This window comes from Roseateles sp. P4_D2, from assembly GCF_056401875.1.
On the sequence record NZ_JBFUIM010000017.1, the window covers coordinates 1 to 53382 of the forward strand.

Annotated in this window: 63 protein-coding genes and 2 pseudogenes (1 of these 65 only partly in view); 35 read left to right on the top strand and 30 right to left on the bottom strand. The window is 67.0% G+C overall.

Going from position 1 to position 53382, the window contains the following annotated elements:
• The 6 genes from AC1DW0_RS25785 to AC1DW0_RS25810 form a co-directional block, all read left to right on the top strand.
• Positions 1-392, top strand: a 392-nt coding sequence (locus AC1DW0_RS25785) for a PA14 domain-containing protein (protein ID WP_477948838.1), incomplete at its 5' end; no start/stop codon positions are given.
• A gap of 37 nt (positions 393-429) precedes the next feature.
• The gene (locus AC1DW0_RS25790) at positions 430-1422 is read left to right on the top strand and encodes a hypothetical protein (RefSeq protein WP_056197526.1); all 993 of its coding nucleotides are present in this window, start codon (positions 430-432) and stop codon (positions 1420-1422) included.
• 24 nt (positions 1423-1446) lie between these two features.
• A complete protein-coding gene (locus AC1DW0_RS25795) occupies positions 1447-2364 on the top strand; it encodes an alpha/beta hydrolase (protein WP_056197533.1) in 918 nt (305 codons plus the stop codon).
• 11 nt (positions 2365-2375) lie between these two features.
• Positions 2376-3818, top strand: a complete 1443-nt coding sequence (locus AC1DW0_RS25800) for a DUF1593 domain-containing protein (protein ID WP_056197535.1) — start codon at positions 2376-2378, stop codon at positions 3816-3818.
• Positions 3815-4378: a hypothetical protein gene (locus AC1DW0_RS25805; protein ID WP_056197537.1), complete on the top strand. Its 564-nt coding sequence runs from the start codon at positions 3815-3817 to the stop codon at positions 4376-4378. The genes AC1DW0_RS25800 and AC1DW0_RS25805 overlap by 4 nt, the downstream gene beginning before the upstream one ends.
• A 270-nt stretch (positions 4379-4648) precedes the next feature.
• Positions 4649-6364, top strand: coding sequence for a hypothetical protein (locus tag AC1DW0_RS25810; protein WP_157281599.1), 1716 nt, complete (start codon positions 4649-4651; stop codon positions 6362-6364).
• 87 nt (positions 6365-6451) lie between these two features.
• Here the strand turns inward: AC1DW0_RS25810 and AC1DW0_RS25815 are convergent, their stop codons facing one another.
• The 3 genes from AC1DW0_RS25815 to AC1DW0_RS25825 form a co-directional block, all read right to left on the bottom strand.
• Positions 6452-8008: a methyl-accepting chemotaxis protein gene (locus AC1DW0_RS25815; RefSeq protein WP_477948842.1), complete on the bottom strand. Its 1557-nt coding sequence runs from the start codon at positions 8006-8008 to the stop codon at positions 6452-6454.
• A gap of 60 nt (positions 8009-8068) precedes the next feature.
• Positions 8069-8860, bottom strand: a complete 792-nt coding sequence (locus AC1DW0_RS25820; protein ID WP_477948844.1) for a ThuA domain-containing protein — start codon at positions 8858-8860, stop codon at positions 8069-8071.
• Between the two features lie 62 nt (positions 8861-8922).
• Positions 8923-9072, bottom strand: coding sequence for a hypothetical protein (locus AC1DW0_RS25825; RefSeq protein ID WP_157281602.1), 150 nt, complete (start codon positions 9070-9072; stop codon positions 8923-8925).
• 178 nt (positions 9073-9250) lie between these two features.
• On the opposite strand from AC1DW0_RS25825, the gene AC1DW0_RS25830 reads away from it, so the two are divergent.
• On the top strand, positions 9251-9799 hold the full coding sequence (locus tag AC1DW0_RS25830; protein WP_056199530.1) for a hypothetical protein: 549 nt from the start codon (positions 9251-9253) through the stop codon (positions 9797-9799).
• An 87-nt stretch (positions 9800-9886) separates the two neighbouring features.
• On the opposite strand, the gene AC1DW0_RS25835 is transcribed toward AC1DW0_RS25830, so the two are convergent.
• The gene (locus tag AC1DW0_RS25835; protein WP_056197545.1) at positions 9887-10504 is read right to left on the bottom strand and encodes a BON domain-containing protein; all 618 of its coding nucleotides are present in this window, start codon (positions 10502-10504) and stop codon (positions 9887-9889) included.
• A 225-nt stretch (positions 10505-10729) separates the two neighbouring features.
• Here AC1DW0_RS25835 and AC1DW0_RS25840 point away from each other — a divergent pair, with 225 nt between their 5' ends.
• The gene (locus tag AC1DW0_RS25840) at positions 10730-11233 is read left to right on the top strand and encodes a hypothetical protein (RefSeq protein WP_457356502.1); all 504 of its coding nucleotides are present in this window, start codon (positions 10730-10732) and stop codon (positions 11231-11233) included.
• 54 nt (positions 11234-11287) lie between these two features.
• Here the strand turns inward: AC1DW0_RS25840 and AC1DW0_RS25845 are convergent, their stop codons facing one another.
• Genes AC1DW0_RS25845 through AC1DW0_RS25860 form a run of 4 tightly spaced genes read right to left on the bottom strand, consistent with a single transcriptional unit; the run spans position 11288 to position 12947 of the window.
• Positions 11288-11686 carry a response regulator transcription factor gene (locus AC1DW0_RS25845; RefSeq protein WP_056197549.1) on the bottom strand — a complete coding sequence of 133 codons (399 nt, stop codon included), beginning with the start codon at positions 11684-11686 and terminating at the stop codon, positions 11288-11290.
• 13 nt (positions 11687-11699) lie between these two features.
• Complete coding sequence (locus AC1DW0_RS25850) at positions 11700-12236, bottom strand: ferritin-like domain-containing protein (protein ID WP_457447892.1); 537 nt, start codon at positions 12234-12236, stop codon at positions 11700-11702.
• Entirely contained in the window at positions 12229-12693 is a 465-nt protein-coding gene (locus AC1DW0_RS25855; protein ID WP_477948848.1) for a BON domain-containing protein, read from the bottom strand. Before AC1DW0_RS25855 ends, AC1DW0_RS25850 begins: the two co-directional genes overlap by 8 nt.
• On the bottom strand, positions 12690-12947 hold the full coding sequence (locus AC1DW0_RS25860) for a hypothetical protein (protein WP_457323593.1): 258 nt from the start codon (positions 12945-12947) through the stop codon (positions 12690-12692). The genes AC1DW0_RS25855 and AC1DW0_RS25860 overlap by 4 nt, the downstream gene beginning before the upstream one ends.
• Before the next feature lie 189 nt (positions 12948-13136).
• Between AC1DW0_RS25860 and AC1DW0_RS25865 the strand changes: the two genes are divergently transcribed.
• Complete coding sequence (locus tag AC1DW0_RS25865; RefSeq protein ID WP_056197556.1) at positions 13137-13772, top strand: response regulator; 636 nt, start codon at positions 13137-13139, stop codon at positions 13770-13772.
• 59 nt (positions 13773-13831) lie between these two features.
• Here the strand turns inward: AC1DW0_RS25865 and AC1DW0_RS25870 are convergent, their stop codons facing one another.
• Entirely contained in the window at positions 13832-14008 is a 177-nt protein-coding gene (locus tag AC1DW0_RS25870; RefSeq protein ID WP_157281608.1) for a hypothetical protein, read from the bottom strand.
• A gap of 102 nt (positions 14009-14110) precedes the next feature.
• Positions 14111-15034 carry a VTT domain-containing protein gene (locus tag AC1DW0_RS25875; RefSeq protein WP_477948850.1) on the bottom strand — a complete coding sequence of 308 codons (924 nt, stop codon included), beginning with the start codon at positions 15032-15034 and terminating at the stop codon, positions 14111-14113.
• An 84-nt stretch (positions 15035-15118) separates the two neighbouring features.
• Between AC1DW0_RS25875 and modB the strand changes: the two genes are divergently transcribed.
• Genes modB through AC1DW0_RS25895 form a run of 4 tightly spaced genes read left to right on the top strand, consistent with a single transcriptional unit; the run spans position 15119 to position 18022 of the window.
• Positions 15119-15802: a molybdate ABC transporter permease subunit gene (gene modB, locus AC1DW0_RS25880; RefSeq protein ID WP_477948852.1), complete on the top strand. Its 684-nt coding sequence runs from the start codon at positions 15119-15121 to the stop codon at positions 15800-15802.
• Entirely contained in the window at positions 15799-16530 is a 732-nt protein-coding gene (modA, locus tag AC1DW0_RS25885; protein ID WP_477948854.1) for a molybdate ABC transporter substrate-binding protein, read from the top strand. Before modB ends, modA begins: the two co-directional genes overlap by 4 nt.
• Positions 16527-17228 carry an ABC transporter ATP-binding protein gene (locus AC1DW0_RS25890; protein WP_477948856.1) on the top strand — a complete coding sequence of 234 codons (702 nt, stop codon included), beginning with the start codon at positions 16527-16529 and terminating at the stop codon, positions 17226-17228. Before modA ends, AC1DW0_RS25890 begins: the two co-directional genes overlap by 4 nt.
• Complete coding sequence (locus AC1DW0_RS25895; RefSeq protein ID WP_477948858.1) at positions 17225-18022, top strand: TOBE domain-containing protein; 798 nt, start codon at positions 17225-17227, stop codon at positions 18020-18022. Before AC1DW0_RS25890 ends, AC1DW0_RS25895 begins: the two co-directional genes overlap by 4 nt.
• Here the strand turns inward: AC1DW0_RS25895 and AC1DW0_RS25900 are convergent.
• From AC1DW0_RS25900 to AC1DW0_RS25920, 5 genes are read right to left on the bottom strand one after another with little or no spacing between them, the layout of a single operon-like run.
• On the bottom strand, positions 18019-18480 hold the full coding sequence (locus AC1DW0_RS25900; RefSeq protein ID WP_056197566.1) for a nuclear transport factor 2 family protein: 462 nt from the start codon (positions 18478-18480) through the stop codon (positions 18019-18021). The two genes, AC1DW0_RS25895 and AC1DW0_RS25900, sit on opposite strands and share 4 nt — an antisense overlap.
• 1 nt (position 18481) lies before the next feature.
• Positions 18482-18925 carry a cyanase gene (cynS, locus tag AC1DW0_RS25905; RefSeq protein WP_477948860.1) on the bottom strand — a complete coding sequence of 148 codons (444 nt, stop codon included), beginning with the start codon at positions 18923-18925 and terminating at the stop codon, positions 18482-18484.
• The gene (locus tag AC1DW0_RS25910; protein ID WP_477948862.1) at positions 18922-19800 is read right to left on the bottom strand and encodes an ABC transporter ATP-binding protein; all 879 of its coding nucleotides are present in this window, start codon (positions 19798-19800) and stop codon (positions 18922-18924) included. The genes cynS and AC1DW0_RS25910 overlap by 4 nt, the downstream gene beginning before the upstream one ends.
• Complete coding sequence (ntrB, locus tag AC1DW0_RS25915) at positions 19790-20662, bottom strand: nitrate ABC transporter permease (RefSeq protein ID WP_477948864.1); 873 nt, start codon at positions 20660-20662, stop codon at positions 19790-19792. Before ntrB ends, AC1DW0_RS25910 begins: the two co-directional genes overlap by 11 nt.
• A complete protein-coding gene (locus AC1DW0_RS25920) occupies positions 20659-22041 on the bottom strand; it encodes a CmpA/NrtA family ABC transporter substrate-binding protein (RefSeq protein WP_477948866.1) in 1383 nt (460 codons plus the stop codon). The genes ntrB and AC1DW0_RS25920 overlap by 4 nt, the downstream gene beginning before the upstream one ends.
• Positions 22042-22392: 351 nt before the next feature.
• On the opposite strand from AC1DW0_RS25920, the gene AC1DW0_RS25925 reads away from it, so the two are divergent.
• Together AC1DW0_RS25925 and AC1DW0_RS25930 are read left to right on the top strand one after the other, a co-directional pair.
• Positions 22393-22695: a hypothetical protein gene (locus AC1DW0_RS25925; RefSeq protein WP_056197579.1), complete on the top strand. Its 303-nt coding sequence runs from the start codon at positions 22393-22395 to the stop codon at positions 22693-22695.
• Between the two features lie 63 nt (positions 22696-22758).
• Positions 22759-23052 (top strand): hypothetical protein, encoded by a 294-nt coding sequence (locus AC1DW0_RS25930; protein WP_457393242.1) that lies wholly within the window; start codon positions 22759-22761, stop codon positions 23050-23052.
• A gap of 299 nt (positions 23053-23351) precedes the next feature.
• Here AC1DW0_RS25930 and AC1DW0_RS25935 read toward each other — a convergent pair.
• Positions 23352-23588: pseudogene (locus tag AC1DW0_RS25935) on the bottom strand (IS110 family transposase); the annotation flags it as partial.
• Positions 23589-23702: 114 nt separating this feature from the next.
• On the opposite strand from AC1DW0_RS25935, the gene AC1DW0_RS25940 reads away from it, so the two are divergent.
• Positions 23703-24317 carry a YitT family protein gene (locus AC1DW0_RS25940; RefSeq protein WP_056197583.1) on the top strand — a complete coding sequence of 205 codons (615 nt, stop codon included), beginning with the start codon at positions 23703-23705 and terminating at the stop codon, positions 24315-24317.
• A gap of 172 nt (positions 24318-24489) precedes the next feature.
• On the opposite strand, the gene AC1DW0_RS25945 is transcribed toward AC1DW0_RS25940, so the two are convergent.
• On the bottom strand, positions 24490-24783 hold the full coding sequence (locus AC1DW0_RS25945) for a hypothetical protein (RefSeq protein ID WP_157281612.1): 294 nt from the start codon (positions 24781-24783) through the stop codon (positions 24490-24492).
• A 275-nt stretch (positions 24784-25058) separates the two neighbouring features.
• On the opposite strand from AC1DW0_RS25945, the gene AC1DW0_RS25950 reads away from it, so the two are divergent.
• Positions 25059-26264: a vanadium-dependent haloperoxidase gene (locus AC1DW0_RS25950; protein WP_056197587.1), complete on the top strand. Its 1206-nt coding sequence runs from the start codon at positions 25059-25061 to the stop codon at positions 26262-26264.
• A gap of 71 nt (positions 26265-26335) precedes the next feature.
• Here the strand turns inward: AC1DW0_RS25950 and AC1DW0_RS25955 are convergent, their stop codons facing one another.
• The 3 genes from AC1DW0_RS25955 to AC1DW0_RS25965 form a co-directional block, all read right to left on the bottom strand.
• Positions 26336-27130, bottom strand: coding sequence for a hypothetical protein (locus AC1DW0_RS25955; RefSeq protein WP_457393235.1), 795 nt, complete (start codon positions 27128-27130; stop codon positions 26336-26338).
• Positions 27131-27226: 96 nt separating this feature from the next.
• Entirely contained in the window at positions 27227-27883 is a 657-nt protein-coding gene (locus AC1DW0_RS25960) for a response regulator (protein WP_477948870.1), read from the bottom strand.
• Positions 27884-28088: 205 nt separating this feature from the next.
• Positions 28089-29219 (bottom strand): sensor histidine kinase, encoded by a 1131-nt coding sequence (locus AC1DW0_RS25965; RefSeq protein ID WP_477948872.1) that lies wholly within the window; start codon positions 29217-29219, stop codon positions 28089-28091.
• A 128-nt stretch (positions 29220-29347) separates the two neighbouring features.
• On the opposite strand from AC1DW0_RS25965, the gene AC1DW0_RS25970 reads away from it, so the two are divergent.
• The 7 genes from AC1DW0_RS25970 to AC1DW0_RS26000 all read left to right on the top strand — a co-directional run bounded on the left by AC1DW0_RS25970 (position 29348) and on the right by AC1DW0_RS26000 (position 34535).
• Positions 29348-30358 (top strand): sulfate ABC transporter substrate-binding protein, encoded by a 1011-nt coding sequence (locus tag AC1DW0_RS25970; protein ID WP_457393226.1) that lies wholly within the window; start codon positions 29348-29350, stop codon positions 30356-30358.
• Between the two features lie 71 nt (positions 30359-30429).
• A complete protein-coding gene (gene cysT / locus AC1DW0_RS25975; RefSeq protein WP_477948978.1) occupies positions 30430-31239 on the top strand; it encodes a sulfate ABC transporter permease subunit CysT in 810 nt (269 codons plus the stop codon).
• Entirely contained in the window at positions 31236-32120 is an 885-nt protein-coding gene (gene cysW / locus AC1DW0_RS25980) for a sulfate ABC transporter permease subunit CysW (RefSeq protein WP_056197600.1), read from the top strand. The genes cysT and cysW overlap by 4 nt, the downstream gene beginning before the upstream one ends.
• On the top strand, positions 32120-33178 hold the full coding sequence (locus AC1DW0_RS25985; protein ID WP_056199536.1) for a sulfate/molybdate ABC transporter ATP-binding protein: 1059 nt from the start codon (positions 32120-32122) through the stop codon (positions 33176-33178). The genes cysW and AC1DW0_RS25985 overlap by 1 nt, the downstream gene beginning before the upstream one ends.
• A 104-nt stretch (positions 33179-33282) precedes the next feature.
• Positions 33283-33609, top strand: coding sequence for a hypothetical protein (locus AC1DW0_RS25990; RefSeq protein WP_056197602.1), 327 nt, complete (start codon positions 33283-33285; stop codon positions 33607-33609).
• A 116-nt stretch (positions 33610-33725) separates the two neighbouring features.
• On the top strand, positions 33726-33944 hold the full coding sequence (locus AC1DW0_RS25995) for a TOBE domain-containing protein (protein WP_056197604.1): 219 nt from the start codon (positions 33726-33728) through the stop codon (positions 33942-33944).
• A 3-nt stretch (positions 33945-33947) separates the two neighbouring features.
• Entirely contained in the window at positions 33948-34535 is a 588-nt protein-coding gene (locus AC1DW0_RS26000) for an RBBP9/YdeN family alpha/beta hydrolase (RefSeq protein WP_457393220.1), read from the top strand.
• Positions 34536-34559: 24 nt separating this feature from the next.
• Here the strand turns inward: AC1DW0_RS26000 and AC1DW0_RS26005 are convergent, their stop codons facing one another.
• Positions 34560-35654: an OmpA family protein gene (locus AC1DW0_RS26005; RefSeq protein ID WP_477948875.1), complete on the bottom strand. Its 1095-nt coding sequence runs from the start codon at positions 35652-35654 to the stop codon at positions 34560-34562.
• Positions 35655-35898: 244 nt separating this feature from the next.
• Positions 35899-36777, bottom strand: coding sequence for a dienelactone hydrolase family protein (locus AC1DW0_RS26010; RefSeq protein WP_477948877.1), 879 nt, complete (start codon positions 36775-36777; stop codon positions 35899-35901).
• Positions 36778-36904: 127 nt separating this feature from the next.
• Here AC1DW0_RS26010 and AC1DW0_RS26015 point away from each other — a divergent pair, with 127 nt between their 5' ends.
• Positions 36905-37870, top strand: a complete 966-nt coding sequence (locus tag AC1DW0_RS26015; RefSeq protein ID WP_457322221.1) for a CysB family HTH-type transcriptional regulator — start codon at positions 36905-36907, stop codon at positions 37868-37870.
• Positions 37871-37946: 76 nt separating this feature from the next.
• On the top strand, positions 37947-38939 hold the full coding sequence (locus tag AC1DW0_RS26020) for a sulfate ABC transporter substrate-binding protein (RefSeq protein WP_056197613.1): 993 nt from the start codon (positions 37947-37949) through the stop codon (positions 38937-38939).
• Between the two features lie 14 nt (positions 38940-38953).
• Here the strand turns inward: AC1DW0_RS26020 and AC1DW0_RS26025 are convergent, their stop codons facing one another.
• The gene (locus tag AC1DW0_RS26025; RefSeq protein ID WP_457322223.1) at positions 38954-39646 is read right to left on the bottom strand and encodes a hypothetical protein; all 693 of its coding nucleotides are present in this window, start codon (positions 39644-39646) and stop codon (positions 38954-38956) included.
• Between the two features lie 239 nt (positions 39647-39885).
• Entirely contained in the window at positions 39886-40041 is a 156-nt protein-coding gene (locus tag AC1DW0_RS26030) for a PEP-CTERM sorting domain-containing protein (protein WP_457322225.1), read from the bottom strand.
• Between the two features lie 183 nt (positions 40042-40224).
• Between AC1DW0_RS26030 and AC1DW0_RS26035 the strand changes: the two genes are divergently transcribed.
• Both AC1DW0_RS26035 and AC1DW0_RS26040 read left to right on the top strand, forming a co-directional pair.
• The gene (locus AC1DW0_RS26035) at positions 40225-41754 is read left to right on the top strand and encodes a DUF1800 domain-containing protein (protein WP_477948879.1); all 1530 of its coding nucleotides are present in this window, start codon (positions 40225-40227) and stop codon (positions 41752-41754) included.
• A gap of 4 nt (positions 41755-41758) precedes the next feature.
• Positions 41759-42952, top strand: coding sequence for a DUF1501 domain-containing protein (locus AC1DW0_RS26040; protein ID WP_477948881.1), 1194 nt, complete (start codon positions 41759-41761; stop codon positions 42950-42952).
• Here AC1DW0_RS26040 and AC1DW0_RS26045 read toward each other — a convergent pair.
• Positions 42949-43506, bottom strand: coding sequence for a flavodoxin family protein (locus AC1DW0_RS26045; protein WP_056197620.1), 558 nt, complete (start codon positions 43504-43506; stop codon positions 42949-42951). The two genes, AC1DW0_RS26040 and AC1DW0_RS26045, sit on opposite strands and share 4 nt — an antisense overlap.
• Positions 43507-43540: 34 nt before the next feature.
• Complete coding sequence (locus tag AC1DW0_RS26050; RefSeq protein WP_477948979.1) at positions 43541-44263, bottom strand: pirin family protein; 723 nt, start codon at positions 44261-44263, stop codon at positions 43541-43543.
• 111 nt (positions 44264-44374) lie between these two features.
• Between AC1DW0_RS26050 and AC1DW0_RS26055 the strand changes: the two genes are divergently transcribed.
• Both AC1DW0_RS26055 and gluQRS read left to right on the top strand, forming a co-directional pair.
• The gene (locus AC1DW0_RS26055; protein WP_477861484.1) at positions 44375-45343 is read left to right on the top strand and encodes a LysR family transcriptional regulator; all 969 of its coding nucleotides are present in this window, start codon (positions 44375-44377) and stop codon (positions 45341-45343) included.
• A complete protein-coding gene (gene gluQRS, locus AC1DW0_RS26060) occupies positions 45343-46224 on the top strand; it encodes a tRNA glutamyl-Q(34) synthetase GluQRS (RefSeq protein WP_457355194.1) in 882 nt (293 codons plus the stop codon). Before AC1DW0_RS26055 ends, gluQRS begins: the two co-directional genes overlap by 1 nt.
• A 34-nt stretch (positions 46225-46258) precedes the next feature.
• Here gluQRS and AC1DW0_RS26065 read toward each other — a convergent pair whose 3' ends face one another.
• Positions 46259-46600 (bottom strand): YciI family protein, encoded by a 342-nt coding sequence (locus AC1DW0_RS26065; RefSeq protein WP_457322231.1) that lies wholly within the window; start codon positions 46598-46600, stop codon positions 46259-46261.
• Between the two features lie 150 nt (positions 46601-46750).
• Between AC1DW0_RS26065 and AC1DW0_RS26070 the strand changes: the two are divergent.
• From AC1DW0_RS26070 to AC1DW0_RS26085, 4 genes and pseudogenes are all read left to right on the top strand, one after another.
• Positions 46751-47095 (top strand): annotated as a pseudogene (locus AC1DW0_RS26070) (FKBP-type peptidyl-prolyl cis-trans isomerase); the annotation flags it as partial.
• Positions 47096-47125: 30 nt separating this feature from the next.
• Positions 47126-47473, top strand: coding sequence for an FKBP-type peptidyl-prolyl cis-trans isomerase (locus tag AC1DW0_RS26075; RefSeq protein ID WP_457355321.1), 348 nt, complete (start codon positions 47126-47128; stop codon positions 47471-47473).
• Positions 47474-47566: 93 nt separating this feature from the next.
• Complete coding sequence (locus AC1DW0_RS26080) at positions 47567-47983, top strand: PilZ domain-containing protein (protein ID WP_056197633.1); 417 nt, start codon at positions 47567-47569, stop codon at positions 47981-47983.
• An 87-nt stretch (positions 47984-48070) separates the two neighbouring features.
• A complete protein-coding gene (locus AC1DW0_RS26085) occupies positions 48071-48823 on the top strand; it encodes an MgtC/SapB family protein (protein ID WP_457355196.1) in 753 nt (250 codons plus the stop codon).
• Here the strand turns inward: AC1DW0_RS26085 and AC1DW0_RS26090 are convergent.
• Entirely contained in the window at positions 48820-49743 is a 924-nt protein-coding gene (locus tag AC1DW0_RS26090; RefSeq protein WP_457322235.1) for a LysR family transcriptional regulator, read from the bottom strand. The two genes, AC1DW0_RS26085 and AC1DW0_RS26090, sit on opposite strands and share 4 nt — an antisense overlap.
• 96 nt (positions 49744-49839) lie before the next feature.
• On the opposite strand from AC1DW0_RS26090, the gene metE reads away from it, so the two are divergent.
• Positions 49840-52167 carry a 5-methyltetrahydropteroyltriglutamate--homocysteine S-methyltransferase gene (gene metE, locus AC1DW0_RS26095; RefSeq protein ID WP_477948883.1) on the top strand — a complete coding sequence of 776 codons (2328 nt, stop codon included), beginning with the start codon at positions 49840-49842 and terminating at the stop codon, positions 52165-52167.
• Between the two features lie 4 nt (positions 52168-52171).
• On the opposite strand, the gene AC1DW0_RS26100 is transcribed toward metE, so the two are convergent.
• The gene (locus tag AC1DW0_RS26100; protein WP_056197640.1) at positions 52172-52594 is read right to left on the bottom strand and encodes a YybH family protein; all 423 of its coding nucleotides are present in this window, start codon (positions 52592-52594) and stop codon (positions 52172-52174) included.
• Positions 52595-52684: 90 nt separating this feature from the next.
• Positions 52685-53382, bottom strand: partial view of a type I methionyl aminopeptidase gene (map, locus tag AC1DW0_RS26105; protein ID WP_477948885.1) — the 3' portion only. Its footprint extends 94 nt past the window's final position; the window shows 698 of its 792 coding nt (coding positions 95-792); the start codon falls outside the window, past its right edge; its stop codon occupies positions 52685-52687.

Below are 53382 nucleotides of genomic sequence, written 5' to 3' on the forward strand. Positions count from 1 at the left end.
ACATCACGCCGCGCGACCACCGCGAGGGCTTCCCTGGCCTGGACATGAACGAATGGTTCGGGCTGGACATCCGCTTCACCGTCAACATGCCGCAGGACCTCACCATGGACCTCATGCTGCTGTCTGACGACGGGGCCATCCTCACCATCGATGACGTGGAGGTGATCAACAACGACGGCATCCATGCGGCGTATCCGCTGATGGAAACCGTGAAGCTGGCCAAGGGTTTGCGCAATTTCCGTGTGCGCTACTTCCAGGGGCCTGGCTATGGTCTCGCGCTGATCCTGGGTTGGAAGAAGCCGGACGGCAAGGACTACCAGTACATCCCCCGCCGGCTGCTCGGACGCCCGCCGGCCGCAGCCGCAGCCGCAGCCGCCTCGGCCCCGCAGTAGGCACGGCGACATTCGACGGTCCCAGGGAGAACACAAGATGAAGAAGACACAGAAGGATCAGGCCAGCCACCGAACGCGCAATGCGGTGGGCGCCGCGGTGCTGCTGCTTGCCGGCGGCGCCGCTGCCTGGCTGTACGGTCACAAGCCGGCCGGCGAAGCACCGGTTGCCGTGCAGGCTTCGGCGCCCGTAATGCCCGCAGCGCTCGCAACACCAGCCGAAGCAGCCAGCGCCGCAGCCGTCGCGGTCCAGGCAGTACCGACGCCTGCCGCGAGCAGGCCCGTGCTGCCCGGTCGCGCCAATGTCGCAGCACCGCCCGAAGGCGAATCGCCGACCGAGTCGCTGCGCAAGGTGCAGCTGGGCCTGAACGGCGGGACTGCGGAGGATGCGCTGAAAGCGGCCCAGACGCTTCAGCATTGCTCAATGATGTCCAAGGTCCCGGAAGCCCTCTTCGCCCTCCGCGATCAACCGGACCTGATGCCAGCCAATGTCAAGAAGGCGCTCAAGGACATGGGCGGCGAGGAGGGCGTGAGCAACGAGACGATCACCAACGCCCAGCGCGAGCAGCGTCGCTGCCAGGTCTTTGACGCCGCCACGCTGGCGCGCAGCGGTGAGCTCCTGCAAAAAGCCTATGAGGGCGGTGCTGCAGGAGCGGCGATGGCCTATCTGCAATCGCTGGAGTCGCCCGACGCCAAGGGCAAGGCGGATCCGGCGCTCATTGGCAAGCTGCAGCACGATGTGTTCGTAGCCGCTGCGACCGGCGACCCTGACACGCTGATGTCGCTTGTCATGGCATCCGGCGATATGGCGCGCGACCTGGGCATCACGCCGACACACCGTAGCGGCTACAAAAATGCCTATCTGCAGATCCAGGAAGAGCGTATGCCGGGCATGGCAAAGGTGATGGAAAAAATAATTGATGCGGTATCGCAGATGAACCCGCCAGCGCCCCTCACCGCCACGCAGCAACGCGAGGCCAATCTGCTAACCAAGGCGGTGGTCGACGGCTGGCGCATGGGGCGCAAGAGCTGATCACCCCTGACCCAACCACTCCAAATGCAACACACCAAGACACTGGCCGCCATCGCCCTGTTGGCACTCGCCACCGCCGCCTGGGCGCAAGGCGTCGAGACCGTCACGCCAGACCGGGCGCGCGCCAATTTCGACCGCACGATCACGCTCGCGGCCGACGACGTGCGTGCCTTCCCCGCGCCACCCGCCGGCTTCGCCGACGCCAGGCCCGGCGTGGTGGCCGGCCGCATCGAGGAACTGAGCTACGCCTCGGGCGTGACCGGCACGCAGCGCAAGGCCAGCGTCTATCTGCCGCCGGGCTATTCGGCCGAGCGACGCTACCCCGTGCTCTACCTGCTGCACGGCATCGGCGGCAACGAGCACGAATGGCGCGGCTATGTACGGGCGCCCCAGGTGCTGGACAACCTCATCGCCGACGGCAAGGCGCTGCCGATGATCGTCGTGATGCCCAATGGCCGCGCGTTGCCGGATGACCGCTCGCCGCCCGCAGACCGCGTATTCACGCCGGAGAACGCCGCCGGGTTCGCCAAGTTCGAGCGCGACCTGCTGGAGTTCCTGATCCCGGCCGTCGAAGCGAAGTACTCGGCCTCGGGCGACCGCAAGCAGCGCGCGCTGGCCGGGCTGTCCATGGGCGGCGGCCAGGCGCTGAACTTCGGCCTGGCCCACCTCGACACCTTTGCCTGGGTCGGCGGCTTCTCCTCCGCGCCCAACACCAAGCCCGCCGCCGAATTGCTGCCCGACCCCGCTGCCGCCCGGCGCCAGCTCGCGCTGCTCTACCTGTCCTGCGGCAACAAGGACGGGCTGATCAACGTCTCCCAGGGCGTGCACCGTGCGCTGAAGGCCGGGGACGTCCCGCACCTCTGGAACGTCGACGAATCCGGCCACGACCGCGACAGCTGGGCCGAGAACCTCTTCCATTTCGCGCAGCGCCTGTTCCGCTGAGGCCTCGACCGGTGCTCAGACTCGGCATCACCCTGCTGATCGGCCTGCTCGCCCTGCCGGGCGTCGCCGTGGCCGAACCACCACTCATCAAACCGCGCCTCGTCGTCCTCACCGACATCGAGAACGAGCCGGACGACACCCAGTCCCTGGTGCGGCTGCTGCTCTACGCCAACGACATCGAGCTGCGCGGCCTCGTGGCCACGACCTCGGTGCACATGAAGCAGGGCGTGCATCCCGAGTCGATCAAACGGGTGATCCAGCACTACGCCCAGGTGCTGCCAAGGCTGCGCCAGCACGACCGCGCCTACCCCGATGCCGCGCTGCTGCTGGCCCGCGTCGTGACGGGGCAGCCCGGCTACGGCCTGCAGGCCATCGGTGACGGGCGCGACAGCCCCGGCTCCGAGCTGCTGCTGCGCGAGCTCGAACGCCCCGATCCGCGCCCGCTGTGGGTCAGCGTCTGGGGCGGGGCCAACACGTTGGCGCAGGCCCTGCACAGCCTGAAGCGCACGCGCCCGAAAGCAGCCGTCGACGCGGCCGTCAGCCGCCTGCGCGTCTACACCATCTCCGACCAGGACGACAGCGGCGCCTGGCTGCGCCGCGAGTTCCCGGGCCTCTTCTACATCGTCAGCCCCGGCAGCTATGCGCGCCCCACCTGGGCCGCGATCCACCGCGAGATCGAGGGCATCGACAACCAGCACGTCAGCAACGCCTGGATCGTCCGCAACATCCAGCAGGGCCACGGCCCGCTGGGCGCCGCCTACCCCGACATCGCCTACGGCATGGAAGGCGACACGCCCTCCTTCCTCGGCCTCATCCCCAACGGCCTGAACGCGCCCGAGCACCCGAACTGGGGCGGCTGGGGCGGGCGCTACGAGCTCTACACCCCGCGCCGCGAGGACACCGACCCGGACGGCTTCACCGGCGGCGTGCCCGTCGAGACCGAGACGCGCCCGATCTGGACCAATGCCGTGGATCGCTTCCGGCCCGTTGTTCCTGCAGCTTACGGCCGCCCCGTCAAGGCCGGGGAGCGTGAGTTCAACGATGCGCTCGTGACGCTGTGGCGCTGGCGCGAGGCCATCCAGAACGACTTCGCCGCCCGCCTGCTGTGGACGACGCGTGCGCCTGCCGAGGCCAACCACGCGCCGGTCGTGCGCCTGGCCCATGCCACCGAGCTGCATGTACGCGGCGGCGACTGGGTCACCCTCGACGCCAGCCCCAGCAGCGACCCCGACGGCGACAGCCTGAGCTTCCTGTGGCTGGCCTACCCCGAGGCCGGCACGCTGAAAGCCCCGCTGCCGCTGGGCACCGAAGTCCAGGCCCGCATCGGCCTGCGCACACCCGAGGTGGACGCGCCGGCCACGGCGCACGTCATCGTGCAGGTCACCGACAAGGGCACGCCCGCCCTCACCCGCTACCAGCGCGTCATCCTGCACATCGAGCCGAAGGCCCCATGACGCGTCGACAACGCCACGCGGCGCGCTGGCTCGCCCTCGCCGCGACCGGCTGGTTGACGGGATGCGTGATCAACGCAGCCAAGCCCTACGACGGCGCGGCGCTGGATCCGCACGGTGAGCGCGCCATCGCCGTGGTCGGCGTCACGGTTGATCGCCCGTGGCGCTTCGAACGGTTCGGGGTGGTCCTGGATCAGTACGACGTGACCCAGCAGAAGATCACGGGCAATTGCTTTTCGTACAACCGGATCGAGGTCAACGCGCCCGGCGTCCCAGGCCCGACTCGTTTCTTCGCCTTTGACGTGCCCCCGGGCCCCTACATCTACAGCGCCTTCAACGGCGGCAGGTTCGCTGCGAAGGACCAGGCATTCCTATTGCCTGCAGGTCGTGCCATGTACATCGGCAACTTTGTCCTCGGTGACAACGACAGCGTCACGCTGCGCCGCGACACCGCGCAGGATCGCGCCGCACTGGCGCAAGCCCTGCCAAAGCTGGTTGCACAAATGGAGACGACCCCCACGGTCGCGGCAACAGCGGCGAAACCGTTCCTGTGCACGCCTTGAGGGCCACCGCCTGGCGCCCCCCTTCTCTGCCGTCGCTAACCAGACCTTCGTACAGACGCGAAGTCGAGTAAAGACAACAGCGACAGTGATTCCGCCGCGCGCTGACGACGAAAATCGGACCCGCGGCGTCTCACTCGCCTCTCACACATCGAAAAGGAATTTCCCATGCGCAACGGACCCTGGGCGAACACGCTCGCTGCCGCCCTCTGTCTGCTGTCGGCCTGCTCCGCTGGCGCCCAGCAATCCGGCCCGACGAATCTGGAACCGCGCGTGGTGGTGGCCGGCAAGAGGGGCGATCTCTCCGCGTGGTTCCGGGCCGAAAGCCAGCGCTTCGTCGTGTACTCCGACGCCAGCCAGGAAGACGTCACCCAGCTGCTGGACAACCTGGAGAAGCTCGACCATCTGCTGCGCATCTACACCCAGCCCCTGCGCCAGGCCGAGCAGCCGGAACCCAAGCTGACGCTGTACTACCACAGCCGCGCCTCGGCCCTGGGTGAGATCGACGCCAGCGTGCCGGCCGATGCCGTGGGCCTGTACAGCAGCTGCACCTCCGGCGTCCAGGGGTTCGGGGTGCATCTGGAACGCGTCCCCAGCCTCCGCGACGAGCAGCTCGACAAGTCCCCGCTGAACGACACGCTGTCCTATGTCTTCGAGGCGTATGCGCGGCACTTTCTCTATCGCCATACGGACATCCGCACCCCGACGTCGTTCATCGATGGCTTCGCGCAGTACTTCTCCGCAGTGCGGTTCTCGGAAAAGCAGATGGTGGTGGGTCGAACACCGAAAGCCATCGCCCGCTACCTGAAGTTCATCGATGACGGCCGAAGGTACAGCCTCGAATACGACGACGTCCTGCAACACAGGCTCGCCAACGCCCACAACTACGCCGGCGACGCTGGCGTGCGCCTGGAGTTCGAGGCGAAGTCCTGGCTGTTGACGCACTACATGCTGTCGTCGGAAGACAGGCGCAAGCGCCTGAACCGGTATCTCGGGCTCGTGGACCGCGGCGCTTCCCCGACGACGGCCTTTGAACGGGCCTACAACGTCAAGGCATCCGAGATCAGCGCGGTGATGTGGCGGTATGGCCTTCGGGGCATGGAGGCCCTGCGGGTGGCACAACCATCCCTTCCGGCTGCACGGCTGAGGTTCCATGCGCTGCCCCGCGCGGCGGGCGAATTCGTGCTGGCGGATGCCGCCTTGAAGGCGTGCCCGAGCCGACCAGCCGGGGAGGCGCTGCTGAAGAAGGTCGCCGGCCTGGCGGTGCAGTTCCCGAACGACGACCTGGCCCGCCTCACCTTGAGCCGGGCGCAGATCGACTGGGGGAACCCGCAGGAAGCCTTGCCGGCGCTGAATGCCGTCCTGCAAGGGGATGACGCCAACTTCGAGGCCCGGTATCTGTTGGGCATGGCTAATCTGCGCCTGGCCGAGCGCAACGAGGGTGATGCCAGGCGCGCCTATCTCCAGGCCGCCCAGGGCCATCTGCAGCGCGCCCGCGGCTTGAATCCGCAATCACCGGAAGCTGCCTTGGCCGTCTTCAAGACCGAAGTGGCCGCCACGGATGCCCCAGACAGTGCTGCGCTGCAGGGTGTCATCTCGGCCTGGCAGACCGCGCGCGAAGTCGACGCGCTCGCGCGTTCCGCAGCGCTGGCCTACGCCTATGCCGGCAATGCAGACGAGGCACACCAGACTCTCGTTTCGCTAGTACAGAACATGCGCGACGAGCCCACGGCTCAATGGGCCAGGCAGTGGCAGGGTCGCCTCAACGCAGGCGTAACCCGTGGCGACATCCTCGCCGAGATGCGCCGCGACTCCGTGCCCGACGCGCCCTTCAAGGAGTGGACGGTCGACAAGGAAAGCGTGATGCAAAAGGTGGAACTCAGCTACGCCCTGGAGATGGCGCAACCCTTCATCAAAGCCACGCAGGAGCAGCAAGGCAAGGCCGGGCAACCGGCAAGTGACCTCAGCGGCGGCAACCGGAAGAAGTAGGGCTGCGAACATGGCGCTGCAGGTACCGGTCGCGCACCTGAGCGGTCGCGGACGGGGCCCGCTTGCCAATCCTCAGTCGTTACGCGCTCACTGCCCAGTTCCAAGCTTGAACACGCCAACCACCTCGGTCAGGCGCCGCGCCTGCTGACTCAGGCTATCCGCGGCAGCCGCCGATTCCTCCACCAGCGCCGCGTTCTGCTGGGTCACCTGATCCAGCTGGTTCACGGCGTTGCTGACCTCTCCGATGCCAACGCTCTGCTGGTCCGCGGCGGCGCCGATCTCTGCAATCAGCGTCGCGACCTGCTGCACGTTGCGCACGATCTCTTCCATCGTCACGCCTGCACCTTCGACGAGCCGCACGCCGGCATCCACCCGCTCCACGCTCTCGCCGATCAATACCTTGATTTCCTTGGCCGCGGTCGCGGCGCGCTGTGCCAACGTGCGCACCTCGCCCGCAACAACCGCGAATCCGCGGCCATGCTCGCCCGCTCGCGCAGCCTCGACGGCGGCGTTCAGGGCTAGGATATTGGTCTGAAAGGCGATGCCGTCGATCACGCCGGTGATGTCGGCAATCTTGCGCGAGCTGGCACTGATGTTCCCCATGGTCGTGACCACCTCCGAGACGACCGCGCCGCCTCGCGTCGCCACCTTGCTGGCGGCACCAGCCAATGCAGCGGCCTCACGCGCGGACGCAGCGCTGCGCTGAACGGTGGCCGTGAGCTCCTCCATCGACGAAGCGGTCTCCTCCAGATTGGAGGCCTGCTCTTCAGTGCGCTGGGACAGGTCCGCGCTGCCGGTGGCGATTTCCTGCGAACCCGTCGCGATCGATTCGCTGCTCAGGCGCACCTGATCCACGATGCGCACCAGGCTCTGATTCATCGAATGCAGCGCCAGCAGCAGTTGGCCCGTTTCGTCCCGGCCATGCGACTTGATCTCCGAGGTCAAGTCACCGGACGCAACGGTCTCGGCGACGTGCAGCGCCTCGGCGATCGGCCTCGTGATTGAACGGCTCAGCAAGACGGCGATCAGGGTTGCAAGGCCCACGGCGACAGCCGACAGCAGGATCATGAGGAACTTCGCTGCAGCGGCGGTTTCCTTGGCCTCGGCGCCAAACTGCTCCATGCTCTCGGTCTGGGACTTGGCGAACTCCTCGACCGCATGCAGATAGACGCCTTGCACCGGCAGGATGCCGGTGATGAGTTCTGTGCGCCCGTCCTCGACCTTTCCGGCCTTGATCATTTCAATCAGAGGCGCCTGGTGTTCCTTGAATTTCGCCCGGCCGTCGATCAGCGCCTGCAAGGCCGCTCGGCCCCGCTCGCTGTGCACGGTAGCCGTCAGCTTCTGGATGGCGTCGTTCACCACGGGCACGGAGGCCTCGATCTTGGCCAGCTCCTTGTCGACAACCCCTTTGTCGGAGGCGATCAATGCCGTCCTGATGGCTCGCAGCTGCGCGTTCACCTCGTTCTCGATGAGGTGAGCCAGCGACACCTTGACGAAACGGTCGTGCAGGATGATTTCGGTGCTGCCATTCACCGCGTTGATCTTCGTCACGCCGATGATGGCCAGCGCGGCCAGCAACGCGATGACCATTGCAAATCCCGCTGTCAGACGGGTCCCAATCTTCCAGTCTGTCGCAGCTTTCATGGCCGCCTCCTGTTGGTATGAGAGAACTGGTCTGCATCGCCAGACCACCGATTTATACGACTACTTGAGCCCCAGTGCCCACGCGATGCCGCCCAGCACGTGACTTTGGAAGGCTGGCATGAGCCACACATGCTCGTTGTGGCCCAGCGCTGTGTAGAACACCCGGCCCTTGCCGAAGTTCCGGCACCAGGAAATCGGAAAGTGCCCGGGCGCGTGGGTGTTCGGATGCCGATCCAGCACGAGCAGATCGTGCACGCCAGCGGGGTCATGGTTCTTGAAGACGTAGATCTCCTCAAGCTTGCCATCAAGGGTCCAGGTGGCGGGCAGATGGCGGTTCGCCGGGTGCGAGGCGTCGCGGTTGAGGGCTTCGATGCTCACCTGCTCGCGGTGATAGTCGAACTCGCCGCCCAGCATGTCGATGTAGGGGCGGTAGGCGTGCAGGGTGTCGGTGGCGCTGTGGATGCCGATGAAGGCGCCGCCGTCCCTGATCCACTGGATGAAGGCCTCCTTGTCGGGCAGTGGCAGCTCGCCCGTGGTGCTGGCGAAGACGATGCCGTCGTAGCGCTTCAGCGCCGCAGGATTCAGCTTGCGCTCCAGCATGGTTCTGACCTGCTCGGCGTAGACCGCCGCAGCGGCGCCTTCGACGGGCGTGACGGCCGCCAGCTCCACGTCAAACGAGCCGGACGACTGTCCGAGCGACGCCAGCACGCGTTCCGCCGTCTCGATGGAGCTGTGGCGAAAGCCCATCGTCGTCGTGACGATGAGGAGCTTCTTGGGCGGCGCGGCCAGGGCGTCGGTGACCACCCCGCAAGCCATGGCGGCGAGGCATGTGAGCCAGATAAAGCATTTCATCGGTCAATCTCCAATTGGGTGAGATTCAGAGGCCGCCGTCCCCGCTCTGGCATCGGACGGTCTCAGCTTCGGCTTTCGGCGGCGGCGGCGGGCAGTGTGACCGACGCATCGAATGACAGCGCGGCGAAGGCGAAGGGAATGCGGCGGCGCAGCGTCATCCTGCACACCAGCAGGCCCATCACGAACGAGCAGGCGAGGCGGATGAGCGCCACCCAGAAGCATGAGCATTACTCAAGGCCTCACCCGGGCTTCGCCCACGCGGCCTCGTCCGACCTTTGCAGGGCCGTGACGCCGACACGGCCGGCACGGGTGGATTCCTAAGCTCAGCGGCGTGGCACCTGCCTTGTTGAAGGCATGACGCTGCCACCCATCAAGCCAAAGGAGATCCCCATGACGAAGCAAATCCGCACCTCCCGTCTTTTGTGTGCCCTCGCACTGGTCGGCCTCGCCGGCGCGGCTTCGGCCAATCTGACCAAGCCCGTCTATTCGCAAGCCAAGGATGAGGTCAAGGCCATGTTCAAGGCCGAGCGCGACAAATGCGGTTCCCTTGCGGGCAATGCCAAGGACGTGTGCGTCGAGCGCGCCAAGGCTCATGAAAAGGTCGCCCTGGCCAACCTCGAATACCAGTACACCGGCACGGTCAAGGATCACAACGATTACCTGGAGTCTCGCTACGAGGCACGCTACAAGCTGGCCAAGGAAATGTGCGATGACAAGTCCGGCAATGCCAAGGACGTCTGCGTCGCCGAAGCCAAGGCCGAGCATGACAAGGCCAAGGCCGACCTGAAGGCCAACAAGGCGGTCGCGTCCGCGCAGTCAGATGCGCTGGAGACCAAGCTGAAGGCCGACTACAAGGTCGCCAACGAACGCTGCGATTCGCTATCGGGCGACGCCAAGGACAGCTGCCAGGCCAGCGCCAAGGCCCGCTACTTCCAGTGATGAGGCGCCACCGCTGCGATACCGCAGCGGTGGCATGACGAAAAAACGCCGGCTCTCGAGCCGGCGTTCTCGCACCTGGAGAAACGTTCAATGCGCCGCACTGGCCGCGGCGGGCATGCCGTCCGCCACCGCGACCACGCGCCCCGCCTGCGGCAGAGTCAGGCGGTTATCCACGCCACGCACGCCCTGTGGGGCTCCGGCCAGCACCGTGGCGCGCTCCTTGGCGGCCGCATCGGGGGCCGGGCCTTCCAGACGCACGATGCCGCCCGTCGTCGTCACCTCGATGCGCGGCGCGCTGAGGGCGGGGTCGGCAGCAAGCGCCGTCTTGACCTTGAGACTGATGCCCGTGTCATCGATGGCCGTGCCAACGCCGTCCACGGCGCTGCGCGAGGCCTCGACGGCCGCGTTCTGAGAATCCGTCACCGTTTGACCGATGCGATGGCCGAAGTTGCGCACGCTCGCAATCGCGTCGTCAAGCTGGGTGCCCGGGGTGCGGGAGTCTTGCAGGGTGGCAACGGTGATCGCCGTGATAGCGGCGCCCAGGCCCAGTGCGAGGAGCCAGGCGCCAGCGCTGGAGCGCCTGCGAGGCCTCTCGTCGTCGCGCAAGCGGCGTACGGGCGGTGCGACGGCAGGATCGGTGGACTCACCATAAGCCGGCAGACGGGCGCGCCAGTCGTCGGCGTGGGGGCTTGTGACGGGTTTCATCGCGATCTCCTGACGGGCCCGGTGGGCCTCACGCTGCAAGTCTGACTAGCGGCCATGGCCCCACCCGTCAGCGAGTGCAGTCGCAGGCTGTAGGACCGCGCGCCACTGCATCGGCGCGTGCATGCGGGCTTCCCGTTGTCCGATAGCTGCTACTGCCGCAGGCCGACACCGCCGACGAAGCTCACCACCCATCATCCGACTCACCAAACCTTGAAGTGCTGCGCCATGAATCTCCGCCTGCTCTTCCCGCTGCTCGGCCTGTCTCTCGTCCAGGGTGTTCATGCCCAGGGCGTGCCAGCCAGTAGCGGTATGGGCGCTGGTATCGGTCTGGCCAGCCAAGCGACGCCGCAATACGCATCGGACCCCGAGCTGAACTGGCGCGACCCGCAATGGCTTAGTCGCCAGCGCGAACGCTCGCGCTGGCGCTATCAGCTGGGGCTCGAACAGCAACTTCGCTCACCCGCGCAGCTCGGGCCGCAAGCTGCCGTGCGCGAGGCCCTGTGGGCTGGCGTCAGCTACAACTTCAACACCAGGTTGAGCGGCGGTGTGGAAACACCGGTCTGGCAGCGTGACAGCGGCTGGGCATCGCGCATGGCTTTCGAACGCCCAAAGGGAGAAGGCTTGACTGGCTTGCGCGGTGCGTTCTCGTACCAGCTGAGTTCACAAAGCCGGCTGACGTTGCGCCCGCAGGCCCGTCGCGTCATGCTTAGCTATTCAGCGACCTGGTGAACGGCAAAGCGGGCGCCTGAGCGCCCACCTGTCATCGACCGTCGGTTGGGTTGACTACGCCAGCTGCGGAGATCGCCCGGCAGCCAGATCGGCGCAATAGTTGATCAGTTCGTCGAGCTGGCGGCACTTATCGAACACGCGCTCTGCGCCCAGTGTGGCGCACCGGCGGCGCATGTCCTCGGTCGCGTAATTGGTCAGCACGATGCGGCGCGCCGCCATGCCCAAACGCTGAGCCGCACGCAGCACGCCCAGACCGTTGCCGGAATTCAGGAAGATATCGACGATGACCACATCGGCCTTCTGGGCGGCCTCTCGGCTCATCCAATGCACGGCCGACTCCTCATCGCCGGCGCTGCCGATGACTTCGACGTTGGCCATTTCCTCGAGCGTGCCCGCCAGGTTCTCGCGGATCACCGGGCTGTTCTCGACGAGAAACGCGCGCAACACGGGCATGGATAACTCCAGTTCAGGCACGCGCCATCCAGTCCTTCAACTCGTCGGCGTGCTCTTCCTCGTCAGCCAGGATGTCCTCCAGCAGGCGCCGGGTCGTGGAATCCTTGTCACCGACCAGATGGATCATCTGGCGGTAGCTTTCGACGGCCACGCGCTCCGCGATGAGGTTGGATCTGATCATGGCCTTGAGGTCGTTGACCGGGTCATAGTCCGCGTGGCTACGCTCTGGCAGGCCCACAGGGTTGAAGTCGGGTTCGCCGCCCAGCTGCACGATGCGCTCGGCCAGCCGGTCGGCATGGCCCAGTTCCGCATCGGCATGGACGAGAAATTCCGCGGCAATGCTGGGCGACTCCAGCCCCGAGGCCATGAAGTGGTGCCGGCGGTAGCGCAGCACGCAGATCAGCTCGGTGGCCAAAGCACCGTTGAGGAGGCTGACGATGTCTTCACGCCACGGCCCGTAGGCCGGCGTGACCGCGCCATCATCGAGATGACCGCGCGCCGCCTCCAGGCCGGCCTCATCCAGTTGCAGAGGCCTTTGCTTGTCAACCATTGCGTGCCACCACGAGCTGGTTGTCCACCGAGCGGACGCCGTTCACGGCGGAGGCGAGCGTCGTCGCGCGAGCCTGCGAGCCGGCGTCGGGGGCCGTACCGACCAGCGTGACGCGGCCGTCCTCGGCTCGCACGTCGATCTTGGTGGCCTTGAGCCTGTCATCGGCCATCAGCGCGGCGTTGATCTTGGTGACGATGGTCGCGTCGGTAGCGGCGTCAGCAGCGGCCGCAGTCGCGTCCTTCAGCTTGGTCTCAGCCTTATCCACGGCTTGGCGGGCATCGGTCTTGGCCTCGTTACCGGCCTGCTTGGCGTCGGCAATCGCGCCGTCGAGCTTCTGGCCGGCAGTGCGTTCGTCGTTCTGCTTGCTGCAGGCGGCCAGGGCGGCGACCAGGGCCAGGGCGGCAATCAGCGGTGCGCGGGGGGTGGGAATGCGGTTCATCATGCGTCCTTTCTTCATCGCTGAAGGTGTTGGGAAAACGATGTGGGCAACTGTGGCGGCTGCGCCTGCGGCGCGGCGGCAGCCACGGCGCCTATCGGGTGTCGGACAACGCCGACTCGTTGCCAGTGGCGCATCTCCTCGCCACGGCGAACGTTCTGTTGAAGGAGGTCGACAAAGGCCGTCAGCAAGGCGGCGCCAAGTGCGGCGCTGAGGGCCAGCACCAGCCAAAGCGGCGGGAGGAGACGGGCCAAGGTATCGGCCAGGGTTTTCATCACTCGCTCCATGGTCTGCGTGACCTGAGCCGACTTTGCAAAAAACCGCTGGCGCCGGCTACCGGCTATATCCGCGTGGCCCCGTAGGACAAGCGGCCGGCCTATACCCCTTGTAGGACAGCGCTGATCGCGCACGCCGTTTGCCCTCGCTACGCTTTACTCGTTATCACAACTGATTCGGAGCGCAACATGATTCGCATTGGCATCGTTGACGACCACGCCATCGTGCGGTCCGGCCTGCGTCAGTTCCTCGGCGAAAACGTCGACCTGCGCGTGACAGGCGAGGCCGGCAACGGCCGCGACGCGCTCGAGCTGGCGCGCACCGGCGAGGTCGATGTCTTGTTGATGGACATCTCCATGCCCGGGCAGAGCGGCGTGGATGCCTTGTCGGCCATCAAGACCCGCTTCCCCGAGTTGCCCATCCTCATCCTCAGCGGCTTCCCCGAGACGCACTACGCCACGGCGCTGCTGCGCCAGGGCGCCAGCGGCTATCTGAACAAGGAGTGCGATCCGGAGGAGATCGCCAATGCCATCCGCACCGTCGCGCGCGGCCGGCGCTACATCAGCCCGGCCGTGGCCGAGTTGCTGGCCGACGGCGTCGCCGGGGGCGGCTCCGACCGGCCGCTGCACGAGTCGCTGTCGGAGCGCGAGCTACAGGTTTTCCTGCGCCTGGCCAAGGGAGAGACGGTGGGCGACATGGCCAAGGCCATGTTCCTCAGCGTCAAGACCGTCAGCACCTACCGCACCCGGGTGCTGGAGAAGATCAAGCTCGAGACCAACAGCGACCTGACCTACTACGCGCTGAAGAACGGCCTGATCCAGTAAGCGCAGCCCGGAAACGACAACGGCCCCTGACGGGGCCGTTTTTGCGAAGCCGGCTTGGCTCAGCGACCGATGTTCATCGGTGCCATCGACATGGAGGCACGCGATTGGGTTGCAATGCGGCGCTCGAGGTCGGCGTGGTCAATGGCGCTGGACAGATAGCGCTCTTCGACGTCGGAGACGGTGTCAACGGTCAGCGCGGTGCGCAGAGATTGCAGCAAGTTTTGGATCAGGCTCATGGTGGTTTGGGCTCGTGGCCCGCTCGTCGATCTAGGGTAAACCCGATTGTAGGGTAAATACTAGATCCAACACCCACCACTCAATGCCGGCCGAACATGAATTCATGCCGTTTCGAGGGCATGGCCGGCCTGCGCCCAGGCGTCGATGCCGCCGCGCAGCACACGGGCCTGGTGGCCCCTGGCCTTCAGCCACTGCGCGGCGCGCGCGGCAGACACATCGTTGGGACAGGCGCAGTAGGTGATGAATTCCGCCTCCAACGGCCAGCCCAGCAGGGCCGCATCGCCCAGGGCGCCGAGGTCGAGATGGCGCGCGCCGGGAAGGCGGCTGGCCAGCGGCGCGCCGCGCACGTCGACGAAAACGACATTGCTGCCCTGCTGCATCAACGCCAACACCTCGTCGGGGCCGAGGCGCTCAAGACGGCTCAACTCGCGCCGGACGGCGGCGCGCCGCCACAGCCGCCAGCCGAGATAGGCGGCGACGATCGCTGCGCCGAGGGCCAGGGCGGCGCCGCCCAACTGGCTCAGCTCCCGCAGCACGGCATCGATCTGCGCGTGGAAGACGCGGCCGGCCGCCAGGCCCGCGGCCGCCCAGAGCGCCGAGCCGAGCAGGTTCCAGGTCAGGAAGCGCCCCGCCGTCATGCCCAGGGCACCCGCCAGCGGCGGCGCGAGCATGGACAGTCCCGGCACGAACTTGGCGATGAGCAGGGTCAGCACGCCACGACGGGCGAAGCTGATCTCGTTCTGGCGCACGCAACTGTCCGGCGAGATGGAAATGCGGCACAGCGCCGCCAGCACACGCCGCCCCAGGCGCCGGCCCGCCCAGAACCAAAGCACATTGGCCACCATCGCCGCCAGCGTGATCGCGGCGAAGGCGCGCAACGCGAAGCCCTCGCGTGCCGCTGACTCCGCGCCCAGCAGCAGCAGCAAGGGCGTGGACGGCAGCGGCGCGCCGAGCTGGTGCAGCAGCACGGCGACGGCCACGGCAAGCAGGCCGTAGCGGGCAAAGAGATCGATCAGCAGGTCCATGATGTTGCTTGACAGCATAGTGCGCCGTGGCCTGTCCACGCTTCGGCCGGCCATTCGTGATGTAGTTGATTACATTACGCCACCATGCCAACCGACCTCTGGAGCCAGTTCGACGCCGCGCCGCTGGCGCTGACGCTGCGCGTGGCCGTCGTCGCAACGGCGCTGGCCCTGGTACTGGGCGTCGCCCTGGGCTGGGTGTTCGCGCGCACCAGGCTCCCGGGCCGGGGTCTGCTGGAGGCCATCTGCATGCTGCCGCTGGTGCTACCGCCGACCGTGCTGGGTTACGGCATCCTCGTGCTGATGGGTCGGCGCAGCGTGCTCGGTGGCTGGCTGCGCGAACACTTCGACTACACCATCATCTTCAACTGGCACGGCGCCGTCATCGCCTCGACGCTGGTGGCCCTGCCGCTGGTGCTCAAGGGCGCCAGCAGCGCCTTCTCCCAGGTCGACCGCAACCTTGAAGCCGCCGCGCGCACGCTGCGCCAGTCGGGCTGGAGCACCTTCCTGCGCGTGACGCTGCCGCTGGCCTGGCCCGGCATCCTCGCCGGCACGCTGCTGGCCTTCGCCCGCGCGATGGGCGAGTTCGGCGCCTCGCTGATGGTGGCCGGCTCCATCCCGGGCCAGACCCAGACCGCCTCCATGGCCATCTACGACGCCGTGCAGGCCGGGCGCGACGACCTGGCGCTGATGCTCGCCCTCGTCGTGTCGGCCTTCTCGGTCGCCATCCTCGTGCTGTCCAACCGCTTTCTGCAACGCTCGCCGTCATGAAGCGCCTGCTGCTCCTGTTGACCGCCATTCCCTTGCTGGCCTCGGCTCAGCAACTCACCGTCTCGGCCGCCGCCAGCCTGACCGATGCCTTCAAGGAGATCGCCCCTCGCTTCGAGGCGGCCAAACCCGGTGCAACGCTGCGCTTCAACTTCGCCGCCTCCGGCGTGCTACTGCAGCAGATCGCCCAGGGCGCACCGGTGGACGTCTTCGTCAGCGCCGACCAGGAGACGATGAACCGCAGTGCCGACCAACAGCTCATTGCCACCGGCACTCGCCGCGACTTCGCGAGCAACACGCTGGTCCTGGTGGCGCCGCCGGACAGCCCCGTCAGGCGTGTGGCCGACCTGACCTTGCCCGCCGTAAAACGCATCGCGGTTGGCAAGGTGGCCTCCGTCCCCGTGGGCCGATACACGCAGCAGGCCCTGGAGGCCGCACAGCTCTGGTCGGCGTTGAGCCCCAAGCTTGTCTTCGCCGACAACGTGCGCCAGGTGCTGGACTACGTCGCTCGCGGCGAGGTGGAAGCCGGCTTCGTCTACCGCACCGACGCCGAGATCGCCAAGGACAAGCTGCGCGTGGTCGCGGCGGTCGGCGGCCACACGCCCATCACCTACCCGGCCGCCGTCGTGGCGGGCAGCCGGCAGGCCGCGTTGGCGCGAGACTTCGTCGCTTTCCTCGGCGGGGCCGAAGCCCAGGGCATCCTGGCCAAGTACGGTTTCGGCAAACCTTGATCGACGTTCGCCTGCAACTTTCAGTCAGCGACGCCCGGCGCCGCTTCGACCTCGATGTCGCCTTTGCCACCGACGCGCCCTTCATCGCCCTCTACGGCCCATCGGGCGCCGGCAAGTCACTGACGCTGCAGGCGATGGCCGGCCTGCTGCCCGTGCAGGCTGGCCGTGTGCTGCTGAATGGCCACGCGCTGCTGGACACCGCCGCCGGCATCAACCTGCCGCCCGAGGCTCGTGGCGTCGGCTATCTGTTCCAGCACTACGCCCTGTTCCCCCACCTCAGCGTGCGCGACAACATCGCCTTCGGGCTGACGACCTGGCGCAAGCGGCTGAAGCCCGAGGACGCGGCGCGGGTGGACGAGCTGATCGAATCCTTCGGCCTCACGGCAATGGCGCGCAGCAAACCGGCCACGCTCTCCGGCGGCCAGCAGCAACGCGTGGCGCTGGCCCGGGCGCTGGCCTGCAACCCCAAGGTGCTGTTGCTGGACGAACCCTTCGCCGCCCTGCACAGCTCGCTGCGCCGCGAACTGCGCACCGAGTTGCAACGCGTGCTGGCGCAACGGGGCATCCCGGCCGTCATGGTCAGCCACGATGCCGACGACGTGCTGGCGCTGGCCGACGAGATCGTGCTGGTCGAGGGAGGCCAGGTCAGCCAGCGGCTGCAGGCCGGCGACCCCGAGCTGCGCGCCCGACTGCTATGAGCACCCCAGACCACCCGCTGCTGCAAGGCGAGTTGCGCCTGGCCGGCCGGCTCGACGGCCGCTTCTTCGACCTGCTCGCGGCTCTCGCGCTGACCGGCTCGCTTCAGAAGGCCGCCCGCGCCGCCGGCTACAGCTACAAGGGCGCCTGGCTGGTACTGGATGCGGCCACGGCGCTGACGCACTCACCGCTGGCCGACAAGGCCACGGGTGGCGCCGGTGGCGGCGGCACGCGACTGACTGCCGAGGGCGATGCCCTGCTCGCCGCCTGGCGTGAACTTCAGGCCCGACACACCGCCTTCCTGCACGAGCAGGCCGCCTGGCTGGCCACCCAACCGGCGCTCGACGCGCTGCTGAAAAGGATGAGCATGAAGACCACCGCCCGCAACCAGTTCTTCGGCCGCATCTCGGGCGTGAACCCCGGCCCGGCCACGACGACGGTGCGCGTCGCGCTGGACGGCGGCCAGGAAATCACCGCCTCGCTGACGACCGAGGCCGCGCAGGAGTTGCAGGTGCAGACGGGCAAGGAGGCCCTGGCCCTCGTGAAGTCCAGCGAGATCGTGCTGGTGACGGATTTCGGCGGCTACAGGCTGTCGGCCCGCAACCAACTGGCCGGCACGGTGTCGCGCGTGGAGCGCGGCGCGGTGTCGTCGCTGATCGGCGTGACGCTGCCGGGCGGCACGGTTGTCACGGCGAGCGTCACCAATGACGCGGTCGACGGCCTCGGCTTGGCCGTGGGCCAACCGGCAACGGCCGTATTCAAGGCGTATGCAGTGATGCTGGCCGTTCGCGCCTAGAGCCCCAGGTCGCTCAGGCTCGGATGCTCATCCGGCCTCCGGCCCAGCGGCCAGAAAAACAGCCGCGCCGATGTCGCAATGGGCAGGTCGTTGATGCTCGCAAAGCGCCGCCGCATCAGGCCCTCGGCGGTGAACTCCCAGTTCTCGTTGCCATAGCTGCGGTACCAGTGGCCCGAGTCGTCGTGCCACTCGTAGGCAAAGCGCACGGCGATGCGGTGGCCGTCGTGGGCCCACAGCTCCTTGATGAGCCGGTAGTCCAGCTCGCGCGCCCACTTGCGCACGAGAAAGCCATGCACCTGCTCGCGGCCGACCGGGAACTCGGCGCGGTTGCGCCAGACCGTGTCGTCCGTGTAGACGCCGACGACGCGGTCGGGGTCACGGCTGTTCCAGGCGTCTTCGGCCAGGCGCACTTTCTGCACCGCCGACTCTGGCGTGAAGGGTGGAAGCGGCGGCTTCATGTCAGTAGGTTTTGTAGCCAAGGAACTTGCCGCTCATGACGATGCTGACGCGGTCGCCGGCCGCGTTCGGCTCGCGCTGCAGGTCCATCTTGAAGTCGATGGCGCTCATGATGCCGTCGCCGAACTCCTCGTGGATCAGCTCCTTGAAGGTCGTGCCGTAGACGCTGATCAGCTCGTAGAAGCGGTAGATCAGCGGGTCGGTGGGCACGCTGGTCGGCAGGCTCCCCTTGTAGGGCACGACCTTGAGCCACTGCGTCTCACACTCGGTCAGGTCGAAGAACTTGGCCAGCTTGGCCGCCTGCTCTTCGTTGAAGGTCATCTGGCCGAGGCAGCCGGCGGTGACCCACTCCTTGCTGAGGCCGAGCTCAGTGGCCACGTCGGCCCACTTGATGCCTTTGGCAACCTTGGTGGCGATGATTTTTTCGGTGACTTCGAGGCGGCTCATGCTTGGCTCCTGAGGGTGGTGAGTGAGGGGTCTAGGGGAATGACTTCAGCGGTCTGCAAACCGGGGCACACCTCGGGCGGTTGCTCCGGCGCTCGCCCGTGGGACAGCGTGGCGCTGCGCTCGACGAGGAAATCGACGAGGTGGTTGCGGATCCGATAGAACTGCGGGTCGTGGTGCAGCGAGGCGCGCTGGCGGTCACGGCTCATCGTGTTGATGACGATCTCGGCCACGCGGGCCTGCGGGCCGTTGGCCATCAGCAGGATGCGGTCGGCGAGAAGAATCGCTTCGTCCACGTCATGCGTGATCATGAAGACGGTCTGGCGCGTGGCGGCGCAAATCTTCAGCAACTCGTCCTGGATGGTGCCGCGTGTCAGCGCGTCGAGCGCGCCGAAGGGCTCGTCCAGCAGCAGCATGCGCGGCTCGATGGCGAAGGCGCGGGCGATGCCCACGCGCTGCTTCATGCCGCCGGACAGCTGGCTGGGCTTCTTGTCCAGCGCGGGCGTGAGACCAACGAGGGCGACGTATTTCTCGACCTGCGCATCGACCTCGACGCGCTTCCAGTCGGGCCATTTGCTGCGCACCGCGAAGGCGATGTTCTGGCGCACCGTCAGCCACGGCATCAACGCATGGCCCTGGAACACGACACCGCGCTCCAGCCCGGGCGCATTCACCTCGCGCTTGGCCATGAAGACATGGCCCTCGCTGGCCTGCTCCAGCCCGGCCAGCACGTTGAGGATGGTCGTCTTGCCGCAGCCGCTGTGGCCGATGATGCAGACGAACTCGCCTTCGGTCAGTGTGAAGTTGACGTGATCGAAGACGGTCGCGTCGCCATAGCGCTTGGCCAGGCCTTGCACCTGAACGAGTTCAGTCGACATAGGTGATGGCCTTCTGGGCGCGGGCGAATAGCAGGTCCAGCGCCATGCCGACGAGGCCGATGACGAGGATGGCGAAGATGACGTTGGGCAGGCTGAGGTTGTTCCACTCGTTCCAGACGAAGTAGCCGATGCCCGTGCCGCCGACCAGCATCTCGGCCGCGACGATGACGAGCCAGGCGATGCCCATGCTGATACGCATGCCCGTCAGGATGGTGGGCGCCGCCGCGGGCAGGATGACCTCGAAGGCACGGCGCAGCGGGCTCACCTCCAGCGTGCGCGCCACGTTCAGCCACTCGCGCCGCACGCCGGCCACGCCGAAGGCGGTGTTGATCAGCATCGGCCACAGGCTGCAGATGAAGATCACGAAGATGCCGCTCGCCGCCGAGTCCTTGATCGTGTAGAGCGCCAGCGGCATCCACGCGAGCGGCGAGATGGGCTTGAGCACCTGGATGAACGGATCGAGCGCGCGGTAGATCAGCGGGCTCATGCCGATGACGAAGCCCAGTGGGATGGCGACCAGCGCCGCGAGCAGATAGCCCAGCCCCACGCGACCCAGCGAATAGGCCAGCTGCAGGCCGATGCCCTTGTCGTTGGGGCCGCGGTCGTAGAAGGGCTCGGACAGGTGGTGAACGACCGTGCGGCCCATCTGCGCCAGCGTCGGGAAGCCGCTCTTCGCGGCCACCGGCGTTGCGTCCACCGGCTTGCCCATCAGCTTGGCGTATTCGATCTGCTCGGGCGTCATGGCCGCCGTGGGCGCGGCGCTTGCGCCGCTGCCCAGCGTGGCCAGATGCCACAGGCCGAGCAGGCAGCCAAGCAGCAGCAGAGACAGCAGGCCGGCGCGGAAAGCAAGCGAGGGCTTCATGTGCGTTTGATCGCGAAGCTATTGATGTAGGCGTCCGGCTTCGTCGGATCGAACTCCTTGCCCATCACCTTGAACTTCGGGTAGCCGCCGCTCTTGTCCTCCGGCACGGCCTGGTCGAGCGCCTTCATCTGCTTGCGCGCATCGGTCAGCAGGAAGACCTTCTCGGCGATCTGCTTGTAGTTCACGTCGCCCTTCAGATAGCCCCAGCGCTTCATCTGCGTGAGCATCCACACGGCCATGCTCTGCCAGGGCATGGGGTCGAAATCGGCACGGTCCGGCACGACCTTGACGTTGCCCAGGCCATCGGCGAACTTGCCCGTCAGCACTTGGGCGATGACGGTCTCGGGTTGGTTCAGATAGGCCTGCGGCGCGATGACCTTGGCGATCAGTTCGCGGTTCTTGGCTTCGCGGGCCATGGCCGCGGCGGTCAGCACCGCGCGGTACAGCGCGATGAAGGTGTTGGGGTTCTTCTGGATGAACTCCGTGCTCGTGCCGAAGGCGCAGCAGGGGTGGCCGTTCCACAGCTCCTTGGTCAGCAGGTGGATGAAGCCCACCTCCTCGTACACGGCGCGTTGGTTGAACGGGTCCGGGCCCAGGAAGCCGTCGATGTTGCCGGCGCGCAGGTTGGCCACCATCTCGGGCGGCGGCACCACGCGGATCTGGATGTCGCGGTCCGGGTCCAGCCCCGCTTCCGCCACGTAGTAGCGCAGCAGGAAGTTGTGCATCGAATACTCGAAGGGCACTGCGAACTTGAAGCCCTTCCAGCTCGCCGGGTCGCGCTTGTCCTTGTGCTTGACGCTCAGCGTGATGGCCTGGCCGTTGGTGTTCTGGATGGTGGCCACGTTCATCGACGTGGCCGGCGCGCCCAGGCCCAGGCTGATCGCCAGCGGCATCGGCGACAGGAAGTGCGTCGCGTCGTACTCCTTGTTGATCATCTTGTCGCGGATGAGCGCCCAGCCCGCCGTCTTCACCACCTCCACGTTCAGTCCCTGCTTGGCATAGAAGCCGAGCGGATGCGCCATGATCAGCGGCGTGGCGCAGGTGATGGGAATGAAGCCGATCTTCAGGTCCTTCTTCTCCAGCGAGCCTTGACCGCCCTGCGCCATGGCCTGCAACGAGGCGATGGGCAGCACGCTGCCGATGGCGGCCATTGCGGTGTTGCGACCGACAGCCCTCAGGAAGCGGCGGCGCAGTGCGTCCTGCGGGAACAGCGCCTTCACGAGCGAGGCCTCGACGAAGCTGGCGGACTCGGCCTCGAAGTCGGCCGTTTCGCTGCGTGCGCGCAGTTCGGCAGCAGCATGGTCAGCAGCGCTGGCGTGCTGGCCGCAGGCGCAATGCATCAGCAAAGGCCGGTCGGCGTCGTAGGGATCGTGGGTCATCGAGTGCTCCTCAGGATGGGAGCGACTCTAGGAATCAGTGCGTCGTTGCGGAATCGTGGGGGACGGCGAGTTTTTGTAGGGCTGGAACTACCAGGGAAAACCTGGGTCTGCAGCGGTTGGCGGCGGCGGGGCGAGAGCCAGCGCCGCTGGCATCATCAGGCGTCAACGCACGGCAGAGAACTTGTAAGTGCGAGCCGCTTTTGCCGGAAATTTAATGCTGTATGGAATGCAGTGGAACGGGAGACTTTTTGTGTTGATTCAAGCACTTGCCTGCGCTGCAATGCGCCGATCTAGAGCGCAGCGCGCCTGCCTAGGCAGCGCCGCCTGTCTCCACAGAACACGTTAAACCTCATGACGCCCCAACAGAAGAAGCAACTGAGCTACGCCAAGGACCGCCGGAATACATACGGCGAGAACAGCAAGTCTTCGCGGAAGAACATTCCGTTGTCGAAAGCACTGGACATTCGGTCCGAGCGTCGTGCACAAGATTCGGCGCTGGCAAAAGCGGTTGTGGCAACGAACATCGATCAACTGGATGTGGCCGAGAACACTATGCGGGCAACCAAACCGCGGCAATGGCGCAAGTCGCCCGATGAGCCGCTGGGGCAAGTGCTCATTTCGAAGAACAAGCGGTCGGCGAAGAATGAGGTTTAACCTTTTGCTGCAGCGGACGGCTTCGCCGCCCGCTGAGCGCGAACGTTAAGCAAAGGAGTGCACTTGGATTCACTGCTAGCACCAATTGCAGGAGCCCTAAAGGAAAATCTCCTCGAATGGGAAGATCCTGATATAACAGCCTACAAGCTCGGTATCTGCCTTGGCCTTTTTCAGCCAGATGACGGTAGTTATGATCAATTTCGTGAGTACAAGGGTGTGCTCTGTACAGATAATGCAGCAAGTATGTTTCTGTATGAGACCATTGACAGACTTGTTGTGCTTGGACTGCTGGAAGCCGATAAAGAAAAATATAAGTATCGTTGGAATCCAGGCTCAGAGGATCGATTGCTTGCCTAACCGCGCTACAGGGACTTCCCGGTTAATCACGCCTTTGCTGTTTTCCCATCAAGACTTGCATTCGATTTGATGCAGCGCCACAGAGAACAGACTGCACATCATCTACAGGCGGCCTTGTTGCACTCGGGATTCGGTTTGGGCCCAGATACCAACCGCTCAGCAGGGCTCCATTCACTCGCCGCCGTCGCCACAATTGGCGCGGCACCCGGTTAGTCGAGCTTGCCTGCTGCCGGTCTGACCTGTGAATTGCATCTTCGAACGCACGTCTACCGGAAGAACTTGTTCGTCGGGGAATGCGTTCAGGCCTGCGCCAGGACCGGTATCGGCGGCACTTCGCCAGGCTTGACCGACACGTAATTCGGATCGAACTCTCGCCCTTTGGCGAGCAGCGCCCAGACGATGCGCGCGTTCTTGTTGGCCAGCGCCACCACCGCCTTTTGCCAGCCCACGCGGGCGAGCAACTGCACCAGCCACTGCGAGATCTTGTCGCTGCGTTTATGCGCGGTCATCACGGCCGACTTGGCGCCCTGGATCAGCTCGTGGGGTGAGCGTAGTGAACCCCAACACGATCAGCGCCTCCGCGTCTGTTGGGGTTCAGTACCCACACCCGGTGATTGCCGCGACGGCACGCAGTGTGCTTGTGTGCCGGCATGGATCGAACTTCAACAGAACCGCCCGTTCACACCTGGCTTGATGACGGCCATGCACTAATAGCGGGCTCATTGTTCGTCGCCTTGGGCCTCACCATGTTTGCACATGCCGGCCTGCTGACGGGCGGGGTCGCGGGAGTTGCCTTCCTCGCCAGCTACACCAGCGGCCTCAGTCTGGCGCTGTGCTTCTTCGCCTTCAGCCTGCCGTTCTTCCTGCTGTCCTGGCAGCGCCTCGGCAGAGAGTTCACGCTCAAAAGCCTCCTTGCCGTCTCGCTGGTTTCCGCCTGTACGGCGTTGGCACCCAGGGTGGTCCGCTTCGAGTTCCTGAACCCTTGGGTGGCCGCGGTACTTGGTGGCTTTCTCGTCGGATTCGGCCTCCTGGCCCTGCTTCGTCATCAGGCGAGCGTCGGCGGCGTCAATATCGTGGCGCAGTGGCTCCAGCAAACCAAGGGTCTGAGTGCAGGAAAGATTCAGATGTCGGTCGATGTCCTGGTCGTGCTTGCAGCGCTTTTCACCGTGCCGCCCGTTCGGGTTCTGCAGTCAGTCGTTGGCGCCGTGGCCATCGGCGCCATCCTCACACTGAACCACAAACCCGGCAGGTATCTGGGCGTGTAGACAGAGCGCCATCCCCGGCTTCACCGTGTCGACGTACCCGACCGGGACGCCGCCCACCACTGGGCCGCCAAGATCGCCGCCGCTTGCCGCTGCGCGCAGGACGTGCGCGAGTTCATGCCGCTGCCGCCGGAGGTGGCGGCCCGCCTGAGCAAGGCTTGAACGCGCGCGCCCCTCAGGGCGCCGCAATGCCGTCGATTCGGTCCAGGCGGACGACGATGTGGCCGTGCTGCTGGTTGCGCAGTTCCACCCAGCGGCCCGGCTCGATGCGCGTCACGGCGCCCGAGATCGCCTGCCCGTTCACATAGAGCGTGATGCCGCGCTTGTCCTGCAGCGCTGCGTTGAGCGCCTGCTCGATGCCTTGCTCGGCATCCGCCGCATGGGCCAGGCCCGAAGTGAAGGCGAAAGCGACAACGAGTGCGGCAAGCACATGGCGAGCAGAGGATGCTTGGAAAGCTTGTGAAGGCATGACGGTCTCCTGGAACTAAGGCATCGCACTGTGCCTGCCGCCTGTCGCGCGGCGGTTTCAGGCCGGACGGGCGTTTGTTTCGTTTGTTCATGTGCCCACGAGGGCCGTTGACGACCGCGATGCCGGAGGGGCCAGTCGCAATGCTGGACTGACGCTCGCATCCCCCCGCGGCAATCCTCAACCGAGAGGACACCGAGCCATCGCGCCGCCTTCTAGGGGTTGCCGGGCCACCGGGGCGGGCGGAGCCTCGAACCGTCGACTGCAAAGGAGCCGCGATGACACTTGCCGCTTGGAGATGCCTGCTGGCCGCCGTGCTGGCGACTGCCCTGCATTCGGCGCGAGCCGACGTTGTCACGGACTGGAACGTCACGGCGCTCGGCCTCACGGCGTCCAGCACGCCGCAAGTCGAGATGCGTGCCTTGGCTCTCACGCACGTCGCCATGTTCGACGCCGTCAACGCCATCACGCGCACGCACCAGGCCTACATGAGTCCCGCCCCCGCGGCACCGGCCGGCGCATCGGCCGAGGCGGCGGCGGCATCGGCGGCACATGCGGTGCTGGCGTCGATCTACCCGCTGCAAAAGCCTGCACTCGACGCCGCGTTGCAGGCGTCGCTTGCCAAGCTGCCCGATGGCGCCGGCAAGAGCGATGGCAGCGCCCTGGGCCGCCAGGTCGCCGAGCAATGCATCGCCATGCGCAGCAGCGACGGCTGGAACGCCCGCGTCGTCTACACGCCAGCCACCGCCCGAGGCAGTTGGCAGCCGGCGCCGCCCTCGATGGGCGGCTTTGCCTCGATCCACTGGGCCGAGGTCAAGCCCTTCTTCCTCAAATCAGCGGCGGAAGTGACGGCGCCCGGCCCGTTGGCGATTGACAGTGTGCAATACGCCAAGGAACTCGACGAGGTGAGGCGCCTGGGCGGGCGCAACTCCACCGAGCGAACTGCCGACCAGACGGCGGCGGCCATCTTCACGCTGATAAACGGCGGCCAGATGTGGAACGCCGCCGCGCGCGCCGCCGCCACCGCCAAGGGCACGTCGACGCCGGAGAACGCCCGGATCTTCGCCATCATCAACATGGCCGCGCTCGACGCCGTGATCGCCAGCTGGGAGGTCAAGCGCAAGATGGGCACCTGGCGCCCGGTGACGGCCATCCGCGCCGCTTCGAGCAATGCGGACCCGACCTGGGAGCCGTTGATCAACACGCCGCCGCACCCGGACTACCTCTCCGGCCATTCGGCGACGTCAGGCGCCTGGTCCAGGTCGCTCCAACTGCTGTTCGGCAACGACGGCGTGCCCTTCAGCGCCACCTTCAACAACGCGCTGACGCGTCATTTCAGCAGCTTCTCCCAGGCGGCGACGGAGATCGAGAATGCCCGGATCTGGGCAGGCATTCACACCCGCACGGCTGATGAGCACGCCACGGCTCTCGGCCGGAAGGTCGCGGAACTGGCCGTGCAGCGAGGAATGCAGAAGCTGCCGTGAAGCGATCCCCGCGGCTTGAATGAGCGCGATGAGCGCGCACTCGCTTGAGGCGATCAGCACTGTGACCAGGATCAGCGACCCGCGCCCGCCGCACGCGTGATCTGCACCTGCACCTCGCCCACGCCGGCAAACACATGCCGCGACTGCTGGCCGATGCGGATGTCGTGCACGCCGGTGATCATGCCGGTCGAGATGACGTCGCCGGCGCGCAGGATCTCGCCCTGCTGGGCACGCTTGTTCAGCGTGAAGGCCAGCGCGCCGAGAGGCCCTGGCTTGATGGCGACCTTGCCGGTGCCGACCGACTGGCCATCGATGAAGGTCTCCACATCGATGGTTTCCAGCTCGCGCCAGTTGGCGATCTCTGCACCGACGACGACGCCCCAGTTGTTGCCGAAGTCGGAGATGACGGCCCCCGGGCCGATGTCGTTCAGCGTCGCCAGCGGGCTGCTAGCGACTTCCACACCGATGTGCATGGACTTGACGAGCGGGGCGACGGTGTCGGCCGTCCAGTCGGCTTTGCCTGCCGGCGCATCGGCCGCGACGACGATGACGACTTCCGCCTCGACCGCCGCAAAGCCGCCTTCGAAGACCGGACATTGCGCGGCAACACCTTGCGCCACGTGGTGGACGTTGGCGGCAAAGGCGGGCCCGATGAGGCGCTCTTCAGGGAACTGCGCCGCGAATGCTGGGTTCACGCGGGCGACCTTCCAGCCCTTGACCGCATCGGGCCAGCGCGCGATGGCGGCGGCCTGGATGGCATAGGCCTCGGCCAGCGTTGCGGGCGGCGTGCCGGGGTAGGCTTCGATCGCAAGGCCGGCGGCGCGGGCTGCGGTGAAGGCTTCGGCGATTTGCTGGGTGGCGCTCATGAAGTTCTTTCTGTGCGCCGACCGGCGCGGTGATGCATGCGGTCGGCAATGTACCGCGCAAAACGAAACATGGTTTCACTTCTCGGGAGAGCGGTCCTATCCCGCCTGCTCCATGCGCACCGCGAACAGCGCCAGCTCGACATCATTGCGCACGCCGATCTTCTCCAGCACCCGGGCGCGGTAGGTGGACACGGTATTGGGCGAGAGCACCAGCTGTTCGGCGATCTCGCCCACGCTGCGGCCGGCCGCCAGCAGCTTGAAGACCTGGTATTCGCGGTGCGACAGCAGTTCGTGCAGCGGCTGCGTGTCGTCCGCCTGCCGGCCACCCGGCCCACCCGCGCCGATGGCGCCGGCCAGCTGCTCGGCCACGCTGGGCGTGATGAAGAGCTTGCCGCGGGCGACGCTGCGCACCGCGTCGATCATCTGTTCGCTGTCCGCGCTCTTGTTCAGGTAGCCGGCCGCGCCGAGCTTCAAGCTGCGCACGGCGTACTGGCGGTCCGGGTAGGTAGACAGCATCAGCACTGGCAGGCGCGGAAACTCGGACTTCAGCGCCTTCAGGATGTCCAGGCCGTCGCGCTGGGGCATGGCGATATCCAGCAGCACGACGTCGACCCCACCGATGCGCACCCGCTGGATGGCGTCGGGCCCGTTGGCGGCCTCACCGACCACTTGCACGTCCTCGGCTTCAGCCAGCACCTGCTTGATGCCTTGGCGGACGATCAGGTGGTCGTCGCAGATCAACACACGGATCATTTGTCCTCCACGGGCCGAGCGCCGGGCCGCTCCCAAGCCGGCCCGTCCGGGCGATGTGCTTGCCGGTCAATCCGGCAAGCATCGCCGCCCCCCCGGGGGCTGAGGCCGGACATAACGCGCCCAGTGGGCGCGTTGTGCCTGCCGAAGCGCTGCGGCCACWGGCCGCAGCGCGGTCCCGGCCAAGGTATTCCTTGGACGAGGGGCTTCATGCTTGCTCCAACGGCATGACGAGCCTGACGGTGGTGCCCCGCCCTGGAAAACTCTCGATGCCCACTCGCCCGCCAAAATGTCCCGCCCGCTCGCGCATGCCCAGCACGCCGTAGCTGCGCGCATCGTTGAGCGCCTCGGGCGCGGCGCCCACGCCATCGTCGCGCACCTGCAGGTAGAGCACCGGCCCCGGCGGCGCGTCCACGTCGAGGCGGATGGCCACGTGCCGCGCCCGCGCATGCCGGGCGATGTTGGACAGCACCTCCTGGAAGATGCGGAACACCGCGATGGCCAGGCCCCCTTCCGGCGGAACCACGTCGGCGGCCACGTGCATCTTGAAGTCGACCTGGCGCTCGTCGCTGCCAGCCAGCTCGAACTCCTGGGCCTGCCACTCCAGCGCCGCCCACAGGCCCTGGTGGTCCAGGATGCTGGGGCGCAGGTCCGTGATGATGCGGCCGACCGAGTCGACAGCGGTGTCCACCAGGCTGCCCATGCGCTGGCACTTGTCCACCATAGGCTCGCGCTGCGCCGCATCGCCCACGCGGCGGGCCAGCCAGTCCAGGTCCATCTTCAGCGCGACGAGCAGCGAGCCGAGTTCGTCATGGATCTCGCGGGCGATGCGCTTGCGCTCGGTCTCGCGCACGGCCTCCAGGTGGTGGGCCAGCTCGCGCAGCTCGGCGGTGCGCCCGGCCACGCGCTGCTCCAACTCGTCGTGGCTGGCGCGCAGCAGCGCCTCGGCCTGGCGGCGCGCCGAGATGTCAACGAAGGTGACGACGGCGCCCTGCACCTCCCCGGCCTCGATGACGGGATAGCTCGAATATTCGGCGGGGAAAGCGCTGCCGTCGGCCCGCCACAGCACCTCGTCGTCAATGCGGCAGGGCTCGCCACGGCGAAAGGCGTTGAAGATGGGGCAGTCGCACTCCGGATAGTGGGCACCACTTTCTCGCGAGTGGTGGATCAGCTCATGCATGTTGCGACCCAGCACCTGTTCCGTGCGCCAGCCCAGGGCCTCGCAGGCGGCACGGTTGACGAAGGTGCAGCAGCCGGCCATGTCGATGCCGAAGATGCCTTCACCCGTGCTTTCCAGCAGCAGCGAGGCGGTCGAGGGGTGGTCAAGGGCAAACGGCATGCTCATGAGATTAGCAAGCAGCGCGCCACTCAATGCCTTGGAACGAATAAGGAAATAAGAAAACTGTCCTTCCGCGAATAAGAGACTTTGGGCACCCTCTCGGCTTTCGTTCACCCGACGGCCCAGTCATGCCCCCTTTCCTGCCCACCCGCCGTGCCCTGGTCGCGCTGATGGCCGCCACGGCTGCCCTGCCCGCCTTGGCCTCGGACGCGACGCTGCTCAATGTCTCCTACGACGTCGCCCGCGAGCTCTACAAGCAGATCAACCCGGCCTTCGTTGCCGCGCAGAAGGCCAAGGGCCAGGCCGTGACCGTCAACCAGAGCCACGGCGGCTCCAGCAAGCAGATCGGTGCCGTCATCGGCGGCCTGGAGGCCGACGTCGTCACGATGAACCAGGCCACTGACGTCGACCAGCTCGCCAGCGCCGGCCTGACGCCGGCCGACTGGCGCAGCCGCTTCCCGAACAACGCGGCGCCCTATTCGTCGACCATGACCTTCCTCGTGCGCAAGGGGAACCCCAAGGGCATCAAGGACTGGAGCGACCTGGCCCGCCCTGGCGTGCAGGTCATCATCCCCAACCCCAAGGTCACCGGCAACGGCCGCTACAGCTATCTGGCCATCTGGGGCAGCGTCATCGCCACCGGCGGCAGCGAGGCCCAGGCCAAGGAGCTGGTGACCAAGGTGCTGACCAATGTGCCGGTGCTGGACGGTGGCGGCCGCGGCGCAACGACGACCTTCACGCAGCGCGGCATCGGTGACGTGCTCGTCACCTTCGAGGCCGAGGTCGAACTGATCGAGAACGAGTTCGGCAAGGGCCAGTTCGAGCAGGTCAACCCCAGCATCTCCATCGAGACCGACGCGCCGGTGGCCATCGTCGACAAGGTCGCGGCCAAGAAAGGCAGCGCGGCACTGGCCAAGGCCTACCTCGACTTCCACTGGAGCCCGGAAGGCCAGGAAATCATCGCCAAGAACAACTTCCGTCCGCGCGACCCGGCCATCTTCAAGAAGCACGCACAACGCTTCGCCAACATCAAGCTGTTCACGGTGGACCAGACGCTGGGCGGCTGGGCGAAGGTCAGCAAGCAGCATTTCGCCGACGGCGGCAGCTTCGACCAGGTGATGGCGGGGATCAAGCGTTGAACGCAGCGACTCCCACGGCCGACCTTGCGCGGGCCGGCCGGCCTGCCCGCGCGTCTTTCACGCGCCGCCGCGTGCTGCCCGGCTTCGCACCGACACTGGGCTTCACGCTGTTCTATCTGTCGCTGATCGTGCTGGTGCCGCTGGCAGCGGTCTTCCTGAAGTCCTCGGGCCACGGCTTCGACGCCTTCTGGGCCGCCGCCACCGCGCCGCGCGTGATGGCCTCCTACCGCCTGAGCTTCGGCGCGTCCCTGATCGCCGCGCTCATCAACCTCTTCTTCGGCCTCATCCTGGCCTGGTGCATCGTGCGCTATGAGTTCCCGGGCAAGAAGCTGGTCGACGCCCTCATCGACCTGCCCTTCGCCCTGCCCACGGCCGTCGCCGGCATCGCCTTGACGGCGCTGTACGCACCCAACGGCTGGGTCGGCGCCCTCTTCGCCAAGTACGACATCAAGATCGCCTTCACGCCGCTGGGCATCCTGCTGGCGCTGATCTTCATCGGCCTGCCCTTCATCGTGCGCACGGTGCAGCCGGTGCTGGAGGACATGGAGACCGAGTTGGAAGAAGCCGCGGCATCACTCGGCGCCCAGCGCTGGACGACCTTCCGCTATGTCGTGTTGCCCACGCTGCTGCCCGCCTTGCTGACCGGCTTCGCGCTGGCCTTCGCGCGCGCCGTCGGCGAGTACGGCTCGGTGATCTTCATCGCCGGCAACATCCCCATGGTCAGCGAGATCACGCCGCTGATGATCATTGCCAAGCTGGAGCAGTACGACTACGTGGGCGCCACGGCGATCGCGGCCGTCATGCTGATCGTCAGCTTTGTGCTGCTGCTGGCCATCAACGGCCTGCAGGCCTGGAGTTCGCGCCGGGGAGGAAAGCGATGAGCACGGCTTTGCACCTCGCACCACCGCGTGCTCGCGCCAAGTATCAGGACAACCCGGCCACGCGCGAATCGCCCGCGGTGCGTTTCACGCTGCTGGCGCTAGGCCTGACCTTCTTCGCCGTCTTCCTGCTGCTGCCGCTGGTGGCCGTGTTCACCGAGGCGCTGCGCAAGGGCTGGGAGGTGTACTTCGCGTCCATCGCCGAAGAGGAAACCTTCTCCGCCATCAAACTGACGCTGATCGCCACGGCCATCGCGGTGCCGTTGAACCTGGTGTTCGGCCTGAGCGCGTCGTGGCTGATCGCCAAGCATGAGTTCCGCGGCAAGCAGTTGCTGATCACGTTGATCGACCTGCCCTTCTCGGTCTCACCCGTCGTGGCCGGCCTGATGTATGTGCTGATCTTCGGCGCCCAGGGCTGGTTCGGCCCCTGGCTGCAGGCTCACGACGTGAAGATCATCTTCGCCGTGCCTGGCATCGTGCTGGCGACCGTCTTCGTGACCTTCCCCTTCGTCGCCCGCGAGCTGATCCCGCTGATGCAGGCGCAAGGGCGCGACGAGGAAGAGGCGGCCACTGTGCTCGGCGCCAGCGGCTGGCAGACCTTCCGCCGCGTCACGCTGCCCAACATCAAGTGGGGCCTGCTGTACGGCGTCATCCTGTGCAATGCACGCGCCATGGGCGAGTTCGGCGCGGTGTCGGTCGTCTCTGGCCACATTCGCGGCCTGACCAACACGCTGCCTTTGCACGTCGAGATCCTCTACAACGAATACCAGTTCGCGGCCGCCTTCGCCGTGGCCTCACTGCTCGCGCTGCTGGCGCTGGTGACACTGGTGATCAAGCAATTCATCGAGTGGCGCGCCAGCCAGTCGTCGCACGGGAGCGAATGATGGGTATCCAGGTTCAGAACATCCACAAGAGCTTCGGCAACTTCACCGCCTTGGGTGACGTGTCGCTGGAATTCCCGACCGGCGAGCTGGTGGCTCTGCTCGGCCCGTCGGGCTGCGGCAAGACGACGCTGCTGCGCATCATTGCTGGTCTGGAGCAGGCCGACCGCGGGCGCGTGCTGCTGGACGGCCAGGACGCTTCCGACACGCATGTGCGCGAGCGCCAGGTCGGCTTCGTGTTCCAGCATTACGCGCTGTTCCGCCACATGACGGTGTTCGACAACGTCGCGTTCGGCCTGCGCGTGAAGCCCAGGAAGCAGCGCCTGCCCGAGACCGAGATCAGGAAACGCGTGACCGAGCTGCTCAAGCTCGTGCAGCTGGACTGGCTGGGCGACCGCTTCCCGCCTCAGCTCTCGGGCGGCCAGCGCCAGCGCATCGCCCTGGCCCGCGCTCTGGCCGTGGAGCCGCGCGTGCTGCTGCTGGACGAACCCTTCGGCGCGCTCGACGCCAAGGTGCGCAAGGAACTGCGCCGCTGGCTGCGCCGCCTGCACGACGAGCTGCACATCACCAGCATCTTCGTCACGCACGATCAGGATGAAGCCCTGGAAGTCGCCGACCGCATCGTGCTGATGGACCACGGCCGCGTCGAGCAGGTTGGCACGCCGCAGGAGGTCTACGAGCGCCCAGCCACGCCTTTCGTCTACGGTTTCCTTGGCGCGGTCAACCGCTTCGTCGGCCACTCACGCGGCGGTGTGCTGCACATGGGCGAGCACCAGTTGCCGCACCAGGGCGCGCATGGTGACGGCGAAGTGCAGGCCTATGCACGGCCGCATGAACTGCAGATCCTGACCGACGAGTCGGCGCACGGCTTGTCGGCCACCGTGGAGCGCGTGCTGTCCTTCGGCGCGAGCGCGCGTGTCGAGCTGATCGGCCCGGATGGCCAGCCGCTGGAGGCAGAGCTGACGCGCGAGGAGGCAGACACGTTGCGGCTGCAAGGCGGGCAGCGCGTGAAGCTGAGCGCGGCACGGTTGAGTCTGTTCGAGGCCGGCGCGGGCATCTAGGGGGTCACCCCCGCCGGCTGTCCGCTTGCTGGTCGGGTTTGCGTCCGTCCAGGCAAGGGTCAGCGTCGACGAAGTCCGCCGGCGGGCCCTGCCAGGAGCCCGCCATGCCCATCCCCGCCCTGCAGCGCCGCCTGATCGGCCTCGCCGCCCTCGCCGTCCTCGGCGTCTACCACCTCACCCGGCCTGCTCACGCCTGTGGGCTTCCGCGCCCTGCATCGGCTGTCGTGCCCGAGTCCGCTGCCAGTGCCGCCAAACGCCGAAACGACACGGCGCTGCGGTTCGATCCGCCCGCAGCCGGGAAGCTGCGTCCGACCCGGGCCGATTACGAGGACTGCATCGATCACCCTTCACTCGACGGCCTGGTCACCGATTGCTCAGCGCTGCTGCCCGAAACGCCAGCCAAGCCCGCGCGCCCGGCCAAGGCCCGCTGAGCCGCGCCGCACCCGGCTGGCATATTCGGCCCGCGCATGCGCTGCTGCGCATTGCTTCCTTCCTTGATCGCAGGGCGCTGACCACACTGGGGGTTCCACTGTTCAAGGAACACCCAATGAGCATCACCGCCATCAACGTGCGCAACCAGTTCCGCGGCACGATCAAGGAAATCATCGAAGGCCCGGTCGTCTCCGAGGTCGACGTCCTCACCCGCAACGGCGACATCGTCACTTCGGTCATCACGACACGCTCGGTCAAGGACCTGGGCCTGGAGGTCGGCCGCGAGGTCGTCGCCCTGGTCAAGTCCACCGAAGTGTCGATCGCGACGCTGTAAGCCATGGCCTACCAGCCGCCGCGCGTTCTCATCATCCCGGGCCTGAACGACAGCGGCTCGGCGCATTGGCAAACCTGGCTGCAGGGGCAGTACCGCGACGCCCGCCGCGTCACGCAGCGCGACCCGAGCAAACCCGAGTTGGAGCGCTGGGCCGAGCGCATTCAGCGCACGCTGGAAGTGGCGGGTGAAGGGGAATGGCTGGCCGTGGCCCACAGCTTCGGCTGCCTGGCGCTGGCGCGCCACCTGGCTGACCACCCTGACTCCCCCATTCGCGAGGCCCTTTTCGTTGCCCCGGCCGAGCCTGACAAGTTCGGCATCGCCGAGTCGCTGCCCCACCATCGCCTGCCGCGCCGCTCGCGGCTGATCGCCAGCAGCACTGACCCGTGGATGAGCGCCGCCAGCGCCGCGCGTTGGGCGCACCGTTGGGGAGCGAGTTACAGCAATCTCGGCCCGGTCGGGCACATCAATGCCGAGGCCGGCTTCGGGCCCCTGCCGCTGGCCAAGAGCTGGATCGAAGCGGCCCGGGCGCGCGCCGCTGCCGAGCAGCGGCCGCGCCATGCCGAGTTCCGCGAGTGGGCCTTTGCCATCTGAAGTGGCGGCTCGGCAGCCGAGAGTTCAACAGCCGTGGACGAGGAACTCGACCCGCCGGTCGAGCGCGTCGGACAGGTCGTCGCGGCCGTTGCCGATCAGCGCCTGCCTGGAGCCGACGCCACTGCTGGCCAGTCGCGGCGTCAGCTTGGGTGCCACCCGCTTCAACTCGCCCGCGACCATCTCCGCGCGCATCAGCGAAATCCTTTCGTTCACCGGCTCGGCGCCGCTTGCGCTCGTGTGGCCGACCACGTCCAGGCAACTCGGCCGCGCCGCAGCACGGCGGCCGATCTCGCCCATCCACATCGCATAAGGCAACGCCGTGGTGCCCGGCGGCGACCAGATCGCCGCGGTGCCGGGCTTGAACAGCACCTTCACGCCCAGCCGCTTCTGGTCGAGCCCTTGCTCGACGATGTCGCCGAAGGCCTTGGCCGCCGCCGACCGCTGGCCGAGCCGCATCCGCGTGAGGTACAGCCCGGTGTGCACGCGCAACTGGTTGCCGCCGGGGCTGGCCAGCGCCGTCTCGAACAGCGTGGCGGCTTGCGCATAGCGCTTGGCGGCATAGGCCTCGCTGGCCTCAGCGATGGTCGCAGCCGTCACGATGCGGTCGATGTACAGCGGGTGGATGGCGTCGCCGGGCTTGGTGCCTTGACAGGTGCGCACATAGCCGGTGGTGGCATCGTCCGGCGCCCAAGCCGGTGAATCGGCGAACAGCGGCAACGGCGTCGTGTCTACGCCCTCGGGCAGCGCGAAGGCCAGGCCTTTGCTGACCAGCTTGCCGGTCTTCAGGTCCGCCAGGGCCAGGCAGATCCGGAAGGCTTCGCGCCTGCCCTCGCTCTTGCGCTCGGCATTCACGCCGGTGAAGGTCCCGGTCAGGATCAGCGGCCCGCGCACGACGTTGACCGGGTTGAACGGCTTGACGTTGTAGCGCGGGTACTGCTGGCCGATCAGCTTGACCAGTTGCGCGCCCAGCGTCTGCGTGGCATTCGATTGAAGCCCGGTCACACCGTCCACCAGAGGGTCGATCACCAGCTCCCGGGCCTCGGCCGGCTGCGCATCGGCGAGCAAAGCCGTGGCGGCGCGCAGCACGGCGGCATCGAACGGCAGCGTGGGGGGTGGCACCGGCGCCGGCGGCGGTGCAGGCACGGCGGCCGGGACCGGCGCTGCCGCGGGGGCCGTGGCAGGGCCGGGGGCACCGCAAGCGCCCAAAAGGCTCATGAGGCTCACGGCAGCCAACACCGCCAGCCGCCAGCCGGCCCTGGCCGGTCGGACCTGGAAGACAAAACTGCCGCGTCTGATTCGATGCTGTGTCATGGCGCGCTCGCGTCGGGCCTCGGGAGCCGCAAGCGTATCGCGCCTGCGCGCCCTAGCCGAGCGTTGACTTGAATACCGCCAGCGTCCTCTCCCAGGCCAGCTGCGCCGCCGCGGGGTCGTAGCGTGGCGTCGTGTCGTTGTTGAAGCCGTGCTGGGTGCCGGCGTAAACGAACTGCTCGTAGCGCACACCCGCCGCCTTCAATGCGGCCTCATAAGCCGGCCAGCTGGCGTTGACGCGCTCGTCGTTGCCGGCGTAGTGCAGCAGCAGCCGCGCCTTGATGCGCGGCACGTCTTCCAGCGCCGGTGCGGCGCCGTAGAAGGGCACGGCCACGGCGAGCTCGGGCACCTGCGTGGCCACATGGTTGGCCAGCGAGCCCCCCCAGCAGAAGCCGACCACGCCGACCTTGCCATTGGCATCCGGCAGCGCCAGCAGCCCGCGAGCAGCGGCGACGATGTCTGCACGCGTCTTGCCGGCGTCGAGCTTGCCGAAGAGCTCGCGCGCCTTGTCCTCGTCGCCCGGGTAGCCGCCCAGCGGCGCCAGTGCGTCGGGCGCATAGGCCGCGTAGCCGGCGAGCGCGACACGGCGGGCGATGTCCTCGATGTGCGGGTTCAGGCCGCGGTTCTCATGCACGACGAGCACGGCGGGCAGCTTGCCCGCGGCACTTGCCGGCTTGGCCAGATAGCCCTGCACCTTGCCATTGCCCTGCGGCGAGTCGAAGGCCTGGCGGCGCGTCACCAGGCGCGGGTCATCTGGCTTGACTTGCTGGGCCGCGGCGAAATTGGGGCTGAGTGTGGCCAACAGCGCAGCGGCACCAGCCGGGCCACCGGCAAAGCTGGCGGCCTGCTCAAGAAACCCGCGCCGGCTCAGGTCGCCGTGCACGTAGCGATCGAACAAGGCCCAGGCCTGGGTCGGAATGGCTTCCTTATGCATGCATTGACTCCTTGGATGCCGGCCAACTGTAGGCGTACCAAAACCGCCTGACACCACCACGAAGTGCATAACGATATGGCGAATGGTTCGACGACAGAAGTGATCGCTGTTTGCAGAATCGCCTCGCATGAACTTCCAGCAACTCCGTTCCGTCCGCGAAGCCCAGCGCCGCGGCTTCAACCTGACCGAAGTCGCGCAGGCCCTGCACACTTCGCAACCCGGCGTCAGCCGCCAGATCCGCGAGTTGGAAGAGGAGCTCGGCATCGAGCTCTTCGTGCGCGTGGGCAAGCGCCTCACAGGGCTGACCGAGCCGGGCGAGCACGTGCTGCCCGTCATCGAGCGACTGCTGCTGGAAGCCGAGAACCTCAAGCGCGCGGCCGATGACTTCGCCCAGGCGGGCAGCGGCCGCCTGCGCATTGCGGCCACGCACAGCCAGGCGCGCTACGCGCTGCCGCCCGCCGTGCGCGACTTCCGCGCTCATCACCCCGACGTCAGCCTGCATCTGCAGCAGGGCTCGCCCCAGCAGATCGCCCGCCTGCTTCTCGATGGCGAGGCGGACGTGGGCATCGCCACCGAGGCACTGGCCCAGTACCCCGAACTCGTCGCCCTGCCCTGCTACCGCTGGACGCACTCGGTCGTCGTGCCGCCCGACCACCCGCTGCTCGATGGCCCGCTGACGCTGGCCCGCCTGGCCCAATTTCCCATCGTCACCTACGAGCCCGGCTACACCGGCCGCTCCCACATCGACGAGGCCTTTGCCGCGGCCCAGTTGCAGCCCCACATCGTGCTGAGCGCGATGGATGCCGACGTCATCAAGACCTATGTGGAGCTGGGCCTGGGCGTGGGAATCGTCGCGGCCATCGCCTTCGACGAGGAGCGCGACCGCCATCTGCGTGCCATCGATGCCCGCCATCTGTTCGAGGACAACATGACGCGCCTGGCCGTGCGGCGCAGCGCCTATCTGCGCGACTACATCTACGAGTTCATCCAGACCTTTGCTTCGCCGCTCAAGCGCGAGGTCGTCGATGCGGCCCGCCACGAGCTGCCGACCGTGGCGGCTGAACCCGTGCTGGCCTGGTCGAAAGCCGCATGAGCTTGCGCGCTCTTCTTCTTTGCCCGCTCCTGCCCTGATCCCTAGAGTGAACCGCCTTACCCCTAACTCAAACACCATGCGCCGCCTTCTCACCGCCCTCTCCTTCGCTCTCGCCGCCACCGGCGCCTTTGCGCAGACCTCGCTGCTGAACGTCTCCTACGACCCGACGCGGGAGCTCTACCAGGACTTCAACAAGGCCTTCGCCGCGCAGTGGAAGGCCAAGACCGGCGAGACCGTCAGCGTGAAGGCCTCGCATGGCGGCTCGGGCAAGCAGGCCCGTGCCGTCATCGACGGGCTGGAGGCCGACGTCGTCACGCTGGCGCTGGCCTATGACATCGACGCCATCGCCGACCACAAGCTGCTGCCACTGGACTGGCAGAAGAAGCTGCCCAACAACGCCAGCCCCTACACCTCGACCATCGTCTTCCTGGTGCGCAAGGGCAACCCGAAGAAGATCAGCAACTGGCCCGACCTGGCCCGCAGCGGCGTCGACGTCATCACCCCCAACCCCAAGACCAGCGGCGGGGCGCGCTGGAACTACCTGGCGGCCTGGGGCTATGCGCTGAAGAACGGCGGCACGCCCGACTCGGCCAAGGACTTCGTCAAGCGCATCTACGCCAACACCAAGGTGCTGGACTCGGGCGCACGCGGCTCGACGACGACGTTTGTCGAGCGCGGCATCGGCGACGTGCTGATCGCCTGGGAGAACGAGGCCTACCTGGCCGTCAAGGAGCTCGGCCCGGACAAGTTCGAGATCGTCACGCCCAGCGTGTCCATCCTGGCCGAGCCGCCGGTGGCCATCGTCGACAAGGTCGTCGACAAGCGCGGCACGCGCAAGCAGGCCGAGGCCTATCTGAACTACCTCTACAGCCCCGAGGGCCAGGAGATCGCGGCCAAGAACTACTACCGCCCGCGTGACGCCAAGGTCGCTGCCAAGTACGCCAAGCAGTTCGGGCCGGTCAAGCTCTTCACCCTCGACGAGTACTTCGGCAACTGGCGCCAGGCCCAGAAGGCCCACTTCGACGATGGCGGCGTGTTCGACCAGATCTACGCGCCGGGTTCGAAGTAAGCGCACCAAGTCGGTCAGAAGCGCATGTGGTCGACCACCTCCGGTGGGTAGTGGCGCAGATAGGCCCGCCGGAGCGCCCCTTCGGCGACGGCCCGCTCGAACATCTGCACCAGCAGCACCAGGTCGGCGGCGTCGAGATTGCGCCTGGCCAGATAGACACCGTTCTCCATCAGCGGCAGGGTCTCCAGCAGCTCGATGCGAAAAGCCGTCTGCGACAGCGGCATCCGTGGCGCCAGGTCCAGGGCACCCTGGCCGGTCACGTGGGGCAGCAGCGTGAAGTCGGCGCGGCCCGCTCGCAACATGCGGCTGAGCGCCTCGATGTCGGGCACGATGTCGGCGCGTTTGTCCGCCAGCAATTGGTCGACGAAATCGCCATAGGCCTGCCCGAAGTAGTAGCCACGCACGAAGATGCCGCGCAAGCTCTTGTCGGCCAACAGCCGACTCAGGTCGGCCGGCACCGGCGCGTGCGTGCGTAGCGTCGCCACGGCCACGCCCTGGCGACTCAAGGGTACGAAGAGATGGGTCTGATCGCGCTCGGGTTTGCGCAATGCCGGCAAATAGAGATCGCCATCCTGCGCCTCGAACACCGTTCGCGCGGCGCGCGCGCGGGGCACGACGCTGAACCGGAACTCGCAGCCAAGCAGCGCGCCGCGCTCGCGCAGCAGTTCCGGCAGCACGCCCTCGACGCGCTCATCTTCGACGAACACCAGCCGTCCCGCTGGCGACACCGGCACGTCAATCGCACGCGAACAACCCGCCTCGGCAGCCGGAGCGAACAACCCGGCTACCGCAAGCACCAGCCCTACCCTGAGCGGAACTCGACGACCGCTTTGCATGCGCAAACAGTAACGGCTGCGTGCGTTGACAGCAAGCCCGGCAAGTCCAGGGCCATGCATCCGCTGCACGCCGGGTGGCCGGTGAGCCGCCCGGCGCTGCCCAACGATGCTCAGCGGCGTCGACGCTGCCAGGTCACCCCGCCCAGTGCGGCCATGCCGGCCAGCAACAGAGCCGACGGCGTTGGCTCCGGCACGGCCGCGGTCGTCAGCGTCACGTCGTCAATGAAGCTGGCCGCCGCAATGTGGCGGGCACCGGTGTCTGGCATGTCTTCGAAATAGCACCGCCTCGACACAAAGGGCGGCAAGGACGCGGTCCAAGACCACAAACCAGCAACATGACGGCGGCCGACAGACACATTAGGGGGGCGGCGCGTCTGCTAGCCTGCCGGGGTCAACGCCGGGCCGCGACCGACCGTTGGCCCGGACTCAGCCCGAAAGGCCCGCCCGCCATGACAGCCTTGCCCCGTCTCGCGCTTTGCACCGCCGCATTGCTGGCCGGCTGCGCCGCTGCGCCAATCCAGGCGCCCACGGTGGGCAGCCACAGCGCAGCCGCCGACACGCTGTGGTTGGATCGCTTGAGTTGGGGCGCCAGCAGCGCCGATCTCAGCCAGGTCCGCCGCCAGGGCCGCGAGGTCTGGCTGGAAGCCCAGCTCCAGCCTCGCATCCCGGGCGCACTGCCAGAAGCCGCTCAGGCGCAAATCCAGGCTCTCGCCGTCACCCAGCAGCCGTTGTTGCCCCTGGTGCAGCAGATGGAAGCCCAGCGCAAGGCCGCCGATGCACTGACCGACGACATGGCCAAGGCGGAGGCGCAGAAGAACTACCAGCAGGCTCTGACCAAGCTGGCCCGCGAGGCGTCGACGCGCCAGCTGCTGAATGCCCTGTACTCGCCCAACCAGGTCCAGGAGCAGATGACCTGGTTCTGGTTCAACCATTTCAACGTCCACCAGTACAAGAGCAACCTGCGCGTCATGGTGGGCGACTACGAGCAGGGCCTGCGCGAACGCGCGCTCGGGCGCTTTCGCGACCTGCTCGGCTACACGGCCCACCACCCGGCCATGCTGCGCTACCTCGACAACGAGCAGAACGCCGCCAACCGCATCAACGAGAACTACGCCCGCGAGCTGCTGGAGCTGCACACCCTGGGCGTGGGCGGTGGCTATAGCCAGAAGGATGTGCAGGAGCTGGCCCGCGTGCTGACCGGGCTGGGCGTGAACCTGACCGACAACAAACCCAAGCTCAAGCCCGCGCAGGAGGCGCAATACCGCCGAGACGGGCTGATGGAGTTCAACCCGGCGCGGCACGATTTCGGCGACAAGCAACTGCTCGGCATCGCCGTCAAGGGTCAGGGCGAAGCCGAACTGGACCAGGTGCTGGACCTGCTGGCCAAACACCCGAGCACGGCCCACTTCGTGTCGCGCAAGCTGGCCCAGTACTTCGTCGCCGACGAGCCGCCGCCGGCGCTGGTGGAGCGCATGGCGGAGCGCTGGCAGCAGAGCGATGGCCGCATCGCCGAGGTGCTGCGTGCCATGGTGGGCTCGCCCGAGTTCGAGGCGTCCCTGGGCCGCAAGTTCAAGGACCCGACGCATTACGTCGTCTCAGCCGTGCGCCTGGCCTATGCCGACAAGGTGGTGCTGAACACCGGCCCCATGATCGGCTGGCTCTACCGCCTCGGCCAGGCGCCCTACAACCGCCAGACGCCCGATGGCTATGCACTCGACGAAAGCGCCTGGGCGGGGCCCGGCCAGATGACGACGCGCTTCGAGATCGCGCGCGCCATCGGCAGCGGCAGCGCGGGCCTCTTCAAGGTCGAGGGCGAGCCCAAGGACAGGCCAGCCTTCCCGCAGATCGCCCACCCGCTGTACTACGAGGGCATCGCCCCGCGCCTGGCCGCCGCCACGCAGCAGGCGCTGGGTCAGGCCACGTCGCCACAGGAATGGAACACCTACCTGCTGGCCTCCCCCGACTTCATGAACAGGTGACGCCATGAACCGACGCCTTTTGCTCCAGCTCGGCCTCGCTGGCCTTGGTACGGCCGCCCTGCCCACGCAACTGTGGGCCGCAGCAGCCGACACGCCGCGCCTGCTGGTCGTCTTCCTGCGCGGTGCCTATGACGCGGCCAACCTGCTGGTGCCCACCTCATCCAGCTTCTACTACGAGGCCCGGCCCAACATCGCCATCGCCAAGACGGCCGCGCTGCCGCTGGACGCGAGTTGGGGCCTGTCGCCCGCGGTGGCCGACAGCATCCACCCACTTTGGCTCAAGGGCCAGGCCGCCTTCGTGCCCTTTGCCGGCACCAACGACACGACGCGCAGCCATTTCGAGACCCAGGACCACATCGAGCTGGGCCAGGCCGACGAGGGTTCACGTGACTTCCGCAGCGGCTTCATGAACCGGCTGGCCGGCGTACTGGGTGCGGGCTCGCCCGTCAGTTCGAGGTTGGAAGCCATGGCCTTCACCGACCAGGTGCCGCTGATCCTGCGTGGCAACCTGCCCGTGGCCAACCAGGCACTGCGCGACCTCGGCAAGCCGGCCATCAATGCCGCCCAGGCCCAGGTCATCGCCAGCATGTACGCCGGCACACGCATGGCCAACACGGTCAGCGGCGGCTTCGAGGTGCGCGACGAGGTGTCACGCGAAATGGCCGGTGAAATGGAAGCGGCCAGCCGCGGTGCCATTGCCGCCAAGGGCTTTGCGCTCGAAGCACGGCGCATCGCACGGCTGATGCGCGAACGCGTGACGCTGGGTTTCATCGACGTCGGCGGCTGGGACACCCATGTGGGCCAGGGCGGTGCGACCGGCCAGCTTGCCACCAAGCTCGGTGAGCTCGGCCGCGGCCTGGCGCTGTTTGCCGACGAGATGGGCCCGCAGTGGAACAACACCGTGGTGGTGGTGGTCAGCGAGTTTGGCCGCACCTTCCGCGAGAACGGCAACCGCGGCACCGACCATGGCCACGGCAGCGCCTACTGGGTGCTGGGCGGCGGCGTGAAGGGCGGGCAGGTGATGGGCGAACAGGTGGAGGTCAAGGCCGCCACGCTGTTCCAGAACCGCGACTACCCGGTGCTCAACGAGTACCGGGCGCTATTTGGCGGCCTGTTCAAGCGTATGTACGGCCTGAACGACGCGCAGCTGGCCGCCGTCTTTCCCGGGGCCAGCGCGCGCGATCTGGGCCTGGTTTAAGCCTTGCTCAGTCGGGCGGCAACCGTCTTGATGCGCTCGCCGAAGGCCTTGGCCGTGGCGAAGTCGCCCGCGGCCATTTCGTCCGTGGAGGCGTCGCTGGGCGAGACCGTCATCAGGCCGCCGAAGGACGCGACGTAGTTGATGTCGTCGCGCGTCGAAGCCTTCTTGTTGGCCGGCATCATGCCCGTGCCCACCCACAGCATGGAGTGCTGCTGGCTCAGCGTGAAGAAGTAGTGCAGCGTCGACAGCTTGTCGCCGTTCATCGAAGCGCTGTTCGTGAAGCCGGCGGCCAGCTTGTCCTTCCAGCCCTGGCCGAACCAGACCTTGCTGGATGCGTCGGCAAACTTCTTGAACTGCCAGCTGGCCGCGCCCATGTAGGTGGGGGAACCGAAGACGATGGCGTCGGCCGCGGCCAGCGCTTCCCAGTCTGCGTCCTTCAAATTGCCTTCGGCGTCGATGGCGATGAGCTGGGCGCCCGCGCTCTCGGCAACGGTCTCGGCGATGCGCTTGGTGTGGCCGTAGCCGGAGTGGTAGACGACAACGATCTTGCTCATGGAGGAATTCCTCTGTGGGTGGGGGATAAGAAACTCAGGCTGCCAGGTCGAAGACGAGGACCTCGGCATCATGGCCGGCCGTCAAGGCGAGGCGCGATGTTTCGCGAATCTGCAAGGCATCACCGGTTGCCAGGTCTTGTCCATTCACGCTGAGCGCGCCGCGCACGAGGTGCACATAGGCAAGGCGACCGGGCGCCAGCTCAAGTTCCGCTTGCTCGGCGCCATCGAACAGGCCCGCATACAGCTTGGCATCGGCATGGATGGTCACCGAGCCTTGCGAGCCGTCGTTGGCCGCGACGAGACGCAGCCGGCCGCGCTTGGAGCCGGCGTCGAAGTGCTTCTGCTCATAGCTCGGCGCGATGCCGCGGGCATCTGGCTGGATCCAGATCTGCAGGAAGTGCGTCGTTTCGTCCTTGGCATGGTTGAACTCGCTGTGCATCACGCCGGTACCGGCGCTCATCCGCTGCACATCGCCAGGGCGGATGACACCAGCGTTCGCACCACCGGCCTCGCCGTTACCCATGCTGTCCTTGTGCGCCAGTTCGCCGGAGAGCACGTAGCTGATGATCTCCATGTCGCGATGGCCGTGCGTGCCGAAGCCCTTGCCAGCAGCGACCTTGTCCTCGTTGATGACGCGCAGCGGCCCGAAGCCCATGCGGGCCGGGTCGTAGTAGTCGGCAAAGGAGAAGCTGTGGAAGGACTTCAGCCAGCCGTGGTCGGCGTAGCCGCGGTCACTGGACTTGATCAGTTGCATCACTGGGTTTTGCATGCTGGCTCCTTGCTTGTTGGCGATGGAGTCAATGTAGGAGCGACCGTCGTATCCGGGAGTCGGCCTGCGTTGAGGACATCATTCAAATAGACTGAACGCATGCCGAATCCTCAGGACAAACGCCGCGCACTGACCCCGGAAGCCCTGTCCATGATGGACACCATCGCCCGCACGGGCAGCTTCGCCGCCGCGGCTCGCGAGATGGGTCGGGTGCCGTCGGCGCTGACCTATTCCGTGCGCCAGCTGGAAGACGCGCTCGACGTGCTGCTCTTTGACCGCAGCTCCCGCCAGGCCGTGCTGACAGCGGCCGGCCAGGAGCTGCTGCACGAGGGCAGGCGCCTGCTGCAGGAACTGGACGCCGTGGCCAACCGCGTGCGGCGCATCTCCACCGGCTGGGAAAGCGAGCTGACGCTGGCCGTCGATGACGCCGTCGCCCGCCGGGCCCTGTTCGATCTGATGGAAGCTTTCTACGCCGAGAAGATCGACGGCGGCGGCCCACCGCCGACCCGGCTCAAGCTGCGCGTGGAGGTGCTGGCCGGCACCTGGGAGGCCTTGCTGCATGGCCAGGCCGACATAGCAGTCGGTGTACCGGGGCAGCTGCAGAACAGCGGCATTCACTGTGAGTTCGCGGGAGAGCTGGAGTTCGCCTTCTGCATTGCGCCCCACCATCCGCTGGCCAGCCTGCCCGAGCCGCTCAGCGCAAGCCAGATCGCCGAGCACCGCATCGTTGCCGTGGCTGACAGCGCCCGGCTGATGGCGCCGCTCAGCGTCGGTCTGCTGCCAGGCCAGGACGTGCTGACCGTGCCGTCGCTGGCCATCAAGCTGGAGGCCATGATGCGCGGCCTGGGCTGCGGCTCCCTGCCCGTGCCCATCGTGCGGCGCCACATCGAGGCCGGCCGCCTGGTGCGCAAGGCCACCTACGAAGGCCGGCGCACCGGCAAGATGCACTACGCCTGGCGCGACACCGGCCCTGTGCCGGGCAAGGCGCTGGCATGGTGGCTGGACAAGCTGCGCAGCGAGACGACGCGCAAGGCACTGCTCGAACAGCACGAGGGGCTGCTGCTCTGATGAGCTATCGAGGTCGATTCGCGCCCTCGCCCACCGGCCCGCTGCACGCCGGCTCGCTGGTGGCGGCGCTGGCGAGCTGGCTGGATGCCCGCGCCCACGGCGGCGAGTGGCTGGTGCGCATCGAAGACGTCGATGGCCCGCGCTGCCCGCCGGGCATGGACGAGGTCATCCTCGGCCAGCTCGATGCCCTCGGCCTGCGGCCCGACGAGCCGCCCGTCTGGCAGTCGCGCCGCGGCGAGCTGTATCAAGCCGCGCTGGACCGGTTGATTGCCTCCGGCCACGCCTATGGCTGCGCCTGCACGCGGGCCGAGATTGCAGCGGCAGCCGGCCCCAAGCCCAGGCATGGTGAACTGATCTATCCCGGCACCTGCCGAGATGGCACCCACGGCCGGCCGGTGCGGGCATGGCGCTTTCGCGTCGCGGGCCGCATCAACTGGCAGGACCGCCGGCTGGGCGCGCAATCGCAAGACCTCGAAACCGAAGTCGGCGACTTCATCCTCAAGCGCGCCGACGGCCTGTGGGCCTACCAGCTCGCCGTCGTCGCCGACGATGCCGAACAAGGCGTCACCGACATCGTCCGCGGTGAGGACCTGGCCGACAACACGCCGCGCCAGATCGCGCTGCAACGAGCACTTGGCTTTCCGACACCGCGCTATCTGCACACGCCGCTTGTGCTGGCGGTGGACGGGCACAAGCTGTCCAAGCAGAACGGCGCGGCGGCCATCGACCTTGCCGACCCTGCCGGGCGGCTGCGCGATGCCGCGAGTCGGCTGGGGCTGCGCTTGCCGGACGGGATGAACAGCGCCGAGGAAGTACTGACGGGCTCGGTGTCGAACTGGGAAGCGCTGGTGAGGGAATCAGTGGGTGAACGTTCGAGTTGAGACGCACAAGCTGGCGCGCCGAGCAGGAACAGGCTCAACCTTCCGACAACTGGCTCCACACCGGCCTGACCTCAATCGTGGCAACTGCAGCCATCGGGTGTTTGGCTGCGACCTCGACGGCGATGTCCAGACTGGCGCATTGGATGAGTTCATACGCGCACATTTGTTCGCGCGAGCGCGAGAACGGCCCTGAAGAGGGGCTGATCCTTCCATCCCTCACGCGCACGGTGACAGCCTCAGAGGCTGGCCGCAGTGGGTTGCCCTGGACTCGAATACCGCGAGCCTCCATCGACTTGATCCAGTCCATGATCTCCGCAACGAGGCGCTCCGTAGGTGCAAACCCGTCGTCGTGGGCGATGATGAGCAGATAGTTCATGCGTCTCTCTCAGAAGCGGCAGGGCAAAGGCGCCCTTCGACACGACGAACAAAGGGCTGAGCAATCGACACCAAGACCTCCCAGGCGACGAAACAGCCGCCTGGGCCAGGAGGCGACAATCCGGGGCTTTCCCCACAGCAAGGATTTCCCATGAACACCACGCCCACCGGCCTGCAGTTTGACGACACCGTCGAAGGCGATGGCAAGCAGGCAGCGGCCGGCCATGACGTCACCGTCCACTACACCGGCTGGCTCTGGGTCGACGGCGCCAAGACCGACAAGTTCGACTCCAGCAAGGACCGCGGCGACCCCTTCGAGTTCGAACTCGGCGCCGGCATGGTCATCCGCGGCTGGGACGAGGGCGTGCAGGGCATGAAGATCGGTGGCAAGCGCACGCTGATCATCCCGGCCGAACTGGGTTACGGCGCGCGTGGCGCCGGCGGCGTCATCCCGCCGAATGCGACGCTGTGCTTCGAGGTCGAGCTGCTGGGCCTCGCCGGCGGCCCCGAACATGTCGAGCTGAACCTGCACACCACCTCCAGCGGCCTGCAGTACGAGGACCGCTTGGTGGGCGACGGCGCCGAAGCCGCCAAGGGCCAGCGCGTGTCGGTGCACTACACCGGCTGGCTCTACAAGGACGGCATGAAGGGCAAGAAGTTCGACTCCAGCAAGGATCGCGGCCAGCCCTTCAAGTTCCGCCTCGGCGGCGGCGAAGTCATCCAGGGCTGGGACGAAGGCGTGCAGGGCATGAAGGTCGGCGGCACGCGCATGCTGGTGCTGCCGCCGGAGCTGGGCTATGGTGCCCACGGCGCGGGCGGCGTCATCCCGCCGAACGCGACGCTGCTGTTCGAGGTCGACCTTCTGGCGGTCTGACCCGAAGCCATTTCAAGCGACGGCAGGCGACTGACAAGCGCCTGTCATTCGCGGATGCTTTGATCCAGCCCGTTCACGAACCCAGATCACATCATGTCGATTGACCAACGCCGCTTCCCTCGCGTCGAGTTCTTCCTGGTGCCCGACGAGCACGAACAGCTGCCGGTCTGGGTCATCAAGCCCGAGGGCCTGGCCGAGAAGCGCGGCGGTGTCGTCGTCAACCTCAGCGAGGCCGGCCTGCAGATCCTGGCCGCGGCCGAGCCGCCGCTGGATGCCCAGCACTACGAGTTGCGCCTGCTGCTCGGCGAGGACGAGGGCGTGCCCCTCTTCAGCGCCGAGGTGCGCCGCGTCTGGACGCGGCCGCTGAGCCGCATCGTGCAGCTCGGCGGCTTCGAGTTCGAGTCGCCCAACTCCCAGGCCGAGGAGTTCCTGCTCGCGCAGACCGCGCAGATCACGGCGCGCAAATGGGTGCGCTGCGTGCTCGTGGAACGCATGACAGCCCTGGCCTGAATCCCTTCGCGTCCAGCCCCCTGGTGAGCGGGGCTGGACTGGGTTAGCGTGGTCGCGGGGCAGGTTTGCCCCGCCATTGCCCACGTCATGCTCGAAACCGACCACCTGCTGCGCTACTGGACCGACAGCCAATGGGCGGCCAACGTGCTGATGCTGATGCATCTGCTGGGCGCCATGGTGCTGGGCCTGTTGCTCGGCTATGAGCGGGCCTACCACGGCCGTGCCGCCGGCATGCGCACATACGCGCTGGTCTGCATGGCGTCCTGCGCCGTGACCATCCTCGTCGGCTACCCCGACCAATGGTTCGGCGGCCACATGGCCGGCGGTTCGCTGCCGCAGTTCACCGACCCGACGCGGGTCATTCAGGGTGTGGTGACGGGCATCGGCTTCCTGTGCGCCGGCGTCATCATGCGCGAGGGCATGAACATCTCGGGGCTGACGACGGCGGCGTCGATGTGGGCGGCATCGGCCATCGGCATCGTGCTGGGCATGGGCTTCTATTTCGCCGCCATCGCACTGACGCTGCTGTGCGCCACGCTGATGATGTGGGGCGCCAAGCTGGAAAGCCGCCTGCCCTCCCACCCGGCCATCGCGGTGACGCTGCGCGGCGAATCGGGCCGGCGCTTCACGCAGGCCGAACTGGCCGAGTTCGCCGATGGCCTGGGCTACCGCTTCGCGCCCGGCTCGCTGAGCATCGAGAAGCAGGGCGACCATGAAGAGTGGCGCTTCGTCTGCACGGCCAAGCAGAACTTCAAGGGCCAGACGCTATGCCGCTTCACCGACCGGCTGCATGAGCTGCCCGGCGTGGCGGGATACCGCGTGACCCACGCTCGCAACTAGAGCAGGCTCACGGCGGCCAGGTTCAGCAGCGAGGTCTCGCGCATCAGCCGCACGAAGTCAGCCAGGAAGGGCTTGGCCGCGAGCCCTTCGGTGCTGACGGCGTAGAGCCGCCCGGTCAGCCCGCCCTCCCCGATGCGTTGGCGCGCCACATAGCCACGCGCCAGATAGCCCTCCACCGCCCACAGCGGCAGCGCTGCAATGCCGCGGCCGCTGGCAACCAGCTGCAGCATGGCCACCGTCAACTCGCTGGTGCGGCGCGGCGGCGTGATGCCGGCGGGCTGCAGCACGCGGCGCACGAGGTCCAACATCTCGTCGGGCACCGGGTAGGTGATGAGGGTGTGGTCAGCAAAATCGAGCGCTTCGAGCCAGGGCTTGGCCAGCAGCGCATGGCCCTTGGGCAGCAGCGCAATGATCTCGAAGCTGAACAGCGGGTGCACGACGACGCCGGTCTCGTCGGCGTCCACATCCGACACGATGGCCAGCTCGGCGCGGTCCTGGTGCAGCAGGCCCACGGGGTCGGCCTGGAAGCCGGAGACGATGTCCAGCTCCACCTCCGGCCAGCGGCCGCGGAAGGCGTCCATGGCCGGCATCAGCCAGTCGAAGCAGGTGTGGCATTCCACGGCGATGCGCAATTGGCCGGCCGAGCCGTCCACCAGCCGGCGCACGTCGCGATCGGCCTCATCGACCTGGGTCAGCACGATGTCTGCCAGCTTCAACAGCCGCTGCCCGACCGCGCCGAACACCAGCGGGTTGCTCTTGCGGGCGAACAGCTCGGCGCCGTAGTGCTCCTCCAGGGCCTTGAGCTGGTGGGACAAGGCCGACTGCGTCAGGTTCAGCAACTGCGCCGCTCGGGACAGATTGCCGGCCTCGCGCAAAGCAACCAGGGTGCGCAGATGGCGCAGTTCGAGCGGCGTTTGCATGAGCGGAACTTTTGATGATTCAGAAAACGTTTCGTTTGAATCATAGTCATGAAGTGCCGATCATCACGAATCGCTTTCAGCATTGTTCGATTCATCATGATCAAGACTCATATCCTCGGCTTCCCGCGCATGGGCGAGCACCGCGAACTGAAGACGGCGCTGGAGCGCCACTGGCGCGGCGAGCTGCCTGCCACCGAGCTGGAAGCCCAGGCCGCCGCGCTGCGCGCCCGCCACTGGAAGCTGCAGCAGGACGCGGGGCTGGACCATGTCACCGTCGGCGACTTCGCCCTCTACGACCACGTCGCCCATCTGATCCAGCTGTTCGGCTGCGAACCGGCCCGCTTTGGCTTCAACGGCCAGGAGACCCCGCTGCAGCGCTATTTCGCGATGGCCCGTGGCATCACGACGACCCATGCCCACACCGAGGCCTGTGGCTGCAGCGGCACGCACGTCGATGGCGTGCCCGCGCTGGAGATGACCAAGTGGTTCGACACCAACTACCACTACCTCGTCCCCGAGTTCGACAGCGCGACCGAATTCAGCCTGAACGCCGAGCGCCTGCTCGCCGAAGTCGATGAGGCCATCGCCCTGCCGGCCAGCCCCAAGGTCGCGCTGCTCGGGCCAGTCAGCTTCCTGTATCTGGGCAAGAGCAAGCAGGAAGGCTTTGACCGGCTGGTGCTGCTGAAGCGCCTGCTGCCCGCCTATGAGCAGTTGCTGACCCGCTTGGCCGCCCGCGGCGTGACCTGGGTGCAGTTGGACGAGCCCATCCTCGGCCTGGACCTCAGCCCGGCATGGCAAGACGCCTTGCGCCTGGCCTATGCGCGCCTGGGCGTCGTCGGCCAGCCCCTGCTGCTGGCCACCTATTTCTCGCCGCTGGGCGACAACCTGGCGCTCGCCTGCGAACTGCCCGTCGCCGGCCTGCATGTCGACGCCGTGCGCGCCCCCGAGGAGCTGCTGCCCGTGGCCCTGCGACTGCCGCTGGACCGTGAGCTGTCGGTCGGCATCATCGACGGCCGCAACATCTGGCGCAGTGACCTCGACCAGGCGCTGTCACAGCTCAACAAGGTCCGCGAACTGCGCGGCGGCCGGCTGTGGGTGGCGCCGTCCTGCTCGCTGCTGCACGTGCCCTTCGGCCTGCGCCACGACGCAGCGCTGGACACCGAGCTGCAAGGCTGGCTGGCCGGCGCCGTCGAGAAGCTGGACGAGTTGCGCGTGCTCAAGCGAGCACTGTGGGGCGACGAAGCGAGCGTGGCCCGTGAACTGGCCGAGTCGCGCATTGCCCGCGCCAACCGCGTCACCAGCCGGCGGGTGCGCAATGGCACCGTCGCGGCCCGTCTCAAGGCCTTGCCGACCGATGCCGATCAGCGCCGCTCACCCTTCCCCACCCGTCAGGCCGCACAACGCCAGCGCCTGCGCCTGCCAGCCTTCCCGACGACGACCATCGGCTCCTTCCCGCAAACGGCCGAGATCCGCGCTGCCCGCGCCGCCTTCAAGCGCGGCACGCTGGGCGACGTCGCCTACCGCGAGGCCATGCAGCGCGAAATCCAGCTCGCGGTCAGCAAGCAGGAATCGTTAGGGCTGGACGTGCTCGTGCACGGCGAGGCCGAGCGCAATGACATGGTCGAGTACTTCGGCGAGCAGCTCTCGGGCTTCGCCTTCACCGCCAACGGCTGGGTGCAGAGCTACGGCTCACGCTGCGTGAAGCCGCCGGTGCTGTTCGGCGACGTGTCGCGCCCCAAGGCCATGACGGTGGACTGGACCGTCTTCGCGCAGAGCCTGACGGCCAAGCCCATGAAGGGCATGCTGACCGGCCCCATCACCATCCTGCAATGGTCCTTTGTGCGCGACGACCAGCCGCGCGCCACCACGGCGCTGCAGATCGCGCTGGCCATCCGCGACGAGGTGGTCGACCTGGAGGCCGCCGGCATTGCCGTCATCCAGATCGATGAGCCTGCCATCCGCGAAGGCCTGCCGCTGCGCCGCGCGGCCTGGGGCGCCTACCTGGCCTGGGCCACGCGCGCATTCCGCGTGTCGGCCAGCGCCGTGCGCGATGACACGCAGATCCACACCCATATGTGCTACTCGGAGTTCAACGACATCCTGCCCGAGATTGCCGCGATGGACGCCGACGTCATCACCATCGAGACCAGCCGCTCCGACATGGAACTGCTGCGCGGCTTTGGCGACTTCCGCTACCCCAACGAGATCGGCCCTGGCGTCTACGACATCCACTCACCGCGCGTGCCCGACGCGGCCGAGATGCTGCGCCTGCTGCGCAAGGCCGCCGAGGTCATCCCGGCTGACCTGCTCTGGGTCAATCCCGACTGCGGGCTGAAAACGCGGGGGTGGCCGGAGACCGAGGCGGCGCTGGCCCACATGGTGGCGGCGGCGCGCGAGCTGCGGGCGGAGGCGACGCCGGCCTGAATGCTCAGTGCTCGGCCTTCTCCTGAGGTTCGGCCAGCATGTCGGCGTGACGGTGGACGATCTTCCATTCGCCGTCTTCGCGACGGAACACCTCGGTGACACGCAGCGTCATCGACAGCAACTCGTCCTTGCCTTTTATCTGCACCCTGGCGTGCTGCAGGCCGGTCCAGTAGCCAACCTCGTGGTCGGCCGCGCTGTGGAAGATCTCAAAGCGGCTGCTTTGCGTGCCCTCGTCGAAGGCCTCCGCATCCTTGGCCTGGCGCTCCTTCACGGCCACCGCGCCGCGCACATGGCCACCGCCGGGGGGAAAGAAGCTCGCCTTGCCGTGCGCGGCAGCCAGCGCCAGGAAGGCGTCCGGCTGCCCGCGCACGTAGTCGAGCGAGGCGACTTCTCTCGCGTGCAGAAATTGCGTGAAAGATTCGGTCATGACGGCTCCCGAGGCGACGACGCATTCACTGTGCGGCCCAGTGCATTCACCCACTGCCGGAGCGGCCTGCATCGCCCCGTAGGCCAAGGCCTACTCGATGGCCGGATAGTCGCCGAGGCCGTCCGGCCAGGGCGTCAGGATCTCGAAGCCGTCGGCCGTCACGGTCACCATGTGCTCCCACTGGGCCGACAGCGAGTGGTCGCGCGTCACCACCGTCCAGCCGTCGTTCAGCTCGCGGATGCCGGCGGCGCCCGCGTTGATCATGGGCTCGATCGTGAAGATCATGCCCTCCTGCAGCTTCAGGCCTTCGCCCGGGCGGCCAAAGTGATTGACGTGCGGGTCGTCGTGATAGACGTCGCCGATGCCATGGCCGCCGTACTCGCGCACGACGCTGAAGCCGGCCGCATGCGCAACTGTCTGGATGGCATGGCCCACATCGCCTAACGTCGCACCCGGGCGCACCTGGCGGATGCCGGCGCGCAGCGCCTCATAGGTCGTGTTGACGAGCCGGCGTGCCAGCACATTGGCCTCGCCAACGATGAACATGCGGCTGCTGTCGCCGAACCAGCCGTCCTTGGTCAGCGTCACGTCCACATTGACGATGTCGCCCTTCTTCAGCCGTTTGTCCTTGGACGGAATGCCGTGGCAGACGACGTGATTCGGCGAGATGCAGGCTGTCTTTGGGTAGCCGTGATAGCCGACGTTGGACGGGATGCACTTCAGCGTGTTGACGATGTAGTCGTGGCAGATGTCGTCCAGCTCCTCGGTCGTCACACCGGGCACGACAT

Bases quoted from the DNA above. Each gene is read 5' to 3' on its own strand.
- AC1DW0_RS25790 (WP_056197526.1), top strand. From the start codon at position 430: ATGAAGAAGACACAGAAGGATCAGGCCAGCCACCGAACGCGCAATGCG.
- AC1DW0_RS25795 (WP_056197533.1), top strand. From the start codon at position 1,447: ATGCAACACACCAAGACACTGGCCGCCATCGCCCTGTTGGCACTCGCC.
- AC1DW0_RS25805 (WP_056197537.1), top strand. From the start codon at position 3,815: ATGACGCGTCGACAACGCCACGCGGCGCGCTGGCTCGCCCTCGCCGCG.
- AC1DW0_RS25815 (WP_477948842.1), bottom strand. From the start codon at position 8,008: ATGAAAGCTGCGACAGACTGGAAGATTGGGACCCGTCTGACAGCGGGA.
- AC1DW0_RS25820 (WP_477948844.1), bottom strand. From the start codon at position 8,860: ATGAAATGCTTTATCTGGCTCACATGCCTCGCCGCCATGGCTTGCGGG.
- AC1DW0_RS25830 (WP_056199530.1), top strand. From the start codon at position 9,251: ATGACGAAGCAAATCCGCACCTCCCGTCTTTTGTGTGCCCTCGCACTG.
- AC1DW0_RS25835 (WP_056197545.1), bottom strand. From the start codon at position 10,504: ATGAAACCCGTCACAAGCCCCCACGCCGACGACTGGCGCGCCCGTCTG.
- AC1DW0_RS25840 (WP_457356502.1), top strand. From the start codon at position 10,730: ATGAATCTCCGCCTGCTCTTCCCGCTGCTCGGCCTGTCTCTCGTCCAG.
- AC1DW0_RS25845 (WP_056197549.1), bottom strand. From the start codon at position 11,686: ATGCCCGTGTTGCGCGCGTTTCTCGTCGAGAACAGCCCGGTGATCCGC.
- AC1DW0_RS25850 (WP_457447892.1), bottom strand. From the start codon at position 12,236: ATGGTTGACAAGCAAAGGCCTCTGCAACTGGATGAGGCCGGCCTGGAG.
- AC1DW0_RS25855 (WP_477948848.1), bottom strand. From the start codon at position 12,693: ATGAAGAAAGGACGCATGATGAACCGCATTCCCACCCCCCGCGCACCG.
- AC1DW0_RS25860 (WP_457323593.1), bottom strand. From the start codon at position 12,947: ATGAAAACCCTGGCCGATACCTTGGCCCGTCTCCTCCCGCCGCTTTGG.
- AC1DW0_RS25865 (WP_056197556.1), top strand. From the start codon at position 13,137: ATGATTCGCATTGGCATCGTTGACGACCACGCCATCGTGCGGTCCGGC.
- AC1DW0_RS25870 (WP_157281608.1), bottom strand. From the start codon at position 14,008: ATGAGCCTGATCCAAAACTTGCTGCAATCTCTGCGCACCGCGCTGACC.
- AC1DW0_RS25875 (WP_477948850.1), bottom strand. From the start codon at position 15,034: ATGGACCTGCTGATCGATCTCTTTGCCCGCTACGGCCTGCTTGCCGTG.
- modB (WP_477948852.1), top strand. From the start codon at position 15,119: ATGCCAACCGACCTCTGGAGCCAGTTCGACGCCGCGCCGCTGGCGCTG.
- modA (WP_477948854.1), top strand. From the start codon at position 15,799: ATGAAGCGCCTGCTGCTCCTGTTGACCGCCATTCCCTTGCTGGCCTCG.
- AC1DW0_RS25895 (WP_477948858.1), top strand. From the start codon at position 17,225: ATGAGCACCCCAGACCACCCGCTGCTGCAAGGCGAGTTGCGCCTGGCC.
- AC1DW0_RS25900 (WP_056197566.1), bottom strand. From the start codon at position 18,480: ATGAAGCCGCCGCTTCCACCCTTCACGCCAGAGTCGGCGGTGCAGAAA.
- cynS (WP_477948860.1), bottom strand. From the start codon at position 18,925: ATGAGCCGCCTCGAAGTCACCGAAAAAATCATCGCCACCAAGGTTGCC.
- AC1DW0_RS25910 (WP_477948862.1), bottom strand. From the start codon at position 19,800: ATGTCGACTGAACTCGTTCAGGTGCAAGGCCTGGCCAAGCGCTATGGC.
- ntrB (WP_477948864.1), bottom strand. From the start codon at position 20,662: ATGAAGCCCTCGCTTGCTTTCCGCGCCGGCCTGCTGTCTCTGCTGCTG.
- AC1DW0_RS25920 (WP_477948866.1), bottom strand. From the start codon at position 22,041: ATGACCCACGATCCCTACGACGCCGACCGGCCTTTGCTGATGCATTGC.
- AC1DW0_RS25925 (WP_056197579.1), top strand. From the start codon at position 22,393: ATGACGCCCCAACAGAAGAAGCAACTGAGCTACGCCAAGGACCGCCGG.
- AC1DW0_RS25940 (WP_056197583.1), top strand. From the start codon at position 23,703: ATGGATCGAACTTCAACAGAACCGCCCGTTCACACCTGGCTTGATGAC.
- AC1DW0_RS25945 (WP_157281612.1), bottom strand. From the start codon at position 24,783: ATGCCTTCACAAGCTTTCCAAGCATCCTCTGCTCGCCATGTGCTTGCC.
- AC1DW0_RS25950 (WP_056197587.1), top strand. From the start codon at position 25,059: ATGACACTTGCCGCTTGGAGATGCCTGCTGGCCGCCGTGCTGGCGACT.
- AC1DW0_RS25955 (WP_457393235.1), bottom strand. From the start codon at position 27,130: ATGAGCGCCACCCAGCAAATCGCCGAAGCCTTCACCGCAGCCCGCGCC.
- AC1DW0_RS25960 (WP_477948870.1), bottom strand. From the start codon at position 27,883: ATGATCCGTGTGTTGATCTGCGACGACCACCTGATCGTCCGCCAAGGC.
- AC1DW0_RS25965 (WP_477948872.1), bottom strand. From the start codon at position 29,219: ATGCCGTTTGCCCTTGACCACCCCTCGACCGCCTCGCTGCTGCTGGAA.
- AC1DW0_RS25970 (WP_457393226.1), top strand. From the start codon at position 29,348: ATGCCCCCTTTCCTGCCCACCCGCCGTGCCCTGGTCGCGCTGATGGCC.
- cysW (WP_056197600.1), top strand. From the start codon at position 31,236: ATGAGCACGGCTTTGCACCTCGCACCACCGCGTGCTCGCGCCAAGTAT.
- AC1DW0_RS25985 (WP_056199536.1), top strand. From the start codon at position 32,120: ATGGGTATCCAGGTTCAGAACATCCACAAGAGCTTCGGCAACTTCACC.
- AC1DW0_RS25990 (WP_056197602.1), top strand. From the start codon at position 33,283: ATGCCCATCCCCGCCCTGCAGCGCCGCCTGATCGGCCTCGCCGCCCTC.
- AC1DW0_RS25995 (WP_056197604.1), top strand. From the start codon at position 33,726: ATGAGCATCACCGCCATCAACGTGCGCAACCAGTTCCGCGGCACGATC.
- AC1DW0_RS26000 (WP_457393220.1), top strand. From the start codon at position 33,948: ATGGCCTACCAGCCGCCGCGCGTTCTCATCATCCCGGGCCTGAACGAC.
- AC1DW0_RS26010 (WP_477948877.1), bottom strand. From the start codon at position 36,777: ATGCATAAGGAAGCCATTCCGACCCAGGCCTGGGCCTTGTTCGATCGC.
- AC1DW0_RS26015 (WP_457322221.1), top strand. From the start codon at position 36,905: ATGAACTTCCAGCAACTCCGTTCCGTCCGCGAAGCCCAGCGCCGCGGC.
- AC1DW0_RS26020 (WP_056197613.1), top strand. From the start codon at position 37,947: ATGCGCCGCCTTCTCACCGCCCTCTCCTTCGCTCTCGCCGCCACCGGC.
- AC1DW0_RS26030 (WP_457322225.1), bottom strand. From the start codon at position 40,041: ATGCCAGACACCGGTGCCCGCCACATTGCGGCGGCCAGCTTCATTGAC.
- AC1DW0_RS26035 (WP_477948879.1), top strand. From the start codon at position 40,225: ATGACAGCCTTGCCCCGTCTCGCGCTTTGCACCGCCGCATTGCTGGCC.
- AC1DW0_RS26040 (WP_477948881.1), top strand. From the start codon at position 41,759: ATGAACCGACGCCTTTTGCTCCAGCTCGGCCTCGCTGGCCTTGGTACG.
- AC1DW0_RS26045 (WP_056197620.1), bottom strand. From the start codon at position 43,506: ATGAGCAAGATCGTTGTCGTCTACCACTCCGGCTACGGCCACACCAAG.
- AC1DW0_RS26055 (WP_477861484.1), top strand. From the start codon at position 44,375: ATGCCGAATCCTCAGGACAAACGCCGCGCACTGACCCCGGAAGCCCTG.
- gluQRS (WP_457355194.1), top strand. From the start codon at position 45,343: ATGAGCTATCGAGGTCGATTCGCGCCCTCGCCCACCGGCCCGCTGCAC.
- AC1DW0_RS26065 (WP_457322231.1), bottom strand. From the start codon at position 46,600: ATGAACTATCTGCTCATCATCGCCCACGACGACGGGTTTGCACCTACG.
- AC1DW0_RS26080 (WP_056197633.1), top strand. From the start codon at position 47,567: ATGTCGATTGACCAACGCCGCTTCCCTCGCGTCGAGTTCTTCCTGGTG.
- AC1DW0_RS26085 (WP_457355196.1), top strand. From the start codon at position 48,071: ATGCTCGAAACCGACCACCTGCTGCGCTACTGGACCGACAGCCAATGG.
- AC1DW0_RS26090 (WP_457322235.1), bottom strand. From the start codon at position 49,743: ATGCAAACGCCGCTCGAACTGCGCCATCTGCGCACCCTGGTTGCTTTG.
- metE (WP_477948883.1), top strand. From the start codon at position 49,840: ATGATCAAGACTCATATCCTCGGCTTCCCGCGCATGGGCGAGCACCGC.
- AC1DW0_RS26100 (WP_056197640.1), bottom strand. From the start codon at position 52,594: ATGACCGAATCTTTCACGCAATTTCTGCACGCGAGAGAAGTCGCCTCG.